This window comes from Streptomyces fulvoviolaceus (assembly GCF_000718165.1).
Classification (GTDB): domain Bacteria; phylum Actinomycetota; class Actinomycetes; order Streptomycetales; family Streptomycetaceae; genus Streptomyces; species Streptomyces fulvoviolaceus.
Genome location: NZ_JOEY01000002.1, coordinates 281,030 through 334,209 on the forward strand (window position 1 = coordinate 281,030; position 53,180 = coordinate 334,209).

The 53,180-nt window shown below is 70.0% G+C and carries 63 protein-coding genes and 1 pseudogene (3 of these 64 only partly in view); 25 read left to right on the plus strand and 39 right to left on the minus strand.

Going from position 1 to position 53,180, the window contains the following annotated elements; genetic code table 11:
* Positions 1-44, plus strand: the end of a protein-coding gene (locus IG08_RS0103155) for an MDR family MFS transporter (protein WP_030595935.1). Its footprint begins 1,225 nt before the window's first position; the window shows 44 of its 1,269 coding nt (coding positions 1,226-1,269); the start codon falls outside the window, past its left edge; its stop codon occupies positions 42-44.
* On the opposite strand, the gene IG08_RS0103160 is transcribed toward IG08_RS0103155, so the two are convergent.
* Both IG08_RS0103160 and IG08_RS0103165 read right to left on the minus strand, forming a co-directional pair.
* On the minus strand, positions 1-215 hold the 5' portion of the coding sequence (locus IG08_RS0103160) for a DUF397 domain-containing protein (RefSeq protein ID WP_030595937.1). 13 nt of this gene lie to the left of the window's left edge; only the first 215 of its 228 coding nucleotides appear in the window; it begins with the start codon at positions 213-215; the stop codon falls past the left edge of the window. The genes IG08_RS0103155 and IG08_RS0103160 overlap by 57 nt on opposite strands.
* The gene (locus IG08_RS0103165; RefSeq protein ID WP_030595940.1) at positions 212-1,087 is read right to left on the minus strand and encodes a helix-turn-helix domain-containing protein; all 876 of its coding nucleotides are present in this window, start codon (positions 1,085-1,087) and stop codon (positions 212-214) included. The genes IG08_RS0103160 and IG08_RS0103165 overlap by 4 nt, the downstream gene beginning before the upstream one ends.
* A gap of 154 nt (positions 1,088-1,241) precedes the next feature.
* On the opposite strand from IG08_RS0103165, the gene IG08_RS0103170 reads away from it, so the two are divergent.
* Together IG08_RS0103170 and IG08_RS0103175 are read left to right on the plus strand one after the other, a co-directional pair.
* Positions 1,242-1,748 carry an ATP-binding protein gene (locus IG08_RS0103170; protein ID WP_078655420.1) on the plus strand — a complete coding sequence of 169 codons (507 nt, stop codon included), beginning with the start codon at positions 1,242-1,244 and terminating at the stop codon, positions 1,746-1,748.
* Between the two features lie 154 nt (positions 1,749-1,902).
* The gene (locus tag IG08_RS0103175; RefSeq protein ID WP_030595945.1) at positions 1,903-2,778 is read left to right on the plus strand and encodes a helix-turn-helix domain-containing protein; all 876 of its coding nucleotides are present in this window, start codon (positions 1,903-1,905) and stop codon (positions 2,776-2,778) included.
* A 55-nt stretch (positions 2,779-2,833) separates the two neighbouring features.
* Here IG08_RS0103175 and IG08_RS53880 read toward each other — a convergent pair whose 3' ends face one another.
* The 3 genes from IG08_RS53880 to IG08_RS0103190 all read right to left on the minus strand — a co-directional run bounded on the left by IG08_RS53880 (position 2,834) and on the right by IG08_RS0103190 (position 4,462).
* Positions 2,834-3,232: a DUF6193 family natural product biosynthesis protein gene (locus tag IG08_RS53880; protein WP_030595953.1), complete on the minus strand. Its 399-nt coding sequence runs from the start codon at positions 3,230-3,232 to the stop codon at positions 2,834-2,836.
* An 84-nt stretch (positions 3,233-3,316) separates the two neighbouring features.
* Positions 3,317-3,910 carry a hypothetical protein gene (locus IG08_RS0103185; protein ID WP_030595954.1) on the minus strand — a complete coding sequence of 198 codons (594 nt, stop codon included), beginning with the start codon at positions 3,908-3,910 and terminating at the stop codon, positions 3,317-3,319.
* A gap of 117 nt (positions 3,911-4,027) precedes the next feature.
* On the minus strand, positions 4,028-4,462 hold the full coding sequence (locus tag IG08_RS0103190) for a DUF2000 domain-containing protein (RefSeq protein ID WP_030595956.1): 435 nt from the start codon (positions 4,460-4,462) through the stop codon (positions 4,028-4,030).
* Positions 4,463-4,511: 49 nt separating this feature from the next.
* Here IG08_RS0103190 and IG08_RS0103195 point away from each other — a divergent pair, with 49 nt between their 5' ends.
* A complete protein-coding gene (locus IG08_RS0103195) occupies positions 4,512-5,339 on the plus strand; it encodes a helix-turn-helix transcriptional regulator (RefSeq protein ID WP_043453037.1) in 828 nt (275 codons plus the stop codon).
* Positions 5,340-5,378: 39 nt separating this feature from the next.
* Here IG08_RS0103195 and IG08_RS0103200 read toward each other — a convergent pair whose 3' ends face one another.
* The 3 genes from IG08_RS0103200 to mshA all read right to left on the minus strand — a co-directional run bounded on the left by IG08_RS0103200 (position 5,379) and on the right by mshA (position 8,577).
* Positions 5,379-6,626, minus strand: coding sequence for a GNAT family N-acetyltransferase (locus IG08_RS0103200; protein ID WP_030595961.1), 1,248 nt, complete (start codon positions 6,624-6,626; stop codon positions 5,379-5,381).
* 120 nt (positions 6,627-6,746) lie between these two features.
* Positions 6,747-7,247: a type III secretion system chaperone family protein gene (locus tag IG08_RS0103205; protein WP_030595963.1), complete on the minus strand. Its 501-nt coding sequence runs from the start codon at positions 7,245-7,247 to the stop codon at positions 6,747-6,749.
* The gene (gene mshA, locus IG08_RS0103210; RefSeq protein WP_030595966.1) at positions 7,240-8,577 is read right to left on the minus strand and encodes a D-inositol-3-phosphate glycosyltransferase; all 1,338 of its coding nucleotides are present in this window, start codon (positions 8,575-8,577) and stop codon (positions 7,240-7,242) included. Before mshA ends, IG08_RS0103205 begins: the two co-directional genes overlap by 8 nt.
* Before the next feature lie 202 nt (positions 8,578-8,779).
* Here mshA and IG08_RS0103215 point away from each other — a divergent pair, with 202 nt between their 5' ends.
* From IG08_RS0103215 to IG08_RS0103230, 4 genes are all read left to right on the plus strand, one after another.
* A complete protein-coding gene (locus tag IG08_RS0103215) occupies positions 8,780-9,190 on the plus strand; it encodes a CPCC family cysteine-rich protein (protein WP_030595968.1) in 411 nt (136 codons plus the stop codon).
* Positions 9,191-9,390: 200 nt separating this feature from the next.
* Entirely contained in the window at positions 9,391-10,185 is a 795-nt protein-coding gene (locus IG08_RS0103220) for a class I SAM-dependent methyltransferase (protein WP_030595970.1), read from the plus strand.
* A 194-nt stretch (positions 10,186-10,379) separates the two neighbouring features.
* On the plus strand, positions 10,380-11,474 hold the full coding sequence (locus tag IG08_RS0103225; protein ID WP_030595972.1) for a C40 family peptidase: 1,095 nt from the start codon (positions 10,380-10,382) through the stop codon (positions 11,472-11,474).
* A gap of 276 nt (positions 11,475-11,750) precedes the next feature.
* A complete protein-coding gene (locus IG08_RS0103230) occupies positions 11,751-13,058 on the plus strand; it encodes a PP2C family protein-serine/threonine phosphatase (protein WP_030595973.1) in 1,308 nt (435 codons plus the stop codon).
* 99 nt (positions 13,059-13,157) lie between these two features.
* Here IG08_RS0103230 and IG08_RS0103235 read toward each other — a convergent pair whose 3' ends face one another.
* The 3 genes from IG08_RS0103235 to IG08_RS0103245 form a co-directional block, all read right to left on the minus strand.
* Positions 13,158-13,493, minus strand: coding sequence for a DUF2516 family protein (locus tag IG08_RS0103235; RefSeq protein ID WP_030595976.1), 336 nt, complete (start codon positions 13,491-13,493; stop codon positions 13,158-13,160).
* 130 nt (positions 13,494-13,623) lie between these two features.
* Positions 13,624-14,283, minus strand: coding sequence for a hypothetical protein (locus tag IG08_RS0103240; RefSeq protein WP_030595977.1), 660 nt, complete (start codon positions 14,281-14,283; stop codon positions 13,624-13,626).
* Between the two features lie 77 nt (positions 14,284-14,360).
* Positions 14,361-14,909, minus strand: coding sequence for a helix-turn-helix domain-containing protein (locus tag IG08_RS0103245; protein WP_030595980.1), 549 nt, complete (start codon positions 14,907-14,909; stop codon positions 14,361-14,363).
* A gap of 93 nt (positions 14,910-15,002) precedes the next feature.
* On the opposite strand from IG08_RS0103245, the gene IG08_RS0103250 reads away from it, so the two are divergent.
* The 3 genes from IG08_RS0103250 (at position 15,003) to IG08_RS0103260 (ending at position 16,971) form a co-directional block, all read left to right on the plus strand.
* Positions 15,003-15,743: a VOC family protein gene (locus IG08_RS0103250; RefSeq protein WP_030595982.1), complete on the plus strand. Its 741-nt coding sequence runs from the start codon at positions 15,003-15,005 to the stop codon at positions 15,741-15,743.
* Positions 15,744-15,839: 96 nt separating this feature from the next.
* The gene (locus tag IG08_RS0103255; protein ID WP_030595984.1) at positions 15,840-16,370 is read left to right on the plus strand and encodes an AAA family ATPase; all 531 of its coding nucleotides are present in this window, start codon (positions 15,840-15,842) and stop codon (positions 16,368-16,370) included.
* 106 nt (positions 16,371-16,476) lie between these two features.
* Entirely contained in the window at positions 16,477-16,971 is a 495-nt protein-coding gene (locus IG08_RS0103260; protein ID WP_052424463.1) for a DUF3592 domain-containing protein, read from the plus strand.
* A 57-nt stretch (positions 16,972-17,028) separates the two neighbouring features.
* Here IG08_RS0103260 and IG08_RS0103265 read toward each other — a convergent pair whose 3' ends face one another.
* Positions 17,029-17,898: an RNA polymerase sigma-70 factor gene (locus IG08_RS0103265; RefSeq protein ID WP_030595989.1), complete on the minus strand. Its 870-nt coding sequence runs from the start codon at positions 17,896-17,898 to the stop codon at positions 17,029-17,031.
* Positions 17,895-18,479, minus strand: coding sequence for a carboxymuconolactone decarboxylase family protein (locus tag IG08_RS0103270; RefSeq protein WP_030595998.1), 585 nt, complete (start codon positions 18,477-18,479; stop codon positions 17,895-17,897). Before IG08_RS0103270 ends, IG08_RS0103265 begins: the two co-directional genes overlap by 4 nt.
* A 231-nt stretch (positions 18,480-18,710) precedes the next feature.
* Between IG08_RS0103270 and IG08_RS0103275 the strand changes: the two genes are divergently transcribed.
* A complete protein-coding gene (locus IG08_RS0103275; protein ID WP_078655434.1) occupies positions 18,711-19,631 on the plus strand; it encodes an alpha/beta hydrolase in 921 nt (306 codons plus the stop codon).
* A 216-nt stretch (positions 19,632-19,847) separates the two neighbouring features.
* Here IG08_RS0103275 and IG08_RS0103280 read toward each other — a convergent pair whose 3' ends face one another.
* The 3 genes from IG08_RS0103280 to IG08_RS0103290 are packed head-to-tail and all read right to left on the minus strand — an operon-like array spanning position 19,848 to position 21,817.
* On the minus strand, positions 19,848-20,576 hold the full coding sequence (locus tag IG08_RS0103280; protein ID WP_030596004.1) for a class I SAM-dependent methyltransferase: 729 nt from the start codon (positions 20,574-20,576) through the stop codon (positions 19,848-19,850).
* A gap of 58 nt (positions 20,577-20,634) precedes the next feature.
* A complete protein-coding gene (locus tag IG08_RS0103285) occupies positions 20,635-21,147 on the minus strand; it encodes an HAD domain-containing protein (RefSeq protein WP_030596006.1) in 513 nt (170 codons plus the stop codon).
* Positions 21,148-21,178: 31 nt separating this feature from the next.
* Positions 21,179-21,817, minus strand: coding sequence for an RraA family protein (locus tag IG08_RS0103290; RefSeq protein WP_030596008.1), 639 nt, complete (start codon positions 21,815-21,817; stop codon positions 21,179-21,181).
* A 158-nt stretch (positions 21,818-21,975) separates the two neighbouring features.
* On the opposite strand from IG08_RS0103290, the gene IG08_RS0103295 reads away from it, so the two are divergent.
* Positions 21,976-22,827 carry a nitroreductase/quinone reductase family protein gene (locus IG08_RS0103295; RefSeq protein ID WP_030596011.1) on the plus strand — a complete coding sequence of 284 codons (852 nt, stop codon included), beginning with the start codon at positions 21,976-21,978 and terminating at the stop codon, positions 22,825-22,827.
* A 25-nt stretch (positions 22,828-22,852) separates the two neighbouring features.
* Here the strand turns inward: IG08_RS0103295 and IG08_RS0103300 are convergent, their stop codons facing one another.
* Positions 22,853-24,931 (minus strand): HelD family protein, encoded by a 2,079-nt coding sequence (locus IG08_RS0103300; RefSeq protein WP_030596013.1) that lies wholly within the window; start codon positions 24,929-24,931, stop codon positions 22,853-22,855.
* Between the two features lie 57 nt (positions 24,932-24,988).
* Entirely contained in the window at positions 24,989-25,597 is a 609-nt protein-coding gene (locus IG08_RS0103305) for a TetR family transcriptional regulator (protein WP_030596017.1), read from the minus strand.
* A 93-nt stretch (positions 25,598-25,690) separates the two neighbouring features.
* Between IG08_RS0103305 and IG08_RS0103310 the strand changes: the two genes are divergently transcribed.
* Positions 25,691-26,653 (plus strand): zinc-binding dehydrogenase, encoded by a 963-nt coding sequence (locus IG08_RS0103310; protein ID WP_030596019.1) that lies wholly within the window; start codon positions 25,691-25,693, stop codon positions 26,651-26,653.
* A 94-nt stretch (positions 26,654-26,747) separates the two neighbouring features.
* On the opposite strand, the gene IG08_RS0103315 is transcribed toward IG08_RS0103310, so the two are convergent.
* Together IG08_RS0103315 and IG08_RS0103320 are read right to left on the minus strand one after the other, a co-directional pair.
* Positions 26,748-28,949: a phosphotransferase family protein gene (locus IG08_RS0103315; RefSeq protein WP_043453044.1), complete on the minus strand. Its 2,202-nt coding sequence runs from the start codon at positions 28,947-28,949 to the stop codon at positions 26,748-26,750.
* Between the two features lie 563 nt (positions 28,950-29,512).
* A complete protein-coding gene (locus IG08_RS0103320) occupies positions 29,513-30,385 on the minus strand; it encodes a GntR family transcriptional regulator (RefSeq protein ID WP_030596023.1) in 873 nt (290 codons plus the stop codon).
* Between the two features lie 177 nt (positions 30,386-30,562).
* Between IG08_RS0103320 and IG08_RS0103325 the strand changes: the two genes are divergently transcribed.
* The gene (locus IG08_RS0103325) at positions 30,563-30,745 is read left to right on the plus strand and encodes a hypothetical protein (protein WP_030596026.1); all 183 of its coding nucleotides are present in this window, start codon (positions 30,563-30,565) and stop codon (positions 30,743-30,745) included.
* Here the strand turns inward: IG08_RS0103325 and IG08_RS0103330 are convergent.
* Both IG08_RS0103330 and IG08_RS0103335 read right to left on the minus strand, forming a co-directional pair.
* Positions 30,736-31,455 carry an HAD family hydrolase gene (locus IG08_RS0103330; protein WP_030596028.1) on the minus strand — a complete coding sequence of 240 codons (720 nt, stop codon included), beginning with the start codon at positions 31,453-31,455 and terminating at the stop codon, positions 30,736-30,738. The genes IG08_RS0103325 and IG08_RS0103330 overlap by 10 nt on opposite strands.
* 29 nt (positions 31,456-31,484) lie before the next feature.
* The gene (locus IG08_RS0103335; RefSeq protein WP_030596031.1) at positions 31,485-32,357 is read right to left on the minus strand and encodes a GntR family transcriptional regulator; all 873 of its coding nucleotides are present in this window, start codon (positions 32,355-32,357) and stop codon (positions 31,485-31,487) included.
* 192 nt (positions 32,358-32,549) lie between these two features.
* On the opposite strand from IG08_RS0103335, the gene IG08_RS0103340 reads away from it, so the two are divergent.
* Complete coding sequence (locus IG08_RS0103340) at positions 32,550-32,738, plus strand: hypothetical protein (protein WP_030596034.1); 189 nt, start codon at positions 32,550-32,552, stop codon at positions 32,736-32,738.
* Between the two features lie 35 nt (positions 32,739-32,773).
* Here IG08_RS0103340 and IG08_RS0103345 read toward each other — a convergent pair whose 3' ends face one another.
* The gene (locus tag IG08_RS0103345) at positions 32,774-33,706 is read right to left on the minus strand and encodes a winged helix-turn-helix domain-containing protein (protein ID WP_078655423.1); all 933 of its coding nucleotides are present in this window, start codon (positions 33,704-33,706) and stop codon (positions 32,774-32,776) included.
* 185 nt (positions 33,707-33,891) lie between these two features.
* Between IG08_RS0103345 and IG08_RS0103350 the strand changes: the two genes are divergently transcribed.
* On the plus strand, positions 33,892-34,074 hold the full coding sequence (locus tag IG08_RS0103350) for a hypothetical protein (protein WP_030596037.1): 183 nt from the start codon (positions 33,892-33,894) through the stop codon (positions 34,072-34,074).
* A 194-nt stretch (positions 34,075-34,268) separates the two neighbouring features.
* On the opposite strand, the pseudogene IG08_RS53885 reads toward IG08_RS0103350, so the two are convergent.
* Positions 34,269-35,563 (minus strand): annotated as a pseudogene (locus IG08_RS53885) (GNAT family N-acetyltransferase).
* 75 nt (positions 35,564-35,638) lie between these two features.
* The gene (locus tag IG08_RS0103360) at positions 35,639-36,328 is read right to left on the minus strand and encodes an RsiG family protein (RefSeq protein WP_234342796.1); all 690 of its coding nucleotides are present in this window, start codon (positions 36,326-36,328) and stop codon (positions 35,639-35,641) included.
* A 156-nt stretch (positions 36,329-36,484) separates the two neighbouring features.
* On the opposite strand from IG08_RS0103360, the gene dtd reads away from it, so the two are divergent.
* Positions 36,485-36,910: a D-aminoacyl-tRNA deacylase gene (gene dtd, locus IG08_RS0103365; protein ID WP_030596041.1), complete on the plus strand. Its 426-nt coding sequence runs from the start codon at positions 36,485-36,487 to the stop codon at positions 36,908-36,910.
* A gap of 10 nt (positions 36,911-36,920) precedes the next feature.
* Here the strand turns inward: dtd and ygfZ are convergent, their stop codons facing one another.
* The 6 genes from ygfZ to IG08_RS0103400 form a co-directional block, all read right to left on the minus strand.
* Positions 36,921-37,886, minus strand: a complete 966-nt coding sequence (gene ygfZ / locus IG08_RS0103370) for a CAF17-like 4Fe-4S cluster assembly/insertion protein YgfZ (protein WP_030596043.1) — start codon at positions 37,884-37,886, stop codon at positions 36,921-36,923.
* Between the two features lie 10 nt (positions 37,887-37,896).
* Positions 37,897-38,349: a Fur family transcriptional regulator gene (locus IG08_RS0103375; RefSeq protein ID WP_030596045.1), complete on the minus strand. Its 453-nt coding sequence runs from the start codon at positions 38,347-38,349 to the stop codon at positions 37,897-37,899.
* 16 nt (positions 38,350-38,365) lie between these two features.
* The gene (locus tag IG08_RS0103380) at positions 38,366-38,941 is read right to left on the minus strand and encodes a heme-binding beta-barrel domain-containing protein (protein ID WP_030596048.1); all 576 of its coding nucleotides are present in this window, start codon (positions 38,939-38,941) and stop codon (positions 38,366-38,368) included.
* A 328-nt stretch (positions 38,942-39,269) separates the two neighbouring features.
* Positions 39,270-40,244 carry a hypothetical protein gene (locus IG08_RS0103390; RefSeq protein WP_030596051.1) on the minus strand — a complete coding sequence of 325 codons (975 nt, stop codon included), beginning with the start codon at positions 40,242-40,244 and terminating at the stop codon, positions 39,270-39,272.
* Positions 40,241-41,113, minus strand: coding sequence for a hypothetical protein (locus tag IG08_RS0103395; protein WP_030596054.1), 873 nt, complete (start codon positions 41,111-41,113; stop codon positions 40,241-40,243). The genes IG08_RS0103390 and IG08_RS0103395 overlap by 4 nt, the downstream gene beginning before the upstream one ends.
* Positions 41,110-41,844 (minus strand): hypothetical protein, encoded by a 735-nt coding sequence (locus IG08_RS0103400; protein WP_052424465.1) that lies wholly within the window; start codon positions 41,842-41,844, stop codon positions 41,110-41,112. Before IG08_RS0103400 ends, IG08_RS0103395 begins: the two co-directional genes overlap by 4 nt.
* A 138-nt stretch (positions 41,845-41,982) precedes the next feature.
* Here IG08_RS0103400 and IG08_RS0103405 point away from each other — a divergent pair, with 138 nt between their 5' ends.
* Positions 41,983-42,345 carry a DsrE family protein gene (locus IG08_RS0103405; RefSeq protein WP_030596059.1) on the plus strand — a complete coding sequence of 121 codons (363 nt, stop codon included), beginning with the start codon at positions 41,983-41,985 and terminating at the stop codon, positions 42,343-42,345.
* On the opposite strand, the gene IG08_RS0103410 is transcribed toward IG08_RS0103405, so the two are convergent.
* The 8 genes from IG08_RS0103410 to IG08_RS0103445 form a co-directional block, all read right to left on the minus strand.
* Positions 42,339-42,719, minus strand: a complete 381-nt coding sequence (locus IG08_RS0103410) for a VOC family protein (RefSeq protein ID WP_030596061.1) — start codon at positions 42,717-42,719, stop codon at positions 42,339-42,341. The two genes, IG08_RS0103405 and IG08_RS0103410, sit on opposite strands and share 7 nt — an antisense overlap.
* A gap of 10 nt (positions 42,720-42,729) precedes the next feature.
* Entirely contained in the window at positions 42,730-42,990 is a 261-nt protein-coding gene (locus IG08_RS0103415; protein WP_030596064.1) for a DUF3099 domain-containing protein, read from the minus strand.
* A 510-nt stretch (positions 42,991-43,500) separates the two neighbouring features.
* Positions 43,501-43,788 carry a DUF1416 domain-containing protein gene (locus IG08_RS0103420; protein ID WP_007382995.1) on the minus strand — a complete coding sequence of 96 codons (288 nt, stop codon included), beginning with the start codon at positions 43,786-43,788 and terminating at the stop codon, positions 43,501-43,503.
* 76 nt (positions 43,789-43,864) lie between these two features.
* Positions 43,865-44,704 carry a sulfurtransferase gene (locus IG08_RS0103425; RefSeq protein ID WP_030596067.1) on the minus strand — a complete coding sequence of 280 codons (840 nt, stop codon included), beginning with the start codon at positions 44,702-44,704 and terminating at the stop codon, positions 43,865-43,867.
* Between the two features lie 410 nt (positions 44,705-45,114).
* Positions 45,115-45,852 carry an LmeA family phospholipid-binding protein gene (locus IG08_RS0103430; RefSeq protein ID WP_030596070.1) on the minus strand — a complete coding sequence of 246 codons (738 nt, stop codon included), beginning with the start codon at positions 45,850-45,852 and terminating at the stop codon, positions 45,115-45,117.
* Between the two features lie 121 nt (positions 45,853-45,973).
* Entirely contained in the window at positions 45,974-47,047 is a 1,074-nt protein-coding gene (locus IG08_RS0103435) for a hypothetical protein (protein WP_030596072.1), read from the minus strand.
* 2 nt (positions 47,048-47,049) lie between these two features.
* On the minus strand, positions 47,050-47,304 hold the full coding sequence (locus IG08_RS0103440) for a MoaD/ThiS family protein (protein WP_030596074.1): 255 nt from the start codon (positions 47,302-47,304) through the stop codon (positions 47,050-47,052).
* A 37-nt stretch (positions 47,305-47,341) separates the two neighbouring features.
* Positions 47,342-48,205 carry an alpha/beta hydrolase gene (locus tag IG08_RS0103445; RefSeq protein WP_030596077.1) on the minus strand — a complete coding sequence of 288 codons (864 nt, stop codon included), beginning with the start codon at positions 48,203-48,205 and terminating at the stop codon, positions 47,342-47,344.
* A gap of 159 nt (positions 48,206-48,364) precedes the next feature.
* Here IG08_RS0103445 and IG08_RS0103450 point away from each other — a divergent pair, with 159 nt between their 5' ends.
* The 6 genes from IG08_RS0103450 to IG08_RS0103475 all read left to right on the plus strand — a co-directional run.
* A complete protein-coding gene (locus tag IG08_RS0103450) occupies positions 48,365-49,165 on the plus strand; it encodes a response regulator transcription factor (protein WP_030596079.1) in 801 nt (266 codons plus the stop codon).
* Between the two features lie 119 nt (positions 49,166-49,284).
* A complete protein-coding gene (locus tag IG08_RS0103455; protein ID WP_030596083.1) occupies positions 49,285-50,307 on the plus strand; it encodes a LacI family DNA-binding transcriptional regulator in 1,023 nt (340 codons plus the stop codon).
* A 234-nt stretch (positions 50,308-50,541) separates the two neighbouring features.
* Positions 50,542-51,738, plus strand: a complete 1,197-nt coding sequence (locus IG08_RS0103460) for a S1C family serine protease (RefSeq protein ID WP_030596085.1) — start codon at positions 50,542-50,544, stop codon at positions 51,736-51,738.
* A 32-nt stretch (positions 51,739-51,770) separates the two neighbouring features.
* Entirely contained in the window at positions 51,771-51,959 is a 189-nt protein-coding gene (locus IG08_RS0103465) for a hypothetical protein (RefSeq protein WP_030596088.1), read from the plus strand.
* Between the two features lie 109 nt (positions 51,960-52,068).
* Positions 52,069-52,806 carry a response regulator transcription factor gene (locus tag IG08_RS0103470; RefSeq protein WP_030596091.1) on the plus strand — a complete coding sequence of 246 codons (738 nt, stop codon included), beginning with the start codon at positions 52,069-52,071 and terminating at the stop codon, positions 52,804-52,806.
* Positions 52,803-53,180: the start of a sensor histidine kinase gene (locus IG08_RS0103475; protein WP_030596093.1), read on the plus strand. The gene runs 1,077 nt beyond the window's last position; the window shows 378 of its 1,455 coding nt (coding positions 1-378); it begins with the start codon at positions 52,803-52,805; the stop codon falls past the right edge of the window. The genes IG08_RS0103470 and IG08_RS0103475 overlap by 4 nt, the downstream gene beginning before the upstream one ends.

Sequence of the window (53,180 nt, forward strand, 5' to 3'; positions counted from 1 at the left end):
GCGTACGGCAGGAAGGGCAGGAAGTCGGCCCAAGCGTGGGGTGAGAGGGCGAGGCGGGGGCCGGTGGTGGCGGTACGGAACTTGGAGTCGCGGATGTGGATGGTGGCGGGGGTGGTGGCCACCTCGACGCAGGAGTCGCCGTCGGGGCCATCGCTGTAGCTGCTCTTGAACCACGCCAGTTCGGAGGCGCCACCGGCAGTGGACTTGCGGATCATGTTTCTCCCAGCAGTTGCTCGATGAGGGCCCGCGACTCCCCTGGTGGAAGAGCCTGAGCCCGGATGGTGCCATACCGCAGTTCAAGGATGCGCAGCTCCCTCAGGTCCGAGACCGGACGGCCGTTGAACGCGCCGTCGGAACGCCCGACTGCGGTGCCGTCCTCGAACTTGAGCAGCTCGATCCTCCCGCTCATACCGGGATGCGGCGTGCTGTCCAACGGCATCACCTGAAGCGTGACGTTGCTCAACCGTCCCACCTCCAGCAGGCGTTCGAACTGCTGTCGCCGCACCATTGTCCCTCCAACCTTGCGGTGCAGCGTCGCCTCTTCCAGGACGAAGGCCAGGGCAGGAGCGGGCGACCGCTCGAAGATGGACTGCCGGGCCATGCGAGCAGCCACCCGCCGTTCCAAGTCCTCCGGGGCATAGGCCGGTTGCCACGACTCCAACAAGGCCCGTGCATGCTCCGCTGTCTGCAACAGGCCCGGGATGCTGCTGCACACATACACCCCGATCTCCACCGCCTTGGCCTCCATCGCAGCCAGATCCCGCACCTTCTTCGGATACCGGACCCTCTTCACGTCCTCCCACGTAGCCACGATGAGCCCGCCCGCATCCAGCACCTCGTCGGCCTTGTCCAGATACTCCTGCCGGGGAATCCGCTTCCCCGCCTCGATCTTGTAGACCAAGTCGTCGCCGTACCCGACCGCCGCCCCGAAGTCGGGCACCCGCATCCCCACGGCCTCCCGCCGCAGCCTCAACTGCCGTCCCACGGTGGCGATCACCGCCAGACCCCAGTCGTCGTCCGGGTCCACCTCCCAACCCGGCTCGTCCGCCTCGGTCTTGAGCCGTACCGCCTCGCCGTCCACCGACATCCCGCACCCCTCCGTCGTACGACCGTGCTGCGACGCCCTTACCCGTACGCACCCTCTGGACAGCCTGGACACCTCTGGACAAGCCCTGGACAGTCGCTCTACGCAACAGCGTCGTCACTGTTCACGGTAGGCACACGCGGCCACGCTGAGTGACGTGATCCTCAACTTCAGCGCCCAGCTCTCCCCCACACCCCGCGGAGCCCGTCTCGCCCGTCTGCTCGCGACGGAGCAACTCCGCGGCTGGGGACTCCCATTGGATCCGGCGGAGCACATCGTGGCGGAACTGGCCACCAACGCCGTCACGCACGGCAAGGTCCCGGGGCGCGACTTCCGACTCACGCTCTACGTCGTCGGCGGCACCCTCCGTATCGAGGTCACGGACACTCGCGACGACCGCGTGCCGCATCCACAACACCCTGCCTCCGATGCCGAGTCGGGGCGCGGACTCCTCCTCGTGGACGCGCTCGCCGACCGCTGGGGTGTCACGCCGGGACTGCGTCCTCGTAAGACCGTGTGGGCCGAAGTCGTACTCCCACCGGACTTCAGAAACCCGTGCTCCGGTGCCAGGGGCGATCTTCCCCAAGAAACACGAGAGGGAAAGAACCCCACCAAACCCCACCCCTCCCTCCCGCTCGCAGCGCTGCCTCACCCTCGCGAGTGAACATCACCAACTCAGCTGGATTTCGGCCCGGTTGCTTGCTCTACGCTCAGCGCGACACAACCGCAGACATGCAGCAGACATACAACGGCCCTCGCCGGGACTGGCATCCCAATGCGAGGGCCTCACCACCAAGGAAGAAACCCTAGACTTCCCGATGGATATCCAAAACCCTAGCGCGCCCTCGCGCGCCCAGTCCCGTATCGCGGGCAAAAACCACCCCCACGCGGGTGGCCTCGAACACGACCACACCCGCCACGCCACCCGCTTCACGGTGATCGGCAACCACCTCGCCCAGCACCCATCGCTGTCGGGACTCGCGATCGGGCTGGGCTGCCACATCCAGTCGCTACCCAAGGGCGCCCGCGTCGACATCAAGACCCTCGCCGCCCGCTTCCCCGAGGGCACGACCCGTATCGCCGCCGCCCTGCGCGAACTGGAAACCCACGGCTACCTGCGCCGCGAACGCAAACGCACCCCCGGCGGCCGCATCGTCACCCGCACCATCTCCTGCAACCAGCCCGGCCACCAGCGGCGGGCGGCCGAAGAGCACGGGCCCACACGCCCCAAGAGACAGCAGGAGCCCCGCAAGAAGGCCCTCCCCGCCGTCCCGCAACCGTCGTACCCCCACCCCACGCTCCTCCAGCAGGCCACCGACCTCCTCGCCGGCCTCCGCCGCCACGACTCCCGCCTGCTGCTCTCCACCTGCGACACGGCCCACCTCGCCCCCGGCGTCGCCGCCTGGCTGGAACGCGAGGTCACCTCCACCGCCGTACGCCAAGCCCTGACGACGGATCTCCCGGACCCCCTGTGCCGCCCGGCAGCCCTCCTGGCCCACCGCCTGACCGCCCAGCTGCCGCCACTGCTCCCGTACCGCGCGCCCGCAGCACCACCACCGGTCCAGCACCCGCTCCAGACCTGCGACGGCTGCGAACGCGCCTTCCGCGCTCCCGCACCCGGCCGCTGCCGCGACTGCCGAACCGACTCGGCGGGCAACCTGCCGCTTAGCTTGGGGGACTGCCGTGCAGGCTGAGCCGGGACACGGTAGTTGGAACCGGTGAGGGTCAGTTCGTGGAGTGGCCGGTGTCCTAGGGCTCAGAGGTGACGGACAGGGCTGCGGCTTCATGGATGGCGAGTTCTTCAGGGGTTCCGACGATGGCAGGTCCGCAGCCGGGAGGGAGGCGTTCGACCACCATCGTGACGGCCTGTTCCGGCGTTGCAGCTGGGCCCACGGACTCGCTGCGCAGGGGTCCGGAGACCCAGTATTCGCCTCTCGCCGCGGGCTGGATGTAGGGAATGTCCCACGTCCACCGCTGCCCTGTGCAGCGGCTGAAGTGCAGCTCTCCCATTCCCGTCCAGGGGAACAACTGGCGCAGGCGGGGTTCGGCGTAGGCCGCTTCGAGCAGTTCCGGGCGGACCCGCCCGTCCGCGCGAACCTTCTGCCAACCTGCTTCGACGAGGCCCTGGCTCGGGGGCGTTGTGTCCATAGCGACACATCATCCCCGTCGTTGGGCAGAACTGGTTCGGCCCGATCCGTCTGCCTTCCTCTCGCGTGGTGTCCCGCTGTCCGCTCAGTCGTCGAAGTGGAGCGCAGGCCGGGTCCAGAGAGTGAGGTCACTGCTGGTGGCGACCGCCAGGGTCAGGCCGGAGGGAGAGAACCCGGCTGCGCGGAGTTCTGAGTACTCGGAGTGGAAGATGTGCCACCACGTCCCTCCCGCCAGACCTTTGTGGGACCCTCCGTCGGCGGAGAGGATGACGCGGTCGTGGGGCCATTCGGGGCTGACGACATCCAGGGTCCAGCCGTCCGGTGTGGTGCTGTGCAGGCCGCCGCCGAAGAGCCCGGCGATGCGCACCGGGGCTCCTGCGATCGGGCCGAGCCCGGGGCAGGCGAGGTCCGGGTGGGCGTCGGGGGTGCTCGTTTCGGGGTCAGGATCCCGGTCGCGGGAGATCTTCTCGCCAGTGACCGCGTCGACGAGTCCATGGCCGTCGCTGGACACGACCATGACGAGGTCGTGACCGCTGTCGGGATGAACGGCGAATCCGATGCCAAGCAGACCCCCGATGGGGGTCCTGCGGTCCAGCACCGGCTGCCACGGCTCGGGAGCGGGCATGACGGTGGCGGCGATGTAGCGCTCGCGCAGCTTCTGCTGGTACTCCGTGATCAACTCGTCTCCTCGGTACGATCCGCGTCGAGGATCTCTCGCGCAGTGGCCCAAGTCGACTCGAATTCCTGGCAGGTGATCTCGGCAACGCCGTCCGCTTTGCTCGGTCACACCTGACCGTCACGGATGCATCCGTGCCCCCTTCATCACCTTGTCCACCGCGTTCTTCGGCCCGTACACCGCGATCCCCACCAGGTCCAACTCCGCCGTCCCCACCGCCCGTACCGCCGCCCGGTTGTCGCGGTCGTTGCCCGTCGTGAACAGGTCGCTCGTGAAGAGCGCGCACGGCAGTGAGCGGGACAGCACGCGCGCGTGGGCCGTCGTCAGCGTCTCCTTCGTGCCCTCGAAGACCATTACCGGCTGGCGGAACATCGGCAGGTAGGGCACGCCGTCGGCGTCCTCGTACGGCTCGCCGATCACCTCGGGGACGGCCGTACCGAGGCCGCTCACGAGGAACGCGGTGACGTTGAGTCGCTGCCAGGGCTCCAGGTCCTCCCTCAGCAGGACAGCGATCTTGGTGTCGAAACGGATGGGTTCAGTACTCGTGCTGCTCATACCCCGAGACTGCCGACCGTCGTACGACACCGTCTTGTACGTTCTTTGCATGGCGGCCAAAACAGCGTCCCGGCAGGAAGTCACCGCCTGGCGCCCCGCCGTCCCAGGCGTCGTCGAGGTCTTCCACGCCCACTTCACCGAGTACGCCTACCCGATGCACGTCCACGAGGCATGGACGCTGCTCATCGTGGACGACGGCGCCGTACGGTACGACCTCGACCGGCATGAGCACGGCACGCCGGGCGACACCGTGTCGCTGTTGCCGCCGCACGTCCCGCACAACGGGTCGCCCGCCACCCCGGACGGCTTCCGCAAGAGGGTTCTGTACCTCGACGACACCCACCTCACCGACGACCTCATCGGGCCCGCCGTCGACGGCCCCGATCTGCGGGATCCCGTACTGCGGCTGCGGGTCGGGCAGTTGCACACGGCGCTCACCCGGCCCGGCGAAGAGCTGGAGGCGGAGAGCCGGCTGACGTTGATCGGCGACCGGGTGCGGGCGTTGCTGCGGCCTCGGCTCGACGCACAGCCCTCGCGCCCCGATCCCGCCCTCGCCCGCCGGCTGCGCGAACTCCTCGACGAACGCGTCGTCGAGGGGCTCTCGCTGGAGGCGGCAGCGGGGCTGGTGCAGGCCCATCCGGCCCATCTTGTACGGGCGTTCAGCGGGGCTTACGGGATCGCGCCGCACCAGTATCTGAACTCCCGGCGCGTCGACCGGGCCCGGCGGCTGCTGCTGGAGGGGCGGCCGCCGGGCGACGTGGCCGCGGCGACCGGATTCTTCGACCAGTCCCATCTCACGCGGCACTTCCGGAAGTTGGTGGGGGTCACTCCGGGACGCTATGCGCGGAAGCCGTCCGTGAAGCCGTCCGTCCGGTGAGCGGCGACGGGCGGTTGGCCGGGTTCGGCAAACCCGCCGTCAGAACCAGTGCAGGCAGTGCGGGGAGCGTTCGGCGCGGAAGAGTGCGTCGGCGAGGGTGGCTGCGTCCGGGTTGTGGGCCCGGATGTGTCCGGCGCGCACGAGCGTGCTCGGGGCGGTGCCGCCGAGGTAGATCGAGCCCAGATCACTGACGTCCAGGGAAAGGTCGGGCTCCCGGTCCGTGGGGACGCAGTCGGCCTTGTTGTCCCGGACGGTGAGCAGGTAGCGGCCGTGCTCACCGAGGAACGGGTCGTCGACGTCGAGGACGAGCTCGCCGTCCGTGAACCAGCCGCGCGCGGTCAGCGCACGTGGCACGTCCAGCAGCCGCACCCATAGCCAGTCCATGTCGCCGCTCACCTCACCGGCGCGGAAGTCCGCGAGCTGCCAGCGCAGCGGGTGGTCGTGCGGGACGTGCTTGAACACGACCTTGGCGACCAGGTCGTGGCCCAGCACGAATCGGGCCAGGGCCGTGTACACGGCGTCGTCGGTGGCGATGGTCTCGTCGACCGTCAGGGTTTCGGACTCGCCCATCGAGTAGCTGGCGTACCCGTCCGGGACGCCGTCGGCGTCACGATGGACGGCGACGTAGCGCGGCGCCGGAGAGATCGGGGGCTGCCCCGCGCCCACCGCCCACCAGCGGTGCGGCCGGGACAGCGCGCCGGGCTGTGCGCGGCGGTACCGGTCGTAGACCTCTTCCAGGATCTCGCCGCACTCGGCACGCCGCAGCACCTCGATCGTGCCCGTGCCCGTGCCCGTGTCCGAGCCGGTTGCCGGGGCGTCGGCCGTTCCGCGCGCCCGGGGAAGGGTGAGAGCGCCCCGGTGGCGCGGCACCGTCAGCTGGGCCGTGTAGGTCGCCGGTCCGTAGCCGAACCTGCGGTAGATCAGGGCCTCGGTGCACAGCAGTACGGAGAGGAACTCCCCTCGGGCCCGCACCTCGGTGAGCTGATGCCGCATCATCGCGCTGAGCACGCCTTGGCGTCTGTGCGAGGGCAGGACGCCGACGGCGGTCACCCCGGCGGCCGGGACGAGGGTCTCACCGGGCAGGGTGAGCTCGAAGGAATACGCGGCGGCGGTGCCGACGGGCCGCCCGTCCGCCGTCAGGGCGAGCAGGCCGCGGTCCATTTCGAGCGCCGCCCACCAGACCCCGCCGCCGCCCTCGTTCGGGGTTTCCGGGAAGCGCCCGAACGCGGCATGAAGTGTGTCGACGAAGACGTCGAAGTCCTGGTCGGTCGTGGGACGGATCTCCATTGCTGCCGCTGCCTCCCTGGATACCGGCACCACGACCCGTGGCGCCCCGCACAGTGCAGCGTTGACAGGTGGTCAGGTCAAACGAATTACGGCCGCTCACAGCACAACTCGGCCCCGGGGTCAGTCCTCCGACCGCCGCGTCAGATGCGCGAACGCGTCCAGGTTCCGCGTCGGCTCGCCCCGGGACACCCGCCACTCGTACTCCTTGCGGATCGCGGAGGCGAAACCGAGTTCCAGGAGGGTGTTGAAGCTGCCGTCCGCCGCCTCCAGGACCTGGCCGAGCAGGCGGTCGATCTCGTCGGCGGTGACGGCGGCGAGGGGGAGCTTGCCGGCGACGTAGACGTCACCGAGCCGGTCCACGGCGTAACTCACGCCGTAGAGCTTGAGGTTGCGCTCCAGGAGCCAGCGGTGGACGCCGGGTTCGTTCTCGTCGGGGTGGCGGATGACGAAGGCGTTGAGGGAGAGGGAGTGACGGCCGACGAGGAGGGAGACGGTGGTCTTCAGCTTGCGGGTGCCGGGGAGCTGCACCACGTAATTGCCGGCCGCCGGGCTCTCCCACTCCAGCTCGGCGTCCTTCAGGACACCCTCGATGACCTGCGCTGCCTTCTGTGCGTCACCCATGGTGGGAGCGTACGCGACGCCGGTACGCCTGGGCCGCGGCCGTGTAGACGTCCGCCGTCGCGGCGGCCGCGGTGTCCCAGCCGAAGGACTGGGCGTGCCGGGCGGCGGCCTCGCCCATGCGGGGCGTGAGCGTGGGTTCGTCGGCGAAGTCGCGCAGCACGCGCGCGTAGGCGGCGGGATCGTGCCCTCGTACGAGGAATCCGGTACGGCCGTCCCGCACCGCCACCGGAAGGCCGCCCACCGCCGCCGCGAGCACCGGGGTGCCGGCCGCCTGGGCCTCTATGGCGACCAGGCCGAAGGACTCGCTGTAGGAGGGCATGACCAGCACGGACGCGGCCCGGAACCAGTCGGCGAGCTGCTCCTGGCCGACGGGCGGGTGGAACCGTACGGCATCCGCGATGCCGAGCCGTGAGGCCAGCTTCTGCAGGCCCTCGGGCTTGGCGAGGCCGCTGCCGCTGAGGCCGCCGACGACCGGGACGAGGAGGCGGGAGCGCAGCTCGGGGCGCTCGTCGAGCAGCACCGCCACCGCGCGGAGGAGAATGTCCGGGGCCTTCAGGGGCTGGATGCGGCCCGCGAAGAGCGGGATCAGGGCGTCTTGCGGGAGGCCCAGGCGGGCTCGGGCCGCGGCCCGGCCGTCCGCCGGGCGGAAGCGGTCGAGGTTCACTCCGGGGTGCACCACGGCGACCTTGGCGGGGTCGGCGGCGTAGTGCCGTACGAGTTCCTCGCGCTCATCGGCGGTGTTCGCGATGAGGCGGTCGGCGGCGGCGACGATCTGGGTCTCGCCGATGACGCGGGCGGCGGGCTCGGGGGTGTCACCGTCGGCGAGGTTGGCGTTCTTGACCTTGGCCATGGTGTGCATGGCGTGTACGAGGGGGGCGCCCCAGCGCTGGGCGGCGAGCCAGCCGACGTGGCCGGAGAGCCAGTAGTGCGAGTGGACGAGGTCGTAGTAGCCGGGCCGGTGACCGGCCCAGGCCTGCATCACGCCGTGTGTGAAGGCGCAGAGCTGGGCGGGGAGGTCCTCCTTGTTGAGGCCCTCGTAGGGGCCGGCGTCGATGTGCCGGACGAGGACGCCGGGCGCGAGTTCGACGGTCGGGGGGAGGCCGCCGGTCGTCGCGCGCGTGAAGATCTCGACCTCGATGTTGATCGCGGCGAGGCGCTGCGCGAGCTCCACGATGTAGACGTTCATGCCGCCGGCGTCGCCGGTGCCCGGCTGGTGGAGCGGTGAGGTGTGCACGGAGAGCATGGCGACGCGGCGGGGGCGGCGATGCAGCCTGAGCCGCGGGGGCGTTGCCTGGGAGCGACGCCCGAGCCTGCTGACGTACTGGCTCACGTCGCGTTCCTCCTTGCAGCGGGCATGCCGGACGGAGGATGTAGAGCGCCCTCCAAGGGGGTGCAACGCCGGAGGGAGGGGTTCCCATTCCGGGGGCGGCGATTTTTGCCGAGGCATTACCGGGGGTCGCTCAACTGTTCGGGGTTCGGGTGCGTCGGGAATTCGGTGGGCGGCGGGGCTGGGCGTTCCTAGGATCACGGGCATGACAGGCACCGAGGAGATCGTGGAGTGGCTGCCCTGCCCGTGCTGCGGCCACCGGACGCTGGGCGAGCTGTGGGCATACGAGATCTGCCCTGTCTGCTACTGGGAGGAGGACTCCACCCAGCTCCGCTACCCCTGGTGCGGCTTCGGCCCCAACCACGGCCTGAACCTGTTCGAGGCGCAGGCCAACTTCCGGCGGATCGGCGCGGTCACCGAGGACATGAAGCGCTACGTCCGTCCGCCCAGGGCCGACGAGCCGCTGGACCCCGGCTTCCGCCCCGCCGACCCGGCGCTGGACCCCTTCGAGGAACGGTTCACCGACACGCCGTATCCGGACGACCTCACGGGCCTGTACTACTGGCGGCCCGCTTACTGGCGCCGGACGGCACGATCCAGCCCGTCCGGCGTGTGATGTTTTCGCCCCCGCCGCCCCTTCCCGTCCCATCCTTCTGGGGCTCCGCCCCAGACCCCGCTCCTCAAACGCCGGAGGGGCTGAGTTTTTCAGCCCGTCCGGCGTTTGAGGACGAGGCCCCTTCAGGGCCGAAGCGGGGGTCTGGGGGCGCAGCCCCCAGGGACGGGACGGGTAGGGGCGGCGGGGATACCCTCGTACCCATGACAGCCCGCGCAGCGCCCCGCCCCCTGGGGACGGTCACGCGCGGGACCACCAACCCCAACCGGCTGCGCCGCATGGACCGCTGGATCGCGGCCACGCACGGTGCCGAGCTACGGCGCGCGACCGATCCGGTCGCCGTCGACCTTGGCTACGGCGCCGCCCCGTGGACAGCCGTAGAGCTGCTCAGCCGGCTCCGCGAGGAGGCACCACACGCGCGCGTGGTCGGCGTCGAGATCGAACCGGCCCGGGTCGCGGCCGCGAAACCGTACGAGCGGGACGGGCTCGTCTTCCGGCACGGCGGGTTCGAGATCCCGGTCGCCGAGCGTCCGCTGCTGATTCGCGCAGCCAATGTGCTGCGGCAGTACGACGAGGCCGAGGTCGCCGCCGTATGGGCACGGCTGTGCGCGCGGCTCGCACCGACCGGGCTCCTCGTCGAGGGGACCTGCGACGAGATCGGGCGCCGGCACGTCTGGGTCGCGCTCGGGCCCGAGGGCCCGCGGACGGTCACCTTCGCGGCCCGGCTGGGCTCGTTGGAGCGGCCCTCGGACCTCGCCGAGCGCCTGCCGAAGGCGCTGATCCACCGCAACGTCCCCGGCGAACCGGTGCATGCCTTCCTGCGCGACTTCGACCGCGCCTGGGCGGCCGCCGCGCCCTACGCCTCGTACGGCGCCCGGCAGCGGTGGATCCGGGCGGTGCGGGACCTGACGGCCCACTGGCCGGTGGCCGACGGGCCGGGGCGGTGGCGGCAGGGTGAAGTGACGGTGGCGTGGGAGGCGTTGGCACCGCGCGGGTGACTCTTCCCCTGAATCTCCCCGGGGCTGACCTGCGGGGAACGATCTCCGTGAGTCGTTCGTCACAAAGGCGGGGAGATCTTCATGCGGGGGCGGAAAGGGGGGAAGCACTAGGTCTGTCGCTTTGCGCCGCTCCGTGGCACGATCCCCCGAGCACCGTAAGTTACTGACGGTAAATCAGATATGGGGGCAGGGGTATGGGAACGGGCAAGCGCGGTCTGCTCGCGACGGCCGTGACCGTGGTCGGCGCAGTCACGGTACTGACCGCACCCGGCGCGGCGTTCGCGTCCGCGAGAACCCCCACACCGACCCCCTCCGCTTCCGCCTCTTCTTCCGCCTCCTCGACTCCCGTGACGAACAAGGACCTTGAGGCCGTACGCGAGAAGCTCGCCACGCTCTACCACGACGCGGCCGTCGCCACCGACGCCTACAACGCCGCCGAGGAGAAGGCCGAGAAGCAGTCCGCCGAGATCGTCGAGCTGGCCGGGAAGATCGTCAAGGGTCAGGAGAAACTGGACGAGTTGAAGGACCGCGCGGGCGCCGCGGCCGCCGCCCAGTACCGCGGTGGCGGGCTGCCGGACGAGGCCCATCTGCTGCTCGGCAACGACCCGCAGGACTTCCTCGACGACACCGGCCGGCTGCTCCAGGGCCAGCGCGCCACCAAGGGCCTGCTCGCGGAAATGGCCCGCACCCAGCAGGACTTGAAGCAGTACGCCGCGGACGCCTCCACCCAGTGGAAGAAGCTGGAGGCGGGCCGCGAGGCGAAGGCGGCCGCCAAGAAGAAGATCAAGAAGCAGATCGCGGCGGCCGAGCAACTCGAGTCCCAGCTGGAGAAGGAGGAGAAGGAGCGCCTCGCCGAACTGGAGGAACAGGCCGCCCACCAGGCCCAGACCGCCTGGCTGGACTCCGGGATCCTCGACGAGATCGACGCCACCGCGTCCGAACAGGGCAAGCAGGCCGTCGAGTACGCGACCGCGCAGATCGGCAAGCCGTACGTATGGGGCGCCGAGGGCCCGAACTCGTACGACTGCTCCGGCCTGACCTCACAGGCCTGGGCGAGCGCCGGCCGGCCCATCCCGCGCACCTCGCAGCAGCAGTGGCAGCAGCTGACCCGCGTCGACGTGCAGGACATGCGGCCCGGCGACCTGATCATCTACTTCGACGACGCGAGCCATGTCGGGATGTACCTGGGCGACGGCGCGATCGTGCACGCCCCGCGGCCCGGGCGGACGGTGACGATCGCCGGGGCGGGGTCGATGCCGATCCTCGCGGTGGTCAGGCCGGATGCGTGATCCCGGACAATTGCCGCGGAGCGCGTGACCCCGCTCATGTGACCCACCGCACGCGGACCCGGCATCAAACCCCCGCCGGAAGTGACGTTCGTCATCCCGTCCCACCCCCCGACCTGTCCAACTGCGTTACGGATCGCGGCATATGACAGCGGCCAGCCTCCAAGCGGCGTGTCTCACACCATTCCTCTAGGGGACGCTTACCCGCTATGGTCCCCGTCGGTGGATCGAGGTCCCTCGCCCCGCCGTGCCCTCGGGGGGAGGGAAGGAACCAAGACGATGCCCGTACCCATACCGCGGCAGAGAGCGATCCCGGCCGTGGAGAGTGGTCAGGCGCCGGCCGTCCACCAGGACGGCCCTTCCAAGGAAGAGACCCCGCGCAAGGAAGCCACGGTCGACACCAACGCCGCCACCACCAATCTGACCCTGCTGGTGATCGAGGACGATCCGGGCGGCTCCACGGTCGTGCCCGAGATGCTCGACGCGGCCGGCAAGCCGATCCGTGTCCGCACCGCCCGCAACCTCACCGAGGCCGAGCGGCTGCTCACCGACGACGTCCACTGCATCCTGCTGGACCTCACGCTGCCTGCCTCCGGCAGGCCCGCGGACGACGACGAGCTCGCCGTACTCAGGCATGTCCTGGAGCTCGCGCCCCGGCACGCCGTCCTCGCGCTGACCGCGTCCGGCGACTCCGAACGCGGCGCGGAGGCCGTGCGCGTGGGCGCCCAGGACTACCTCTTCCGGGACGAACTGGACAGTCGGCTGCTGAGCCGGGCGATCCGGTACGCGGTGGAGAGGAAACGTTCCGACACGGCCGAGCGACGGCTCGCCGAGGGCCGCGTACGGGCCCAGGAGAACCGCCGCCTGGAGCGCGGCCTGCTGCCCACCCCGCTCCTCGAGGGCTCCTCCCTCCGCTTCGCAGCCCGCTACCGCCCCGGCCGCTCGCGCGCGCTGCTCGGCGGTGACTTCTACGACGTCGTCCGCACCCCCGACGGCACGGTCCACGCGATGATCGGCGACGTCTGCGGGCACGGCCCCGACGAGGCGGCACTCGGCGTGGAGCTGCGCATCGCCTGGCGGGCGCTGACGCTGGCGGGGCTGTGCGGCGACGAGCTCCTCGGCACCCTGCAGCAGGTCCTGGAGCACGAGCGCGCGGACGACGAGATCTTCGCGACCCTCTGCACGGTGGACATCGCCCCCGACGGCCGCCGCGCGGGCCTGTGCCTCGCCGGTCACCCGTCCCCGCTGATCGCCCGCCCCGGCAGGCAGGCCAAGCTCCTGCCCTACGACAACAACGGCCCCGCCCTCGGTCTGCTGCCCGGCGCGCGCTGGCCGCGGATGCAGGTGGAGCTGGGTTCCGAGTGGAGCCTGATGCTCTACACCGACGGCCTGATCGAGGGCCACGCCGGCGAGGGCCGACGGGAGCGGCTCGGGCAGGACGGCATGGTGGAGATGGTCCGCCGGCAGCTCTCCGAGGGCCTGCGCGGCGAGCAGCTGCTGCGGGCCGCGGTGCACGAGGTGCGGGAACTGAACGGCGGCGAGCTGACGGACGACGTGGCGGTGCTGTTGCTGGACCGGACGCCGTAGCGCTCCGCTGGGCTGGGCTGAGCCGGAAGCGCGGTGACGAATCTGCGGGCCGGTGGGGGCTGGTCGCGCCGTTCCCCGCGCCCCTTAAGGGGCGCTCGCTTACCGTCCGCCGTTGTACGGGCCGTAGGGACCGTCGCTGCTGGAGCCGCCCTTGCGGCTGCGGCCGCCTCCCGGGAGGCCGCGCAGGGCGGGCCGTACGTCGACCATGTACACGATCGTCGCGATGAGGCCGATGATCGGCAGGAACGACATGACGCCGAAGAGCACGTTCACCACGACGGCGATCCCGAGGATGATCAGCCAGAACGGCTTGGTCTTCTTGTCGGCCGCGCGATAGGCGTCGTCGCGACGGATGGCGGCGTCGATCAGCGCGAAGGCGCTGAAAGCGAGAAGGCCCATGCTCAGCAGCCACATGAAGCCTGCGAACCCCTGCATCAGCACAACGTCCACCACCCGACTCGGCTTGTCCTCTACGCGGTCACCGTACCCGTTTCCGCAAGCCCACTACCCGCACAACGGGCCGGGCACTCGGTAAGTGCCCGGCCCGTTCTGTGCCTGCCTGGTGTTACTTGGCGGGCGGGGTCGTCTTCTTGGCGGTGGTCTTGCGCGCCGTGGTCTTCTTGGCGGTCGTCTTCTTCGCCGGGGCCGGGGCGGGCTCGGCCTTGGCCTCGGCGGGCTTCGGGGCCGGCGCCTCCTCCTTGACCTCGACGGGCTCGGCCTTCGGCTCGACGGCCACGGCCAGTTCCTCGATCTCCTCGGCGGCCTCGCCGCGCCAGGTCTTCACGGTCTGCTCGCCGTGCTCGGCGACCTTCTCGTAGGTCTCGCGGGCCTTGACGGCGTACTCGGCGGCGACGCCGACGCTGCGCAGGGCGAAGTCCTGGGCGCTCTCGCCGATCTTCTTCAGGTCCGCGTCGAGGGTGGTGCCGAGCTTCTTGATGTCACCGTCGAGGGTGCTGATGAACTCGCCGACCTTGGCCTGGATGCTCTCCTGGGCCTCCTTGGCCTTGGTCTGGGCCTCCTTGGCGCGGGCGGCGGCCTTCTCCTGCACGGCCTTGGGGTCGGTGCCGCGGACGGCCTCGATACGGGCCGGGGCCTCGGCGCGCAGCTGCTCCACGATGCCGGGCACCTTCTTGGCCTGCTGGAGGGCCAGATCGGCGGTGCCGGCGGCGAAGTAGAGCGGGGTCGGGTCGCTGAAGGTCTTGCGCAGGTCGTCGGTGATGGCCATGGTGACGGTCCTCCCGGATCGCTTTGGGCTGAGGGTTTTGGGGTCCGCGGTCGGCCGGCCGGTCGTCGAGTGGTCTCTCAACCGGCTGACTGCTGCGGGTCGGCGTCGCTGCCGTCGGTCGTACGGGGACGGCGCTTGGCGGTCTTGCCGCCGGCCGTTCGTTTCGTGCGGGGGCCGGGTGCGGGGGTGTCCTGAACATCGTCGTCAGGAACGTCGTTGTCAGGAACGTCCGCCGCACCGTCGCTCTGAGCGGGAGCCGCGTCCGCCGGGGCGACCTCGAATCCGTTCTCCTTGCGGAAGGATTCGTAGATCTGGAGCAGCACCTGCTTCTGCCGCTCGTTCAGCGTGGGATCGGCGAGGATGACCGCACGTGTCTCCACCTCGTCCCGGTCCCGCTCGGCATCGAGAATCCCGGCCCGCACGTACAGCGTCTCGGCGGAGATCCGCAGGGCCTTGGCGACCTGCTGCAGCACCTCCGCGCTCGGCTTGCGCAGCCCGCGCTCGATCTGGCTCAGATACGGGTTGGACACCCCGGCGGCATCGGCGAGCTGCCTGAGCGACAGCTGCGCAGTACGCCGCTGTTCACGCAGATACTCACCGAGATTGCCGACGTTGAGCGATGCCATGCCCCTACTTTGCACCACCCGCGCTAACTATTGCAAGCACCTGCTTGCAAAAGTGCGCCAGGCCACTTGATCCCGGTGCATAGGATCGCCGGCATGGCCCTGCGACCTGTTCTGGTGAACATGAAGGCTCTTGATGACTCGGCGGTCGGCCGGTTCTGGGCGGAGGCGCTCGGCTGGCGGGTTTCCAGCCAGGAACCCGGCGCGACCGCCGCTAAGCCCGCCGGCTTCGACTGGCTGGACCCGGCCGGTGTCTGCGTCGACGTCATCTGCGTCCCGGAACCCAAGACGACGACGAAGAACCGTGTGCACCTCGATCTCGCCACCACCTCTGCGGCCCATCAGACGGAGTTGGTCGCGCGCCTCCAGGCTCTCGGTGCGACGCCCGTCGACGTGGGCCAGGGCGACGTGCCGTGGACGGTCCTCGCCGACCCGGAGGGCAACGAGTTCTGCGTACTGGAGCCTCGGGAGATCTACCGGGACACCGGGCCGATCGCCGCGGTGGTGGTCGACTGCGCGGATCCGCGGGCCATGGCCCGGTTCTGGGGTGAGGCGATCGACTGGACCCTGAGCGAGGCGACCGACGACCATGCGGTGTTGCGCTCCGCCAAGGGTGTCGGCCCGTATCTCGAGTTCCTCCGCACGCCCGACGTGAAGACCGTGCCGGACCGCGTCCATCTCGACCTGGTGCCTGACGTCGGTGACGACAAAGCAGCGGAGGTGGCCCGGCTGCGGGCCCTCGGCGCCACCGACCTCGACGTCGGGCAGGGCGACGTCCCGTGGACGTGCCTGACCGACCCGGAGGGCCACGAGTTCTGCGTCCTCGCCCGGTCCTGACGCGGAACCTTGACGGCACCCTGAGAGACGCCGATGCCGTACCGGATTTCCGCTGTGCCCGTCCCCGCGGCCCCCACGGCGCTAGCGTCGAGTCCCATGATCGTATGGCTCAACGGCACCCACGGCGCGGGCAAGACCACGACCAGTGCACTCGTGCAGCAGCTGATCCCGGATTCACGGGTGTCCGACGCCGAGAAGGTCGGCGAGACCCTCATGGACATCACGCCGGCGCTGCCCGCACCCGGGACGGACAACTTCCAGCACTGGCCGCCGTGGCGGCCGCTCGTCGTCGAGACCGCCCGCCGCGTGCTCGACTACACCGGCGGCACCCTGGTGATGCCCATGACCGTCCTGGTCGAGCAGTACTGGCGCGAGATCAGCACGGGCCTCGCCCAACACGCCATCCCCGTACGGCACTTCGTCCTCCACGCCGACCAGGACACCCTCCGCGGGCGCATCGCGGGCGACACTGTTGTCGGCTCCAACTCCTGGTTCCGTCTCAAATACCTCGAGCCCTACGCCGAGGCGGCCCGCACGTGGCTGCACGGCGAGGCCGAGGTCGTCGACACCACGCACCTCACGCCTGCCCAGGCCGCCCTGCGGATCGCAGAGGCCGTCAAGAGCTGAAGTCCCCGCCCGGGGCGGGAACACGGCGACCGGGACGTCCGGATAGCCTGCCCTCTCGCTCCGGACAAGTGACCGGACCAGTGACCGGACCAGTGAGAGGGACATCGTGGGGGTTCAGGTGCGTGGGCGGCGTGCCCGGTGGATCACGTTCGGGGTGATCGCGTTCGGGGCACTGTTCCTGGTCGTCGGGTTGATCCTGGCGGGGGTGTCGGTGTCGTTCCTGGTGGATGCGGAGCGTGCCCGGGGCACGGTGGTGGCGCTGGAGTGGCGGAACGACCACAGCTCCTCATCCCGCAAGAAGCGATCGAACGACAAGCCCTCGGCCTACCCGGTGGTCGAGTTCACGTCGGCGGACGGCGTGCAGAGGACGTTCCGGAGTTCGACGGGTTCCAATCCACCGTCGTACGAGGAGGGCGAGCGGGTCGAGGTGCTGTACCGCGCCGACTCCCCCGAGGACGCGCGGCTCAACGGGTTCGCCTCGCTGTGGCTGCTGCCGCTGATCTTCGGTGGGATCGGGCTGGTGATCGTGGGGATCGGGACGGCCGTCGCACTGGTGAGGCGGGGGCGTTCCCAGCCGGTGGGTTCCGGACTGGTGCCGTGAGTGTTCCGGGCTGTTCCCACAGCCCGGAACACTCACGGCACCGGAGCAGGAGCGGGCCTACCTGGTGAGTTCGGCCGGTTCGTCCAGCCGCGTCAGCTTCCGCGGGTTCACCACCGCGTGGATCCGGGTGATCCGCCCGTTCTCCACCACGAGGCTCACTGCGGCCACTCGGCCGTCGGTTTCGATGCGGGCCGCGGGCGCGCCGTTGAGCCACACGGGCGTCGTCTCGGACTCGCTCACCGCGCTGCTCGCGCGCGCGAGCAGCTTCGCCACCGCCTCGGCCCCGTGGATCGGAGCCAGAGCGGCGGCCACCACCCCGCCACCGTCGGTGATCAGGACCACGTCCGGCGCCATGACCTCCAGCAGCTCCTGCAACTGCCCGGTGTGCAACGCGGCCAGGAACCGCTCCACCACAATCTGCTGCTCCGACCGGCTCACCCGCACCCGCGGCTGCCGGGCCGCCACGTGCTCGCGGGCCCGCCGCCCGATCTGCCGCACCGCCGCCGCGGACTTCCCGACGGCCTCGGCGATCTCGCCGTACGGCATCTCGAAGACCTCACGGAGCACGAACACCGCCCGCTCCGCCGGCCCGAGCGTCTCGAGAACGGTCAGCATCGCGATCGAGACGCTCTCCGCGAGTTCGACGTCCTCGGCGACATCGGGGCTGGTCAGCAGCGGTTCCGGCAGCCACTCGCCGACGTACTCCTCGCGGCTGCGCGACAGCGTCCGCAGGCGGTTGAGCGCCTGCCGGGTGACGACCCGGACGAGGTACGCCCGCGGGTCGCGCACCTGCGCGGGGTCTACGTCGGCCCACCGCAGCCAGGACTCCTGCAGCACGTCCTCCGCGTCGGCCGCCGAACCGAGCATCTCGTAGGCGACCGTGAACAGCAGGCCGCGATGGGCGACGAACGAGTCCTCGGTGGTCATATCGCCGTCGACACCACGCCGGACTTCTCGGGGCGCGCGGCGACCAGCGGGATCTCGCACGCGTCGGAGAAGCCCTGCGAGGTGATCCCGTGCGCCGAGTTGTTCCTGGTCGCCATGTTGGCGAAGCCGATGGACGCGGTGAGTTCGACCATCGCGGCCGGGCCGAGCCGGTCGAGCAGGCCCGCGTACAGCTCGTCGTCGACAGTCGGCGGCGTGTTCGTCATGGCCTCGGCGTACTCCAGCACGTCCCGCTCCAGCGGCGTGAACACCTCCGACTCCCGCCAGCGCGGCACCTGGCTCGCCTTGGTCAGGTCCAGGTCCTTGTGCAGCGCCTGGAAGTAGTTGATGTCGAGGCACCAACTGCAGCCGACCTGCGCCGCGACCGCCATGTGCGCGAACGTCTTGAGCCCCTCGTCGGCCATGTCCCACTCGCTCAGCCTGCGCCCGATCTCCGTGGAGTCCCGGGCGACCTTGGGGTTGTGCGCCGTCACCTCGAAGGGCTCGGGCACGGCACCGAACTGCTTGATCATGTCGTCGCCGAGTTCGACGGGAAGCTCGGCCTTCGGAATGCGTAGCGCCACGGTGTTCTCCTCATGGGGATGTCCGTCTGCCTGTTCGGCATGAAGACACCGCCGGGTCCGCGCATGTGACATCCGCCGCGGGCACTGGTCAGCCGCACCTCAGCCATCTGACGTATCGACCGGCGCCCCAGCGATCCCTACGCTCCAATAGCCGCCGTCGGAACTGGAGGACCGCCCGTGCATCCTGCCCGTGCTCGTCTGCTGATCTGGACAGTTCTGGTGGCGCTGGTCATGGCGGTGATGCCAGGGGCCGCGACCGCCGCCACCACCGGCGGCGGAGGCGGTGGCGCCAGAGTCGTCGCGGAGGAGAAGGTCGGCCCCCGTCTGCTCGACCTGACGGTCTCCTCCCCCGCATTGGGCCGTACGGCCAAGGTGCGGCTGCTGACTCCGGACGGCTGGAACAAGCACCGGAAGGACCGCCGTTGGCCGGTGCTGTACCTGCTGCACGGGTGCTGCGACTCCTACGACAGCTGGACGCGCGAGACCGACGTCGCGAAGCTCGCGCAGTTGCGGGACGTGCTGGTCGTCATGCCGGAAGGCGGTCCGGTCGGCTGGTACAGCGACTGGTGGAACCACGGCAAGGGCGGCCCGCCGGCCTGGGAGACCTTCCACCTGGGCGAGCTGCGGCCGCTGCTGGAGGACGACTACGGCGCCGGGACCCGGCGGGTCGTCGCCGGGCTGTCGATGGGCGGCCTCGGTTCGCTGCTCTACGCCGCACACCGTCCCGGCATGTTCCGCGCGGCGGCGAGCTACAGCGGCGTGGTGCATCCCCTGCACGGCGACTTCCCGGCCGGCCTGCTGGACCTGCTGAAGGAGTACGGCGAGGATCCCCTGGCCATGTGGGGCGACCCGGTGGCGCAGCGTGCCGTGTGGGAGGCGCACGACCCGTACTACCTCGCGGGCCGGCTGCGCTCGCTCCCGGTCTTCCTGTCGAGCGGCGACGGCACCGCGGGCCCCTTCGACCCGCCCGGCACCTACGACGACCTGGAGGCGGTGCTGAACGAGATGAACCACGCTGTCGCCGACCGCCTGAAGGCCGCCGGAGCCCACGTCACCACCGACTTCTACGGCCCCGGCACCCACGACTGGCCTTACTGGCAACGCGAGTTGCACCGCTCCCTACCGATGCTGCTGCGCGCCCTGAACCGCTAGGGCCTGTCCGGCGGATCAGGCCGGCCGCAGCGAACGGTGCCTGTCAGGCGACCCGAGCGGGGTCTGGTGCGTGCAGCTGCAAGGCGGAGGGAGGAGGGCGGCGACGCGATGGGGCCCCGAGGTAGTTCGAGCGCGAGGGAGTCGGCAACCGACGACAACGCGGCAGATGCGCGTGCCAGACCCCGCGACGCCGGCATGATCCGCCGAACAGCACACCTAGGGCCGTCGCGCGACGAAGACGAACTCCCTCCCCGGCCGGTCGGGAGCGTCCCGGACGTCGTCCACGACAAACCCCTGCGCCGCCAACTCCGCCTCGGTCTCCGCCCGTTCGCGGAAACGCAACGTGGAGTCCGAGGTCAGGACCTCGCCGTCCGCGGTGAAAACGTAGGTCCAGCGGAAGGTCACCAACGGCCCGCTCACCTCGGTCAGTTGGACCCAGGTCTCGACCGCGCCGACGCCGGGGATCTCCGTCACGCCGTACGACGCCTCCCGGTTCCACTCCTCCCAGGCGCGCCCGGCCGGATCGCGGGTCTCGAAGACCAGGCGCCCGCCGGGCCGCAGCGCCGCGTGGGCCGCCCGCAGGGTCTCCCGCCAGGCCTCCGGGTCGACGATCTGCTGGGCGACGTTCGCCGTCATCGTCACGAGGTCGACCTGGAGCGGCGGGAGGACGGTCGCATCGCCGTGGACCCAGCGCACCCGCTCGCCGCCGGGCTTGCCCCGGGCCACGTCGAGGGACGCCCGGGCGGGATCGACGCCGACGACCTCGATCCCCCGGTCGGCCAGCCGGAGCGCGAACACCCCCGTCCCGCAGCCGATGTCCAGCACCCGGCGCGCTCCGAACTCCGCCACGAGACGGACGTACGCGTCGAGGTCGCCGCGATCGGGGTCGAGGGGGTCGTAGATCGCGGCGAGCCGCGGGTGCGCGAAGCAGTCGTCGGTGGTCATCGGCGGACGTGTCCTTCCTGGAGGGACCTGGACGGAGCCATGTGCCTCTGCCTCAGTCTCAGCCGTACGTCCGCCCTTGGATCCACCCTTCCAGCACCGCGAAGTCGGCGTCCGTGAGCCCGTACCGGTGGTCGACGCGGTGCAGCAGCGCCCGCCCGGGGTGCTGAGCCGCCACCCAGGTCCGGTCGACGTCGGTGATCTCGTCGTCGACCCAGACGAAGGGCCGCCCGGCGGCCCGGGCGACGAGGGGCCGGGTCTTCCAGTGCAGCCCGGCCGACCCGCCGGCGGCGTCGTCCTCGTCCTCGTCCTCGTCCGGCCAGTCCACGCGGGGCAGTGGGGGCAGCCCGAGCCAGGGCGCCAGGCACGTGTTCGCGTCGTCCATCCAGGTCGTGGCCCACACCAGCTCGCACCCCAGCGCGGTCAGCCGTGCGCCCAGGGCCGGATCGACGCGGGTCAGCAGCGGATGGCCGACGGCGGCCTCGGGCAGCGCGAAGCGGGTCTCGTACACCGGGTACGGCCGGGCCGCCCCGAACGGCAGGAGCGTCCCGTCGACGTCGAGGAAGAGAAGCATCAGGGATCAGGATGGCCCAGGATGCCCGCGCTCAGCCCTCGAACCCGCCCTCCGCGAGGATCGCGTCGACCCGTGCCCGGTGTGCCGACTCCCACGCGTCCAGGGTCTCGGTGGCCTCCTTGGCCAGCGTGGCGCGGGCCGCGGTGAGGATCTCCTCGCGGCGGGCGGCGGGGACGGCGACGACGCCTTCCTCGTCGGCCACCACGACATCGCCGGCGTCGACCCGCACCCCGCCGCAGCGCACCCGACCGCCGAGCGGCCCTACGGCCTTCTTGGCGCCCGGGATCGGGATGACGCCCCGGGCGAACACCGGGAAGCCGACCTCCCGCACCTCGGCGAGATCGCGGATGACCCCGTCGAGGACGAACGCGGCGATCCCCCGGCGCTGGGCGACCGCGCAGACGTTGCCGCCGGCCAGCGCGTAGTCGAGGTCGCCCGACTCCACGACGATCACCGAGCCGGGCTCCGCCCGGTGGATCGCCGCGTGCAGCATGAGGTTGTCGCCGGGAGGGCACCGTACGGTGAACGCCGGCCCGGCGACCCGCGGCACCGGCCCCCACAGCGGCCTGATCCCGATGTCCATGACCCGTTCGCGGCCCAGCAGATCGGCCAGGGTGGTCGTGGGGATGTCCAGAAAGGGGCTGTCCAGAAACTCGGTGGTCTCGATCATGCCGACGAAGCTACCGTGCGTGCCATGACTGCCGGGTCGGCCTTGTGCCGTGAGCGAGTTGGGTGCCCGGCCTCTGAGTGAGGCCAGGGCGGGCCAGAAGCCCGCCCCTTTCTCTCCGCCTTCGCCTCCATGAAGACCAGCGAGAGAGAGAAGAGAGAGTGCCCAACCCCATCCACCAGTTCAACCAACAGATCATCGACGAGTTCCGGGCGAACCACGGCAAGGTCGGCGGCCCCTTCGAAGGCGGCCGCCTGATCCTCCTGACCACCACCGGCGCCCGCACCGGCACCCCGCACACCACCCCCGTCGGCTACCTCAACGACGGCGGCGACCGCATCCTCGTCATCGCCTCGGCAGGCGGCTCGCCCCGGCACCCGGACTGGTACCGGAATCTCGCCGCACATCCCCAAGTCACCGTGGAGAGCGGGGCGTTCACCTATGAGGCCGAAGCCGTCGTCCTGCGCGGCGAGGAACGGGACCGGGCCTTCGCACGGGCGGTCGAGACGGACCCCGGCTGGGCGGCGTACCAGGAGAAGACGGACCGGATCATCCCGGTGGTCGCCCTGCACGAGATCGCCCGGCCGGGCCCGCCGAACGTCAACGCCTCCTCGCCGGGCGAGGGCCTCAAGGTCATCCACGACGCGTTCCGTCGCGAACTCGCCCTGATCCGCAAGGAGATGGCCACCTTCGAGAAGGGCTCCACCACCCTCGGTGCCCAACTCCGCGTCAACTGCCTGACCTTCTGCCAGGGCCTGCACAACCACCACACCGGCGAGGACATGGGCATCTTCCCGTTCCTGGCCGACCGACACCCGGAGTCGGCCCCGGCCATCGACCGGCTGCGCACCGAGCACGAGCGAATCGCGGCGTTGGTCGAGGAGTTGCGCAGCGCGCTCTCCGGCACGGACCCCGCCTCGGTACGCACGGAGGTCGACCGCCTGACAGCGGAACTCGAAGCCCATCTGACGTACGAGGAAGAGCAGTTGATCCCCCTCCTCGGCGGCGCCTGACCGACCCCGACGGGCGGCCGTGGCACTAGAACGGCAACGGCCGCCCGTGCACCACCTCCAGCCGTGACACCGCCCGGGTCAGTACGACGTACAGCCGGTGCAGCCCGCGTTCCTCGGCCTCCGCGATCGCGGCCGGTTCCACGGCGACGACATGGTCGTACTCGAGCCCTTTGACGACACTCGCCGGTACGACGGCCACGCGCGCCCCCAGCTCCTGCGGACCGGCCGCCGAGATCCCGGCCGCGTCGAGGGCCTCCCGCACACGGGGCACGTCCGCATCGGCCGCGACGACCCCGACGGAACCTTCGTGCTCCAACGCGTCCCGTACGGCGCCCACGACCGCGGCCGACAGATCATCCACCGCCTCCCGGATCCTCAACTCCCCGTCCCCGCGCAGGGAATGACCCGCCGGGACGTCCACGTCCAGCCGTTCCAGCAGCCGGTTGGCGAGCGCGACGACGGCCCGCGGCACGCGGAACCCGATGGTCAGCGGTACGACGGTCGCGTCCGGCTTCCCCAGGTGGCTCAGGGAGGTCTCCCACGACCGGGCGGCCCAGGGCGTGGTCCCCTGCGCCAGGTCGCCGAGGACGGTGAGCGACCCGAACCGGGCCCGGCGGGCGATCGCCCGGCACTCCATCGGGGACAGGTCCTGCGCCTCGTCGACGACGAGATGGCCGTAGCCCTCGGGATGTTCGACGAGCCCGGCGACCTCGTCGAGAAGCACGAGATCGGCGGCCGACCAGCGCGCCGACTTCCACGACCGCGGCGGCCGGGCCCACAGCACCGCCCGCTGCTCGTCGTCGTCCAGCAGCCCGTCGGCGGCGACCGCCAACACCTCCTGGTCGGTGAGGAGTTCGGCCACGACCTCCTCGGGTCGCACTCGCGGCCACACGGCGTCGAGATACGCCCCGATCACCCGCGACCGCGAAACCTTCTGCACCCACGCGTTGCTCTGCGGCCCGGCTCTCCGCTCGGCCTGCATCTGCAGGTTCCGCACCACCCGACTGCGCACCCGCTCCCGCCCGACGCCGTACGGCGGTTCCTCGGCCCGTACGTCCGCCACGATCCGCGCGAGCTCGCCGACGCGCACCCTCCAGCGGTACGAACCGTCCGCAATCTCAAGGGAGTTGGGAGGGTCGGCCGACACGCGCGCGTACAGCGCCCGCCGCAGCACCTCCGCCATCCGGGCATCGTGCTTGAGCACGGCGCCGCGCTCCCCGTCCGTCCCCGTGACCGGATGCCGGGCGATCTCCTCCGCGAGGGTCGACTGCCGCACACCACTCTCACCGAGCGCCGGCAGCACCTCCGCGATGTAGGAGAGGAAGGTGCGGTTGGGCCCGAGGATCAGCAGTCCGCCGCGCCGGATGCGCTGCGGGTGGGTGTAGAGGAGATAGGCGGCCCGGTGCAGCCCGACGGCGGTCTTGCCGGTGCCCGGGGCCCCCTGCACACAGACGGAAACGGCGAGGTCGCCCCGTACGAGATCATCCTGCTCGGGCTGGATGGTCGCGGCGATGTCCCGCATGGGCCCGACGCGGGGCCGTTCGATCTCACGGGTGACGATGTCGCTGACCTGCGCAATCCCGCCGTCCTGGCTGTCCTGGCCGCCCTGCGGAATCCTTCCGTCCTGGAGGTACTCGTCCTCCAGCCCGGTGAGGTCGGCAGAGTCCCCCTTGCTCCCCGGCGCCCACCCGAACCGCCGCCGCACGGCGACGCCCTGCGGGTCACTGGCGATCGCCTGATAGAAGGCCCTGGAGACGGGCGCGCGCCAGTCGACGACGAGGGGCGGGGCAGCGGGATGCTCACTGATCCGCAGCCGCCCGAGGTGGTACCGCTGCCCGGCATGTTCACCTTCCGCGAAGCCCAACTTGCCGAAGAACAACGGCCCTTCGGGCAGTTCCCGGAACTCCTTGGCCTTGGTTCGAAGCTGATAGCCCAGCACTTCGGCATCGGCACCGGAGGCGGAGACGTCCTCACCGACGACGACCTGCTCCTGGGCGCCGTCGACCATGGCGGCGAGGGCGGCGCGGCAGCGGTCGTGGTGGGCGCGGTCACGGTGGAGCGCTTCCTGGAGCGATTCCTGCCGGGCAGAGTCGGGCGAGGTCATTCCACCGAGAGTACCGGAATAACGTAACCGAGTTAAATTCTTTACTCAGTCGCACGGCTAGGCAAGATGCGGCAACCCACGCACCAGCAGCCCGAACGCCCTCTCCGCCGCCGCCACCGCATCAGCCCGCACATCCGCCACCCGCTCCCCGTCCGCGATCCGCCGCCAGTTCTCCATCGCGAGAATCCGCCGTACGGCGATGAGCTGCCCGGCGGCCAGCCGTGCGTCCAGGTCACCGCCGAGCGCCTCGGCGAGCGCGGATTCCTGCCGTTCGAGGTGCGCGTACGTCCGGGCGACCAGGGCGGGAGTGCCGTAGAGCAGCGAGTGGAAGGCGAGCACGGCGGGGTGGTCGTTCAGCCCGGTGACGGGGTCGTTCTGCTCCAGCCCGTCGAGGAAGTGCCGCCTCAGGGCTGCGAGGGGCGAGACCTTCGCCTGGGCCACGACCCGCGCCGCCTCGTCCTCGTGATCGGCGATCCGGTACAGCACGAGGTCCTCCTTGGCCGGGAAGTACCGGAAGAGGGTCGGCTTCGAGATCTCCGCGGCGGCGGCGACCTCGGCGACGGAGACGGCGTCGAAGCCCTTCTCCAGGAAGAGCCGGATGGCGATCCCTGACACCGTCTCGTACATCCGCTGCTTCTTGCGCTCACGCAGGCCGATCTCGTCCATGGCGGTGAGCCTACGGCCGCCGCTTGACCTCAACCGCTGTTGAGGTCGAAGACTGCATGCACGCGCATCATTTTCGACAGGTGGGGGCATGCCATGCGAGCAGCACAGGTCCAGGAATTCGGCGGCCCGGAGGTCCTGACCCCGGTGAACCTCCCCGACCCGGCCCCGGGTCCGGGCGAGGTGCTGATCGACGTCGCCTACGCCGACACGATCTTCGTAGAGACCCAGATACGGTCCGGCTGGGGCCGCGACTACTTCCCCGTGACCCCGCCCTACGTCCCCGGAGGCGGCGTCTCCGGCGCGGTCACCGCCCTCGGTCCGGACGTCCCCGGGGAGTGGCTCGGCCGCCGGGTCGTGTCCTTCGTGGCGGGCAGCTACGCGTCCCGGGCGGTCGCATCGACCGACGCCCTGACGGCCGTACCGGACGACCTGGACCTGTTGCCGGCGGCAGCTCTGGTGCATGACGGGGTGACGGCGGCGGGCGTCCTGGAACTGACGGCGGTGGCGCCGGGCGACCGCGTCCTCATCCTCGGGGCGTCGGGGGGTATGGGCACGCTGCTGGTCCAATTGGCCCGGTCGCGGGGGGCGCGGGTGGTGGCCGCGGCCCGTGGCCCCGAAAAGCAGGCGTTGGTACGGGAGTTGGGAGCCCACGCGACCATCGACCCCACCCCCGCCGACTGGCCGGAACAGGCCCGCGCGGCCCTGGGCGGCGCCGCCGACGTGGTCCTGGACGGCGTCGGCGGCCAACTCGGCACTGCCGCCTTCCCGTTGGCCGCCGACGGCGGCCGCTTCTCGGCCCACGGAGCCCCGTCCGGCGGCTTCGCCACCCTGGACACCGGGGAGGCCGACCGACGGGGCATCAAGCTGTTCGGCATCAGCGACGTGCAGTTCGGCCCCGCCGACCTCAGCCGCCTGACGACGTACGCCCTCGGAGAGGCGGCGGAGGGGCGGCTGCGGCCGGTGGTGGGAGGGGTGTTTCCGCTGGGGCGGGCGGATGAGGCGCATGCGGTGATTGAGGGGCGGGGGGTGGTGGGGAAGGTGGTGCTGGAGGTGTGAACGGGCCATCGGGCCACCCGGCGGCACCAGCCGCGGGCCGACCCGCTCACCCGACAGGACTGTCCCTCCCTCCCCCGAGGGCGCCGTGGTCTCCCTACGCCAACGCGCGGGCAAGGTACGGGTTGGCCTTCGGGCGGACGGACAGGCCGAGGGAGCCGGTGGCTGCCGCCAGGGTCATCGCGTACGAGTCCACGGCACGGCGGACGTTGGGGGCGTCCAGGCTGGCTCCGGTGGCCAGACGGTCGAGGTCGACGTAGGCGGACCGCACGATCTCGATCCACCGGTAGACCCGCCAGTCCTTCTCCCAGTCGCGCGTGTGCTTCGGCTCCAGCCACTTCGCCCACCGGCGGAACAGACGCTCGCGGATCTCCGGCCGGGTCGGGGTCAGGTGCATGTGCCGGACCAGGTCGTAGAGCGGATCACCGACCAGGGCCATCTCCCAGTCGATGACGGTCAGCGCGAGGGCGTCCTTGCGGCGGATCAGGTTCCAGGGGTTCAGGTCGCCGTGCAGCAGGGCCGGAGCTCGGTGGCTCACCTTGTGCCGGGACAGGATCTCCTTCAGCCGCTCGGCGTCGGGCAGGCCGAGGAACCGGGCCAGCTGCTGCGACTCCTTCGGCAGTTCGCCTACCAGCGCGACGAGTTGGTCGCTCAGCCAGCCGTAGAAGGGCGTGTCCTCTTCCGCGGACGGGTCGACCTCCTTGTACTTGACGTCCGTCAGGGCGGCGAGCTGGGCGACGAGCCCGTCCGCCTCGTGCGGCAGCAGGCCGTGCACGGGGTGGTCGGGCTTCTGGTCCGTGTTGTCCGGGCCTTCGTAGGTGTGAACCGCGAAACGGTCCTTCGAATGGCTCACGCCCAGGGCGAGGACCCGCGGTGCGGCCACTTCCACCTTGGACCGCTCGATCGCCGCGAGCACGTTGTGCTCGCTGAGGAAACTGCGCTCGCGGCGACAGACCTCCGTCACCTTGCGCCGCACCACTACGGGGAAGCGGACACCCGGCACCCGGACCACCGAATTGAGGTGGGCCGTGCCCTTGAACACCCGGCTGGCCGGTGCCGCGCCCTCCAGGAAGAGAGCGTCGGCCACGGCCGAGTGGGGGAAGTCGGGTCGCTCCGCGACGCGCCCGTCCGGCTGCCAGTCGATCGCCCCTACCGCCGTGCGCTGCGGTGTACCGCAGCCGGCGCGACGGGACGCCCTCCACCGGAACAGGATTCGCTCGATCTCCGCCTCGCTCGCCACGTTCCGCAGCCGGAGCGGCTCCGCCGCCGCCTCCAGGGCCCTGCGAACGGCCGCGGTGGCCTCGTCCAGGCTCTTCTGGTCGAAGGACTTCTCCAGGGACTTCGCGGCGCGCATCACGTCCGGATAGACGGACTGGGCCCGCTCGAAGGCGACGTAGTGGCGCAGGTCCTTGTCGACGCCGTTGACGGCAGCGGGGCGAACGCCCCACATGGCGTCCGCCCACGACTCGATGACCTCGCCCCTCTGATGGGACGGGTACTGCATCCGGACCAGGTGTGTCGCGAGGTCGTGCAGAGGATCGCCGTAGGTCGCCAGTTCCCAGTCGACGCAGATGAGGGGCGGATCACCGCCGTACGACATGATCACGTTGTCGCGGTGCAGGTCGGCGTGGAGCAGACTGTAGGGCCGTCGCGTCATGGCGGGCACCTGTTCCGCCAGCCGGACCAGAGCGTCCTCAGGGATGCCGAGTGCCGCGAACAGGCCTCCGAAATAAGGCCAGTTGGGCTTTCGGATCTGCAGGTCCGCCGTACGCGCCAGCGTTTTCAGGAAGCCCTGACTGTCCGTGTGGTTGGTCGGCCAGAACGGTGGCAGGGGCGGTAGGGCCCCTCTGCGCACCTGGGCCGTTTCGGCGAGGAGGCCGGCCAGCGCCTTCATCAGGAGGGTGTCGACGGGCTTGCCGTTCCCGCAGACGCTGGACAGCGGGACGCCTTCCACATAGCTGTGGATGGCGAAGCCGTCCCCTTCGACCAGGCACTCCGGCACATTGGGCAGGACGCCTTTGATGGCCCGGAGGATCTCCGCCTCGTTCTGCCAGGTCCTGATCACCACGGGCAGCGCCTCGGCCCGCCGGACCCGCACGGTCACGGAAGTATCGGGATCTCGCCCGACCAGACGCGCGAGGGGTTCCGTCAGCGGCAGCACGTAGTTCTGGTTGTGAAATCCACCGCTCGCCTGCCCTAACTCCGCGGCACGTCTGACGAACGCCTCATGGACGGCGTTGGGCCTGTCATTGGTGGCGCGCCCCCCGGGCTTGATACGGGGGACAAGCGGTGTGGCCACTGGCCGCTCCGGGTAGTGGAAGGGAACAGGCGGGGCAACGCCCATTCACAATGGTTCTACAGGGCACAACTAGAAACACAATCGAGTGGCCAGATGGGTGATTTGCCATACCTGTGCCGAATCGATCGAGGTTGGCCTGTTCGCCATCCCTTACGTACGAACGGAAGCGGTTGCTCACCGGAATTCGGGCAGCCTAGCGCATCCGAACCGCACCGAATCCCGGGTGCGAAGGTCATCACACACTCGTGACCGGACCGAAACGGGCTCGACTCGCGGTGGTGGCGACATGAAAGCCTCCTATTCAATGATCGAGAGGCCCTGACGTGCGGTCCTGTTGAACAGGTCGCCTGCTGGGGTCTTTCGTCATGTCCGGGGATCCAGATCCCGATAATCGTCTGCCGAGCTTGTCCAGAGCCCACCTCGCACCCCCGCCGAGGGGACGGAATGTGGCGCACGGTAGCGCCCTCGTAACTCCGCCACCTTTCACGCCCGGGAAGGAGCGGACGCTTGAGTGGTTGACGCATGCCAAAGCATGCTTTTCGATGACACGGCCGAGTGGAGAACTACTGGGCTAGCAACTTCCAGACCGAATCGAACCAGGCCTGCATGCTCTCCACGAACACGGACCCCGGAGAGTTCGGATCGGCGTCCTTCACCTGGTGGGTCAGGGTGGCGCCGAGGCCGATGACGTCGAGGGCAGTGACGACCTCGCCGTCGTCCAGGGCCATGGGGCGTTCCTCCACCACGTACATCCCGTGCAGGGCTTCGACGCCGTTGAGCAGGTAGAGCTTGAACGCCGGGGTCAGTGGTGCGTGCTGGACCTGCACGTCGACGGACGGCACCCGCCCCTCGGTCTTCAGGTCGTTGAGCAGATGCACCAACGACTCCGTGTGCCGCCGGGTGATGGCGCGCAGACGCTCCCTCGGACGCGGGTCCTCCTGGTCCCCTTTGATCCGTGGATACGGCAGGAGCTGCGTCTCATCAGGCAGCAGCATGCGCAGGGCGATGCGCTGGGGGGCTATGGAGCCACGCCGGATGCGCTCCACCTGGAGGCGGATGTGCGCGTCCAGCGATTCGGAGGTCAACGTGTAGACGTCCAGGGTGACTTCGGGCCGCTCGAACGCCTCGCTGATGAGGGGGTCCAGCGTTGTGCCGCGACGCGACCTCGTGGCCTTGGTCGCCGTGGACTGAATGCGCTGGCTCCTGATCACCCGTGAACCGCTGCCCTGCCGGGACTCGATCCAGCCCTCGTCGGTCAGGTCCCGCAACGCCCGCTGGACGGTGTCCCGGGAGACTCCGAACTCCTTGACGAGGTAACGCTGCGAGGGCAGAAAGGACTGCTCCGGGTACGTTCCGTCGGTCATCCGGAGACGCAGTTCGTCGGAGACACGCTGGTACTCCCTGCCGCTGCCCCCGCTGGTCCGCTGTCCGTCCACGACTGGACCGTACCGCCTGCCGCCCACCGGTAAACCACTCCCCGGTCAACTCCCCAGTCAAATTGGACTGTTGGTTAAAGGATCAACCAGACCGGGCAGACCACTCTCAAGCCAATCAGCCCAATTGGAAGGGTGGTTGGGGTGTTGGGGCCGGAAGTGGAAGGGAGGTGGGGGTGGATGCTCATGTTCCAAGTGCTCAGGGGACTCGTTGAACTCGTCCTGGGCCAGCAGGCACAGGCTCAGCTCGGCATCGTCGGCGTGCTGGTCCTGTTGCTGGTCGGCATCGGCATACGGGCGCGGCGGGGCGGGCTGGCCGTCGGGGCGGTCGTGGTGTTCGTGGTGCTGATGACTCAGGCCTGACCCAGGATCACCGACCGGACGGGCGCCAGCGAGTTCACCACCGACGTGGCCCCGGCCTCCCGCAGCAACTTCTCCTTGCGCTTGTTACGCGCGTAGCCGAGGAACGGGACGCCGGCGCTCCGGGCAGCCAGGAAGTCGGACGGGGTGTCGCCGATCATCAGGGCGGCCGACGGAGCCGCGCCCATCGCGTTCAGGGCGCGGTTGAGACAGTGCGGGTCGGGCTTGAGGTGGTGGAGGTCCTGGGTGCGGCCGTAGATGTGGGGGGTGAAGCAGGAGACCAGGCCACGGCTGGTCAGGTACTTGCGGACCACTCTCGGGGAGTTGTTCGTGGCTATGGCCAGGCGCGAGCCGACCGCCGTCCACGTGCGTATCAGCGGGTCGGCGTACGCAGTCGGCATCGCCGAGGCCGCGGCACGCAGTTCCTCCTGGGTGAGACGTTCCTCCAGTTCTGCGACCAGGTCGCTGCCGGGGTGCCTGCGGTCTACGGCGCGCAGGACGACATGGGGGTCGAGGGACTCCCGTTCGTCCTCCGTCACCAGACCGTGCAGGCCGCGGCTCTCGAGCCATTCGACCAGTTCCGTCGCCACTCGGTCCGCCGAGTGCCCGGAGAACAGGCTGCAGATCGGCCCGTCGAAGTCCCAGAGCACGACACGGGCACGTGTGATCAGTTCCCGGAGCTTCTCGATCTCGTTCTCGGTCTCTGCAGTCACCGGTTCAGGGTGCGTCGTATCAGGAGTCACTAGGAGAGTGTCATGTCCGTCGTGATGGTTTCCCAGAGGGCGTCGAACCACATCTGCGATTGCTCCAGGAATGCGGCGTCCCGCTGCCCGGCGTCCTTCTCGAAGGAGAAGAGGAGGGACTCGGTGCCGAGGACGTCGTACATGTCGAGGGTTCCGGTGTCGGAGGGCTCCTCGCGGCGCGTGACCATGTAGTAGGCGATCAGGGCTTCCGTGCCGTTGAGGAGGTACAGCTTCACCGGTGGGGTGAAGGGCAGGGCGCGGAAGGTGACGCGGACGTCGATGCCGTGGGAGGAACGCAGGGCGCGGAGGTTGTGGCGCAGGACGTGGGCCTGGGCGTTGCGCATCTCGAGCCAGCGCTGGTGGACGTCCTCGCCGGGGCCCTCGACCGGGACCGGGAAGGCGAGGGTGATGTCTCGGGAGGGCAGCAGGATGCGGACGTCGATCGACTCGGGGCGAATGGTTCCCTCGTGGATCAGGCGGACCGGTTCGCCCAGTGCCAGCATCAGGGTCTCGGCGGTGAGGCAGGCCGCGTCTATACGGACGTGTTGCACCGCGAACGCCTCTGTCAGCCGCGGTGCCAGGCCGACCATCGTGGGCTGCGGCCCCTCCCTGCTCGGCACCACGTCCGCGATCCGCGGCGGGCTCCCCTTGCTCACATTGCTGAGCAGCCCGTCCTCCTGGAGGGCGCGCAGGGCCTGGCGGACCGCTCCACGCTCCACGCCGAACTCCTCGGCGAGTTCGGCCTGGGTGGGCAGGCGGTCCCCCGCCTTGAGGTCGCCCGCGCGGATGCGTTCCCGCAGGATGTCGGCGATCTCCTGGGGCGAGAGCCTTCTGCTGCCGTTCACTGCCACGTTCTCCTGGGTCACGACCAAACGCTACAACTCTGACCCATCTAAGGGGAGTTGTTTGAAGCTTGTTTATAAGTACACGCCAAGTGGGGATAACTTGAGTGAGATGGTTGCCAAGTTAGCCAAGTTGGCAAAAGTTTTCGCTCCTCGCTTCGCACCCCCCACGCCCCGCCTCGCCCGCCTCGCAAGTCCGGAAGTCCGAAGGGGGAATCCATCGTGCCTGCCCTCGCCATCCTCTCCGCCGTGTTCGTCGTCGGCGTCGAGCAGACTCTCCAGTGGAAGTACGGCGCCTCCGGCATCATCGGCCTGCTCCTGCTCACCGTGGGCATCAAGGCCAAGAACCCTGCCATCAGCTCCGTCGGGGCCGTCGTCCTCGCCCTGCTGGTCGCGGGACCCGCCCTATGAGTCGAAAGCACCCGTGTCAGCGACTGTGGGAGACCTCAGCTCGTGAGCGTCAGCTCCGAACTGATCGTCTCCCACAGTGCGTTGAACCACAGGTGCGACTGCTCCACGAACGTCGTGTCACGCAGGCCGGCGCCCTGCTCGAAGGCGAACAGCATCGACCGGGTGCCCTCGGCGTCGTACATCTCCAGCTGTTCGTGGTCGATCTCCTGCTCGCGGCGGGTCAGCGTGTAGTAGGCGAAGAGCGCCTCCATGCCGTTGAGCAGGTACAGCTTCACCGGCGGGGTGAAGGGCAGGGCGCGGAAGGAGACGTGCACGTCGATACCGTGCGTGGCGCGCAGGGCCAGCAGGTTGTGCTGGAGCACCTGTCCCTGGGCGTTGCGCTGGGCCAGCCAGCGCTCGTGGATCGGGTCGACCTCGCCTTCCTGGTCCCGGCAGCGGCCGTCGACCGGGACCGGGAAGGCGAGGTCGATGTGGCTGCCCGGCAGCAGGACGCGAACGTCGACCTTGGCCGGATTCAGTCGCTGGGCGTGGATCTGGCGCAGCGGTTCGCCGAGGGCGAGGTTGAGGGAGATCGAGGTCAGGCACAGGGCGTCGATCTCGACGTGGTTGGCCGCGAAGGCGGAGGCTATGCGGGGCCCGAGGCCGACCATGGTGGGCTGCGGCAGGGCTCCGGGCCCGGCGAACGGACCGCCCGGGCGCAGGTCGGAGGCGACGGTCGCCGGGCTCCCCTTGGAGATGTTGGTCAGCAGGTGCTCCGCCTGCAGGACGTGCAACGCCTGTCGTACGACGCCGCGCTCGACCCCGAACTCGTCGGCCAGCGTGGCCTGCGTGGGCATGCGCTGTCCTGGCTGCAGCACACCGTCCCGGATCCGGGTGCGCAGTTCCTCGGCCACCTCGTGATGTGACGTCTGTGGCCGCTGTGACCTCTTCCGTCCATTGACGGGGGCGTGTTTCGGGTCCACAACCAAACACTACAACTTCCCGCCATCTTTGGGCAGTTCATCGGAAGGTGGTTATGAGACGCTTCCAAGCGGAGATAAGTACAGTGAAGTTGGTCGCCAACTTCAGCAACCTTGAGCAACATGGTCAATCTTTCACAAGGTTGGCCATCAGGATGACAGCCCGGGAACCGTCTTCCCGAAGGGGGACCGTCATGCCGTTCGCCATCGCTCTCGCCGCTCTCGCTGTCGGCTTCGAAGCGCTCGTCCAGTGGAAGTTGGGCGTGATGGGCATCATCGCGTTCCTCGCGCTGACGCTCGGCGTCAAAGCCAAGAACGTCGCGATCGGAGGCATCGGAGCGGTCATCCTCGTGATGCTGCTCGCCCAGTCCGGCTGAAGCCGGTTCGGACGCAACCCGGTTCGGCTGGCCGGGCTCCCTTCCGGAGGGGAGCCGGGAGCTCGGTCAGTCTGCACAGCCACAACTGAACACCGACAACTGAACAGCTCCACCGGCACAGCCACAACTTCACAGCTCGCTACGGATGCGATGCAAAAGAACACAGCAGACCTGTCGACCGGCGGAAGGAGACCTCAGAACATGTCCGGGCACCAAGGTCGCCTGGACGTACGCAGCAGGGCGTCGGCCAACCGGCCGGCGCCCGCTCGTTCTTCCCGCACCCGGCCCAGCGCCGCGAGCCGCACCGCGGACTCGTCACCGAGCCACAGTGCCGCCAACTCGCCGACATCCAGCGTGAGTTCGGCACTCTGCGTGGTCGGCGTACAGGACCCGCCCTGCGGCGAGGCCTCCAGCCGCCAGCGGCCGCCGGCCAGCCCGGCCCGGTCGGTCACCTCCAGCACCAGCGAACCCTCGCCCTCGTACGTCCGCGCCTCCAGCGCCCGTACGACATCCAGGATCCGCACCCACAGCCAGTCCGCCTGCCAGGTGATCCTGGCCGCCCGCGGATCCGGCAGGAAGAAGGGGAGCAGGTCGTCGGGCGCCCGCCAGCCGCTCTTCACCTTCGTGACCCAGTCGATCGAGCAGAGATAGCGCCACAGGGCCCGCTCGGCGGCCGGGGCCGAACCGATCAGCCACTTCACGGAGACCGTGTTGTGCGGCTGCTTGTCGTGCCAGTTGTCGTCCACGGTGTACGCGGCGAGGGCCTCGACCTCGCCCTCCGGGGAGCGGTACACCGCGTAGAACGGCTCGGTCCACGACGCCTCGTACCGTACGACACCGGTGTTGAGCCGCCACCACAGCTCGTCGCGGCTCACCGCGCCCGGTTGAGCCGCGCGCACGCGCGCGTGCAGGTCCGGGCCGAGCTTGCGTACGTCCTCGCCGTCCACGAGGTCGATACGGCCGCCGCCCGCCTCGTCCTGGCCGGAGCGGCGGGGGTCCAGGCCGGTGCGCGGGACGTCGATCGTCCACTCCGTCGCCCAGGTGGCGGGGCCGAAGCCGTAGCGGCCGTAGATCGGGTACTCGGCGGCGATCAGCGTGGCTACGACGTCTCCGCGGTCCTTCGCCGCCGTCAGGTCCCGGGTCATCATGCGGGTGAGGAGGCCGCGGCGGCGGTGGGTGGCGGTGACCGTGACGCCGGTGATCGCGTCGGCGGGGACCTCCGCGCCGCCGACGGCCGTGAGGCGCTGGTCGAAGGACCTGAAGGTGGCCACGATGGGGGTCCCCCCGCTCGAGCGAATTCGAGAGTGGGGGAGGTCGCCGTCGAAGGCGCCGAGGTAGCGGCGGGTTCGAACTGGGCGCGGCGGTGGCCGAGTTCGGGTTCGGTGACGACCGGCTCGCGCAGGAAGCCGGCGTTCACGGCGCGCAGCCAGTTCGGGAACTCGTCTTCGGTGATCGGGCGGACGTCGATGTCGGCGTGCGGGTGGGTCAGGGGGGCCACGGTAGGTGTACGGGGGTGAGGTGTCGCGGCGGTTTTTTCTCGCCCCCGCCGCCCTTACCCGTCCCATCACCAGGGGCTCCGCCCCTTCGACCCCGCTGGGGGCTGCGCCCCCAGACCCCCCTTCGGCCTGAACGGCCTCGTCCTCAAACGCCGGCACATCAGCAGGTCGTCCACCTGTGCCTCCCCCTCCCGGTACCGGCGGGCGATCTCCGCGCTGCAGTCGTCAGCCGTCCGCTGCAGCCGCTGCCGCCGCCGGGAGACCTGCTGCTCGTACCGCACGAGCCGGCCCATCGCGGTGTTCAGTTCCAGGTCCGTGCGGGCGGCCAGGTCCGACAGTTCGACCTCGGACAGCATCTCCGCCGCCAGCAGCCGGTACTCCTCGCTGTACGGCGTGCCCAGCGTGACGTGGCGGGCGGAGGAGCGGTGCCGGGCCGGGGCGTCGGTCAGGATCTCCGGGAGCCGGTCGACCACGGACGCCGCCCCCGCCGGGGACCGCCGCGCCAGTTCGGCCCGCAGGATGTCGATACGGCCCTGCAGCAGCCGCCGTACATAGCTGAGGTCGGCCTCGTCGCGCTGGGCGTCCCGGCGCAGCGCGCGCAGCTCGGGCAGGCTCAGCGCGGTCAGGTCGTGCTCGGGCGGGTCCGGGGGCAGCAGCGGGCTGTCCGTGCGCTGCGCGGGCGGCCGGAGGCTCTCCGGATCGCCCGCGCACGTCAACGGGACAGACCCCGGAGGCTGCCCGGTACTCGGTGTGCTCATGCGCCTCTACCGTCCCCTCGACCGGCGTGTGGAAGCATCGTGCCACCCTAAGTGGCCGCTATGTGACCGAGTGCCCCCGATCGGCCCCAGATGGGGGGTTAAGGATCAAAAAAAGGCAGGTGTGGAGCACTCCCCGACGCCCGGCATGATGGTCGTATGCGTGCAGTGGTGCAGAGGGTGGACGGCGCGAGCGTCGTCGTGGAAGGCGAGACCGTCGGGGCGATCGAGGGCGAGGGACTGTGCGTCCTCGTCGGCGTGACCCACGAGGACACCAAGGAGAAGGCGGCCCAACTGGCCCGCAAACTCTGGTCGATCCGCATGCTGCAGGACGAGAAGTCGTGCAGCGACATCGACGCCCCGCTGCTCGTCATCAGCCAGTTCACCCTCTACGGCGACGCCCGCAAGGGCCGCCGCCCCACCTGGAACGCGGCCGCCTCCGGCGACGTCGCCGAACCCCTCGTCGACGAGGTCGTCGCCCAACTGCGCTCACTGGGCGCGACGGTGGAGACGGGCCGCTTCGGCGCGCAGATGCGGGTGTCGCTGACGAACGACGGCCCGTTCACCGTCCTGATCGAGATCTGAACCGCAGAAACTACGGTTCTACGACGACCTCCTGGGCCGCCGCCGTCGTGTCGGCCAGCAGTCGCGCGTCCAACGGCACGTTCCGCTTCACCAGTGCCAGCGCGACCGGGCCCAGCTCGTGGTGCCGTACGGACGTCGTGATGAAGCCGATCTTGCGGCCGTCGGGGGCCTCGTCCGCGAGCCGGATCTCCGTGCCGGCCCCCGGCAGGTGCACTTCGCTGCCGTCGAGGTGGAGGAAGACGAGGCGGCGCGGGGGCTTGCCCAGGTTCTCGACGCGGGCGACCGTCTCCTGGCCCCGGTAGCAGCCCTTCTGCAGGTGCACCGCCGTGCCGATCCAGCCCAGCTCGTGCGGGATGGTGCGGTGGTCGGTCTCGAAGCCGAGGCGGGGGCGGTGGTTCTCGACGCGCAGGGCTTCGTAGGCGAGGATGCCGGCCGCGGGGCCGGTCTTCTCGGCGTACGACTCCAGGTCCGCGCGCGGGAGGAAGAGGTCACGGCCGTAAGCCATCTCGCGTACGGCGATGCCCTCCGGCACGTCGGCGATCGAACCGGCGGGCAGGTGCACGACCGCGAACTCGTCGGTGCGGTCGGCGACCTCGACCCGGTAGAAGAACTTCATCGACTCCAGGTACGCGATCAATGCGTCCTGGGTGCCGGGTTCGACGTGCGCCCAGACCGTCGAACCGTCGTCCACCAGATACAGGGCGTGCTCGATGTGACCGTGCGCGGAGAGGATCAGCGCCTCGGTGGCCTGGCCCGTCGGGAGGTCGCTGACGTGCTGCGTGAGCAGGAGGTGCAGCCAGCTCAGCCGGTCGTCGCCGGTGACGGTTACGACGCCTCGGTGCGAGAGGTCGACGAAACCGGTGCCGTCGGCGAGGGCGCGCTGCTCGCGGAACAGGTCGCCGTAGTGGGCGGCGACGCCTTCGTCCACGCCCTCGGCTGGGACGGCGCCGGGCAGGGACAGCAGGGGGCTCTTCATATGCCTAAGCCTACGACTCGGTAATTGAACTCTTGGAAGTTGAATTTTTGAGCTGGCAGTCCTTGCAACGGCCGAAGATCGCGAAGTGCTTCATGTCCGTCTCGAAACCGAACTCCTGCCGGAGCTTCGCGGTGAACTCGGCGGCCACCGCCACGTCCGCCTCGATCACGTTCGTGCAGTCGCGGCAGACCAGATGGATGTGGTGGTGCCGGTCCGCGAGGTGGTACGTCGGCGCTCCGTGCCCCAGATGGGCATGGCTGACCAGCCCGAGCTCCTCCAGGAGCTCCAGGGTCCGGTAGACCGTGGAAATGTTGACCCCCGACGCCGTCTTCCTCACTTCCACGAGGATGTCGTCGGGGGTCGCGTGCTCCAGGGTGTCCACGGCTTCGAGCACAAGTTGCCGCTGCGGGGTCAGCCGGTAGCCGCGCTGCCGCAGATCACTCTTCCAGTCGGTGCTCACCACACCGACGAGTCTAGGCCTACTTGAAGAACGCGATGCCGTCGTCCGGCATGTCGTCGGGCAGGGCCTTGGCCCAGCGCTCGACGTCCTCCGGGGTGACGACCTTCTTCAGGTGGGCCGACATGTAGGGGCGGAGCTCGACCTCGGGGGTCTGCTTCTCGCCGACCCACATGAGGTCGCTGTTGACATAGCCGTACAGGCGCTTGCCGCCGGTGTACGGGCCGGAGGCGGCCGTACGCGCGACCGCGTCCGTGACCAGGTCGATCTGCGGCTTCTTGTCGGCGAGCTCGCCGTACCAGATCTCGACGACCCCGTCGTCGCGGACCATGGTCACCTCGACCTTGCGGTCGGCGTCGATGCGCCAGAAGCCGGACTCGGTCTCCAGGGGGCGGACCTTGTTCCCGTCGTTGTCCAGCACCCAGGTGTGGGACTGGTACTCCAGGAAGTCCCTGCCGTCGTGCGTGAAGGTGACCTCCTGCCCGAAGTTGCACTTCTCGGAGCCGGGGAAGTCGTGCACACCCGCGCCCGCCCAGTTACCGAGCAGGAAGACGAGGGGGACGAGGTCCTTGTGGAGGTCGGACGGGATCTCGATCATGAGGTCGGCAGTTCCTTGATGGGGGTCAGCGCTGGCCCTGGTACAGCTTCTTCACCGTCAGCCCCGCGAAGGCGAGAACGCCGACGCAGACCAGAACCAGCAGGGCTTCGAAGAATGCCTCAAGCACGGGGTGCTCCTTGGTTGAGCGAGGGTGGGCGGCGGTACACAAGAGCCGGGCCCCAGTCTATGCGGGTGGGGCCCGGCCTTGCTCCCGAGGTCGGCTGGGGGGCGGCTGGGGGTCCCGGGGGCCCGCGGCGGAGCCGCTGATGTCACAGCCCCCGGGTCAGCACAGCGTCGGCCGGGGCCCGGGCTTCTCTGCGAGGTCCGCTCAGCCGAGCAGCTGGCCCTGCAGGGCCACCGTCTGCTGGAACGGAACCGTGTTCACGGCGCTCTTGCGGGACTGGACCAGCACGGCCAGGACGTCACCGGCGGCGAGGTAGGCCTGGCGGACGTGTTCGGTGCCGTACGGCCTGGGCTCGGCGTAGACCGAGGCCGTGATGTCCTCGATCCGGGCCGCGTCCGGGAAGTCCTCGTCGGTGACGGACTCCCCGGCGTCGCGCAGCTGGTAGCCCGGGCCGCCGTACGGGGCGATGTCTCCGCCGAACAGCTCGTCCACGACGGCCGCGGTGTCGAACTGCAGCAGGTAGATCCGCGTGTGCGTGCCGTCCGGGGTGGTCCAGCCGCGGGCCGCGATGTGCCGCAGACCGTTGTCGGAGAACTTCTGCCCCAGCTCCTCGCGGTCCTCCTTCTCGGCGTACTCCGCCAGGAAGGTCTTCGTCGCCAGCCAGCCGTCCTCGCCGCGCAGCGCCTTGTCCTGGGTGGCCCCCGCGGGCGCGGGCAGCACCAGGGCACGCAGGTCGGCGTAGTGGGAGCCGGCCTTGTTCCCCTCGGCGAAGGGCCCCGGACTGCCGGAGGGCAGCGGCGGCTTCGTCAGCGTCGGGTAGTCCCAGCGCCCGTCCGACTCCGTCGCGAGTCCCGGTACGTCCGTCCGCTCCATCCGTGTGATGCCGTACGCCGCCGACGTCCCGACCGCCGCGAAGACGACGACGGCCGCGGTCCAGCGCAGGACGGCGCGCAGGACTCGGCGGTCCTTCGGGGACGGGGGCGGCGGGGGTGCGTCGGGCATGGGCGGCGCCACGGCGGGCTGCTGCTCGGCGGGCTCTTGCTCGGCCTGCTTGGCCTGCTCGGCGGATTGCTGATCTGCCTGCTCGGCCCGTTCCGCCTGCTCTGCCTGCTCTGCCTGCTCGGCCTGCTCTGCCTGCTCGGCCTGCTCTGCGGGCTGCTGTTCTGTCTGCTCGGTCATACCGCCTCCCCCGGCTCCGCGATGCGGTCGAGCTGTTCGCGGAACAGCATCGCGACCCCCTTCTGCTCCATCGGCTTGGCGCTGTCGGCGGTGAAGCTGACCAGGACGTCTCCCTGGTCGGCGAAGCAGTACATCGAGTCGAGCTTCAGTTCGTCGTCCTTGGGCAGCAGGAAGCAGCGGGCGTCCTTGTGGCCCTCGATCTTCGGGCCCTCGCGCAGGAAGCCGTCCAGGGCGTCGAGGAACTCGTTCTGGAACCGCGAGATGTCACGGACGGCCGTCTTGTTCTCCAGCTGGGCCAGCTGGATGGTCACGGTGGAGGCCCTGTCCGTGTAGACGGAGGACAGCTGGTCGGTGCTGACGTAGCTGCGCATCGCGATGCCCTTGATGCCCTGCTTGTCGATCTGCTTCTCCAGCTGCTTGCGCTGGGTGCGGGGCAGCCCGCTCAGCGACTCCTTGCGCAGGGCGGTGGCCTGGGCGCCGCTGAGCTGCGCGTCGTAGCCGAACTCCCCGATGTCGGGCCCGCGGCTCCAGCCGTCGGCCCCGTACGGCACGAGCAGCCCCGCGAGCCCCTTCGCGGACGTCGTCCTCGCCTTCTCCGCCTGGGCCTTCGGGAACTTCCACACGGGTGCGCCCGCGTCGCGGTCGGCGCCGTCGACGGTGACCACGGTGTAGCCGACACCGCCTATGACGGCCACGGCCAGGAGCACGGATCCCGCGACGGCGGCGATACGGCCGCGGCGGACGGGCTTCTTGGCGGGTGCGGCGGACTCGGCGGACTCGGCAGGCTCCGCGACCGCCTCGGGCTCCGTGAGCTCGACCGGGCCTACCTCGCCGACCTCGCCGACCGGCTGGTTCTCGTTTTCGCTCACAGCCGCTCCATCTGCCGCTCGGCGAGGTCCATGATCTTCTTCTTGGAGATCAGCTTGGTGTCCCAGACGTAGATCTCCATCAGGATGTCCCCGCGCCAGGCGATGGCCTCGGCGCTGTACTGCGGCAGATAGCCGGGCTCGGTGTCGGGCTCGGTGTGGACGTACGCCATGCCGTTCCCGCTGCCCGCCACCGGCCAGCTCTCGGTGCCGTCCTCGGCGTCCGCCCAGTACTGCTCGTTCTCGGCGGAGACGGGGGCCTGGAGGGTCTCCTCCTGCCGGTACTGGATCAGGCGGATCTCGACGCCGTACGTGCTGCCGACCTTCCAGCTGGTGACGGCCGCGCGGCGGAACTCCTCGGAGATGAGGTTGCCGAACGCGTTCTCCGGATGCTCGAAGAGGTCCGCGTAGTCGGCAAGCTCCATCCAGCCGTCGTCGTCCGCCAGGTCGGATTCCTTCGCGCCCGCCGGCTTCTTCAGCAGCAGCTTGCGCAGGTCGCCGTCCGTCTTCACCCGGCGGTCCTGGGCGGCGGAGAGCGGCTCGGCCTCGCCCTTGGCCTGCTTGAGCACGGGCTGGGACAGCGGCGGGAGCTTCGTCGGCTCGCGGTCGGCCTGGACGAGGTAGCCGGCGCAGGTGCCGGCGACGAGACCCAGGACAGCGGCGCCGGCGATCAGCAGCGTGGTGCGCCCGCGGCGGCGCGGCCGGACAAGTGGCTCAACCGGGGTTTCAACCACTCCTTCCGGCACTTCGAGTACTTCAGGTACTTCCAAGACGTTCCCCCACAAAACGTGAAGCGCACATTCCGTATGTGCGTTCACAGGAGACTCGTGGCCAAGGCATGGAGTTGTAAGGGAGTTGATTACGATTCGGCCATGGCGAAGAAGCTCGTGATCAAGGTGACGGCGGGGGCCGATGCCCCCGAACGATGCTCGCAGGCGTTCACGGTCGCGGCGGTGGCCGTGGCCAGCGGTGTCGACGTCTCCCTGTGGCTGACCGGCGAGTCCGCGTGGTTCGCGCTGCCGGGGAAGGCCGCCGAGTTCGAGCTGCCGCACGCGGCCCCGCTGCCCGACCTGCTCGACTCGATCCTGGCGGGCGGCCGGCTGACCCTGTGCACCCAGTGCGCCGCCCGCCGGGACATCACGGAGAAGGACGTCATCGAGGGCGTGCGGATCGCGGGGGCGCAGGTGTTCGTGCAGGAGGCGTTGGGGGACGAGACACAGGCGCTCGTCTACTGAGACACCCAGAGGCAGAAGGGGTGCCCGGACGGGTCGAACAGCACGCGTACGTCGTCCTGCGGCTGGTACTCAGCGAGCCGCGCGCCCTCCGCCACGGCCCGCGCGACCTCGGCGTGCAGGTCGTCGACCTCGATGTCCAGGTGCAGCATCATCTGCTGGTCGCCGGGTTTGCGGGTGGGCCAGACGGGCGGGACGTACTCGGGCTCGGTCTCGAAGGAGAGCGACGTGCCCTCGGTACCGGGCGGTGGGCCGATGAGCACCCAGTCGGGTTCCTCGCGGCGCACCACGTACCCGAGCAGGCGCAGATAGAACCCGGCCAGCTCATGCGCGTCGTGCGCGTCGAACACCACGGTGGACAGCCTCGTAGGCGACATGCGCCCCTTCCTACTGCCGCCGCTTCCTCCCGTCCAGCTCGTCCCACCACTCGTCGGACTTCGGATCGCCGGACGGATCGTCCCACCACCGGTCGTCGGGCCCACGCCGGTTGGCGACCATCGCGGCGAGCGGCGGAATGACCATGGCGACCACACACATCCCGACGGCCACAGGCATCGACCAGAGCCGCACGACTCCCCAGGCCAGGACGAAGAGCGTGATACAGGTCCCCATCAGGGCGAAGTACAGGTGCCGACGGCGGGCGTACATGCTTCCAGCGTAGGCCCGCCATGCCCGTTCGGGGCGAACCGGCGGAGGCCCCGAACGGCCTGTCGGCACAGGGCCACGCCGGAGGCCGACGGACGCCCGTCGCGGAGCGACCGATGGCACGGCGGCGCAGGGGCCCGCAGCCTGCGAAAGCAGTGCAAGGGGCCCGTCAAGGAGGGGCCAGGTGCCGACGGCGGGCGTACACGCTTCCCAGGTAGACCCGCCACGCCGGTTCCGGACGAACCGACGGAAGACCCCAACAGCCCGTCCGCACAGGACCCGCGCCAGAAGCCCACGGACGCCCGTCGCGGAGCGACTGATGGCACGGCGGCGCAGGGGCCCGCAGCCTGCGTCCCCGTTCCGGGCGAACCGGCGGAAGCAAGCCCTCAACAGCCCGTCGGCGCAACCATCGGCGGGCGGGCACAGTTCCAGGGTCGGCCTGGGAGAACCGTGCCGGGCGCGCCGAAGGGCCGCACCCCGGAAAGGTGCAGCCCCTCGACCTGTGCTCCGTCGTCAGACGGCGATCGCTACCTCCGCGAGGCCGCCCTGCTGGGCGACGACCGTGCGGTCGGCGGTGCCGCCGGGGACGAGGGCGCGGACGGTCCACGTGCCCTCGGCCGCGTAGAAGCGGAACTGTCCGGTGGCGGAGGTCGGGACCTCCGCGGTGAACTCGCCGGTCGAGTCGAGCAGACGGACGTATCCGACCACCGGCTCGCCGTCGCGGGTCACCTGACCCTGGATCGTGGTCTCACCGGGCTTGATCGTCGAGGCGTCCGGGCCGCCGGCCTTCGCTCCACACATGTCTTTCTCCAAGGAAGGGGTCTGACCGGAAGGAAGGCCGGTCGGGTTCTGCGGGGCTGTGCTCTTACTACCGGGCTTACTTGTTGGCGCCGAGCTCGATCGGGACGCCGACGAGGCTGCCGTACTCGGTCCAGGAACCGTCGTAGTTCTTGACGTTCTCGACACCGAGCAGCTCGTGCAGCACGAACCAGGTCAGGGCCGAGCGCTCGCCGATACGGCAGTAGGCGATGGTGTCCTTGGCCAGGTCCACCTGCTCCTCGGCGTAGAGCTCCTTGAGCTCCTCGTCCGACTTGAAGGTGCCGTCGTCGTTGGCGTTCTTCGACCACGGGATGTTGCGGGCCGACGGGACGTGACCCGGGCGCTGCGACTGCTCCTGCGGAAGGTGCGCGGGGGCGAGCAGCTTGCCGGAGAACTCGTCGGGCGAGCGGACGTCGACCAGGTTCTGCGAACCGATGGCGGCGACCACGTCGTCACGGAAGGCGCGGATGGCGGTGTTCTGCGCCTTGGCCTTGTAGTCGGTCGTGGCGCGCTCCGGCACCTCCTCGACCAGCTCGCGGGCGTCCAGCTCCCACTTCTTGCGGCCACCGTCGAGGAGCTTGACGTTGTCGTGGCCGTAGAGCTTGAAGTACCAGTAGGCGTACGACGCGAACCAGTTGTTGTTGCCGCCGTAGAGAACCACCAGCGTGTCGTTGGCGATGCCCTTCGCCGAGAGGAGCTTCTCGAAGCCCTCCTGGTCGATGAAGTCGCGCCGGACCGGGTCCTGCAGGTCCTTGGTCCAGTCGATGCGGATCGCGTTCTTGATGTGGTTCTTCTCGTAGGCGGACGTGTCCTCGTCCACCTCGACGATGGCGATGGACGGGCTGTCGAGGTTGGCCTCGACCCAGTCGGCGTCGACCAGGACGTCGCTGCGGCTCATGCTCTTTCTCCTCCGGGGCAGTTACGGCGGGGCGTGCAAGTGAGAGGGGTGCGCGTGCGGGCCGGAACCGGCGCGCGCGCACGGATGCCCTGGGCAGGGCGCGGGGGATGCGGAGGTCGATGCCGTCCGCTCAGAAGGTGCGACAGAGCATGGCGGCAACGCGGCACAGGTCTACTGCCCGCCGCTTCGTGAGGTCCGCCTGTCGCTTCATAAGGCCCGATCGTAGGGACGGAAAGCGGGGCATGTCACCGGCGTGTCGGATGATGAGACGCGATCGTCCGCAATGTGAGATCAGAGAGCCGCCCAGGGCGTGATCCCACGGTTCCCGGCCCCATGTAGCCGTCATCACATCTACGGTACGGACGGCACCGTCTCGCCTTTCGGACGCCGTCCGTCCATCGAAGGCGGTCCTACCCGGCCAGCTTGACGTTCGAACCCTTCACCGTGATCTCCACACCACTCTTCGCGGCCTCCACCTTGTCCAGCTGGATCCCGCCCGGCAGCCCCTCGATCTTCTGCTCGAAGTCGGTGATCGAGCGGACGTCGCCCTCGGCGAGGGAGACGTCGCCGAAGCTGGGCAGTGTGTCGGCGTGCACCTTCACGGTGTCACCCTCGACGGTGACCGTGGCGAGGACCGAGACCGGGTCGGACAGCTTGGTGCCGAGCACCGTCGCCTCGATCTCGACCTTGATCTTGCCGTTGCCGCCGTCGGAGAGGCCGACGACGTTGGCAGTGACGCCCTGGGCGATCTCGGTGGGCTCGGACTGGGCGGCCTTCAGCAGCTCGGCGTAGGAGACGGACGCGGTGCCGGTGGCGTCGGCCGCGGTGGCGGAGCTGTAGTCGCCGGAGAACGCGACGCCCTTCATGCTCGCCTTGAGGTCGTCGATCCGGATCGTCCCCCCGTCCGTACCGGTGTCCGCCTCGTAGTCGGCGATGCCGACCTCCACGTCGTCCAGCTCCCCGCCGGCGACCTGGGTGAGGAAGGGGAAGCCCTTGATGGACACGTCCGGGGTGGTGGCCAGGTTCTCCGTGGTCTTCAGCTTGTCCGCGACCTCACCCTCCGCGAAGTGGACCGCTACGCGATCGGCGATGACGAAGAGGCCGCCGAGGATCACGACGACGATCAGAAGTATTCGCAGGGCGCGCATGCGGTGGTCCCCCAGAGCGGCGGTCGGTTGACGGACGGGTTGGCCGTCGACGGCGAGACTAACCCTGGGAACAACGGCAGTTCGGAAATTGTCGACCGCCTGTGACAGGAGAGACGACCGGCTACCCCAGCGCCCGCCCCAGCACGTACACCGCCGGAGCGGCCGCCGCCAGCGGCAGTGCCACCCCCGCCGTGAAGTGCACGAACCGCGACGGATAGTCGTAGCTCGCCACCCGGTGTCCGATCAGCGCGCACACTGCCGCGCCCGCGCCCAGCAGCGCGCCGTTCGCGCCCAGACCTGTCATCCCGCCGACCGCGATGCCCGCACCCGCGGCGGCGAGCAGGGACACGACCACGGAGGCCGCGGTGGGCAGGGGAAGCGCGCGGGCCAGTACGGCGGCCGCCACCGCGGCCGCGCCGACCGTGACCGCGTCCGGCTCGGCCGCGAGGTGCCCGGCCGCGACGATGGCCAGCGCCGACGAGGCGACGGTCGCCATCAGGCCGTACATCCGCTCGTCGGGCTCGGCGTGCGAGCGCAGTTGCAGGACGAGGGTGAGGAGCACCCACACGCCCAGCGTGCCGAGGATCGCGGCGGGTCCGTTCTCCCGGCCGGCCGCGAGGAGCGCGACGTCCGCCACCAGCGCCCCGAGGAACGCCAGCGCGATGCCCTGCCGGGCGGGCCACATGCCGTTCAGCCGGAACCAGCCCGCCGCCGTGACGGCCTGCAGGACGACAAGGGGAACGAGGAGGGCGTACGACCCGACGGCCGCCGTACCGGAGAGCAGGAGCCCGAGAAGCGCGGTGAGCGCGGCGGGCTGCACGCCGGGCTCGATGATCGGGGACCGGCCTTCGAGGCGGGCGCGCTGGGCGTCGGTGATACGGGGGTTGCCGGCGACGGTGGCGGGGCCGTAGTCGGAGGCGGGTTCGGCCGCGGGAGCCTGCGGTTCAGGGGCCGGAGGGGTGTAGGGGGCCTGGTGCGCGGGGTCGTACCCCTGCGGCGGCAGATACGCGGTGTCCGGGGCGGCCTGCACCGGTGCCTGCACCTGTGTCTCCCAGGTCTGCCCCTGCCACTGCTGGGTGTACTGCTGGGCGGCCTGCGGATCGTCGTAGCCCTGCTGCCCCGGCCAGGCGGCCGGCTGCTGCTGGTAAGGGTCGTACCCCTGCGGGTACTGCCCCTCATACGGCTGGTCGGTCATCGTCACCCTCCTGCGAACGGCGGGAGCACCTCGACCGTGCCGCCGTCGGCCAGCCGTACCGTCTCATGTCCGCGGGTGCCCACGGGATCACCGTCGACGAGGAACGAGCATCGCTGCAGGACGCGCACGAGTTCGCCGGGGTGTCGCTCGCGCGCGGCGGCGAGCGCCTCGGCGAGGGTGGCCGCGTCGTGCGGCTCCTCGGCGACTCCGGCGGCGGCCTTCGCGGCGGCCCAGTAGCGCACCGTGACCTTTGCCATCTGCTTCCTCAATCAATTGATGGTGAACACGGCCAGGCTAGCCGCCCGCCATGACACCCCAGTCCCCGATACGGCCCAGCAGCTCGCCGTCGGCCGCGTGCTCCGCGTGGCCCATGCCCGGCTCCACCCAGAGCTCTCCGTGCTCGCCGGCCGCGGCCGCCAGCATGCGGGGGTGGTCGAGAGGGAAGTAGCCGTCCCGGTCACCGTGCACGATCAGCAGCGGTGTCGGGGCGATCCGGGGCACCGCCTCCACCGGGGAGAGCGGGACCGGGTCCCACTCCCGGTGGTGGATGCGGGTACGGAGTCCGTAGCGGCTCACCAGGCGGCCCTCGGGGCGCGTTACCAGCCAGTGGACCCTTCGCATAGGGGCCGTGCCCCGGTAGTACCAGCGAGCGGGTGCGCTCACCGAAACCACCGCGTCCGAGTGCGCTTCCGTGCGCCCCTCGCGCCCCGGCCGGTACAGGGCCGCGTGCCTCAGGACCACGGAACCGCCCATCGAGAAGCCCACCGTCGCCACGCGCGCGTGGCCGAGCGAGCGCGCCCACTGCACCGCGGCGGCCAGATCCAGCACCTCGCGGTCGCCGACCGTGGAGCGCCCGCCGGAGGCTCCGTGGCCGCGGAAGGAGAACGTGACCACGGCGCCGTACTGCGTGAACGCCTTCACCACCCGGCGAACATGAGGACGATCCACATCACCGGTGAAACCGTGCGCGATCACGAACACCAGGTCACGCACAGGTGGCGCGGAAGCGTCGTATACGACGGCCTTCGGGTCGTATACGGAATCGATCGTCACGCCATCGGCGGTGTGCAGAAACGTCCGTATAGGTGCGTGTCTGGTCGTCTCGGAATGCGGACTCACCGTGGAACGCGCCACACGACCTGCCGAATCAGTGCTCATGTGGGCTATTCTCCTCAACAGAGGACTCGGGCAGCGCAGCCCCCGGGTCCTTTTGTGCTTTCGAGAGCGCTGTATACGAAAGCACCGTGCTCTACCGCAGTGCCGCAGTACCCGCAGTGCCGCAAACGTCCTCGCAGGGACCGAGGAGGAACCAGACGTATGAGTTCTCTGCTGCTCCTGACCAATGCCCTCCAGCCGTCGACGGAGGTGCTGCCTGCCCTCGGACTGCTGCTGCACAACGTGCGCGTGGCTCCGGCGGAAGGCCCCGCCCTCGTCGACACCCCCGGTGCCGACGTCATCCTCATCGATGGTCGCCGTGACCTTCCCCAGGTGCGCAGCCTGTGCCAGCTGCTGCGTTCCACCGGGCCCGGCTGTCCGCTCATCCTCGTCGTGACCGAGGGCGGCCTCGCGGCCGTCACCGCCGACTGGGGCATCGACGACGTCCTGCTGGACACCGCCGGACCGGCGGAGGTCGAGGCACGACTCCGGCTGGCCATGGGCCGCCAGCAGATCGTCAACGACGACTCCCCGATGGAGATCCGCAACGGCGACCTCTCGGTCGACGAGGCGACCTACTCCGCCAAGCTCAAGGGCCGGGTCCTCGACCTGACCTTCAAGGAGTTCGAGCTCCTCAAGTACCTCGCCCAGCACCCGGGCCGCGTCTTCACGCGCGCGCAGCTGCTGCAGGAGGTCTGGGGCTACGACTACTTCGGTGGCACCAGGACCGTCGACGTGCACGTACGACGTCTGCGCGCCAAGCTCGGACCCGAGCACGAGTCGCTGATCGGGACCGTCCGGAACGTCGGTTACCGATTTGTGACCCCTGAAAAGGGCGGGGCCGGCGTGAGCGACGAGGCGAAGGCCAAGAGCGCCGTTTCCGGCCCTTCCGACCAGGCAAAGCCGGAGGATGCGGACGAGACGGCCGCCCTGGACGCCGCCGAGGTACCGGCCGAGGCATAGCGGACGCCCCGCCTGGGCATGGCTCCCGCACCGGTGCACCACCCGGTCCACCACCGCGGGAGCGCAGGGAAGCTCTTTACGCCCTGCCCAGAGCGGGTCCATCCGCGTAGACTCCGCGCGTGGCCAAGGTAACCAGGGATGATGTAGCGCGACTGGCGGGGACGTCTACCGCCGTCGTCAGCTATGTCATCAACAACGGACCCCGGCCGGTTGCCCCGGCCACGCGCGAGCGTGTCCTCGCCGCGATCAAGGAACTGGGGTACCGGCCCGACCGGGTGGCCCAGGCGATGGCGTCGCGGCGCACGGACCTCATAGGCCTGATCGTGCCGGACGCCCGCCAGCCCTTCTTCGGGGAGATGGCGCACGCGGTCGAACAGGCCGCCTCCGAGCGCGGAAAAATGGTGCTGGTCGGGAACTCCGACTACATCGCCGAGCGCGAGGTCCACTATCTGCGGGCCTTCCTCGGTATGCGGGTCTCCGGACTCATCCTGGTCAGCCACGCCCTGAACGACAACGCGGCGGCGGAGATCGAGGCCTGGGACGCCCGGGTGGTCCTCCTCCACGAGCGGCCCGAGGCGATAGACGACGTCGCCGTCGTCACGGACGACCTCGGCGGCGCCCACCTCGCCGTGCAGCACCTGCTGGAGCACGGCAACGAGTACGTCGCCTGTATGGGCGGCACCGCCGAGACCCCCTCCGTCGGCGACCCCGTCTCCGACCACGTCGAGGGCTGGCGGCGCGCGATGGACGAGGCCGGGATCCCCACCGAGGGACGGCTCTTCGAGGCGCCGTACAACCGCTACGACGCCTATCAGGTGGCCCTCGGCATCCTGTCCGGCCCCCAGCGCCCGCCGGCCATCTTCTGCTCCACCGACGACCAGGCGATCGGCCTGCTGCGCGCGGCGCGCGAACTGCGCATCGACGTGCCGGGCGAGCTGGCGGTCATCGGCTTCGACGACATCAAGGAAGCGGCCCTCGCTGACCCGCCCATGACAACGATCGCATCGGACCGGTCCGCGATGGCCCGGGCCGCGGTGGATCTGGTCCTGGACGACGGCCTGCGGGTCGCGGGTTCGCGGCGCGAGCGGCTGAAGGTGTTCCCGTCGCGGCTGGTGCGGCGGCGGTCCTGCGGATGTGAGTAGTCGCTCCGCTGGTCGGGCCGTCTTTCGACTTGCGGTCCGCTGTGGCTGGTCGCGCCCGCGCGGCGGAGCCGCATATCGACACAGCCCCGCGCCCCTGGGTGGGCTTTCATGAGGCCTTTCTGAGAGGCGCCCCCTAGCTGCCGGAACCTTCTTTATATCGGGCATACGAGGTTCTGGCGGCGTTCTCAGGGAGCACTCAGGGAGCTCTCATGGTGGGGCGACAAGCTCATTTCCATGACCGAGAGCTTCCGCCGCAGCGGCGAGTACGAGAACGCGAACCAGGGTGACCAGCAGCAGTACGGCCACCCCCAGCAGCAGCACTCCTCCTCTCCCGTGAACCCGGAGTGGCCGCCCCCGCCGGCCCACCAGCCCGCGCAGCCGGTCACCGTCGAGCCCGGCACGACCGTGTGGCCCGCGCAGTCCGCACAGGCCCCGGCCCCGGCCCCCGCCGCCTTCGCGGACGGCGGTTCCTACGGCGGTGACGGCAACGGCGGCGGTACGGCTCTCCTCACCGCGGCACCGGCCGAGGCCGCGCCCGAAGCGAAGAAGAAGCGCGCCAAGGGCCCCTTCGCCCTCCTCGCCGCCGTCGCGATCGTCGCCGCGGCCATCGGAGGCGGTACCGCCTACGGCATCCAGGAACTGACCGGCAACGACACGGTCTCCACCAGCAGCACCAGCACCAGCGTGGTCCCGTCCTCCGCCAAGGGCACGGTCTCCGGGGTCGCCAAGGCGGTCAGCCCGAGCATCGTCGAGATCAACGCCACCTCGAACGCCGGTGAGTCCACCGGTTCCGGCGTGATCATCACCAGCGACGGCGAGATCATCACCAACAACCACGTCATCTCCGGCGCCACCTCGATCAAGGTGAGCACCAGCGACGGCAAGTCCTACACCGCGCAGGTCGTCGGCACCGACAGCAAGAAGGACCTCGCCCTGATCAAGCTGGAGAACGCCTCCGGCCTGACCGCGGCCACCCTCGGCGACTCCGACGGTGTGCAGGTCGGCGACGAGGTCGTGGCGATCGGCTCCCCCGAGGGCCTGACCGGCACCGTCACCAGCGGCATCGTCTCCGCCCTGAACCGTGACGTGACCGTCTCGACCGACGAGAGCCAGAGCCAGGGGCAGAGTCAGGGCCAGAGCGGCGGCAGCGGCCAGTGGCCGTTCGAGTTCGGCGGCCAGGAGTTCAACGGCGACACCGGTTCCTCGACGACGACGTACAAGGCGATCCAGACGGACGCCTCGTTGAACCCCGGCAACTCCGGCGGCGCGCTCATCGACATGAACGGCAACATCATCGGCATCAACTCCGCGATGTACTCCGCCAGTTCGGACTCCTCGACGGCCGGCAGCGCGGGCCTCGGCTTCTCCATCCCGATCAACACCGTCAAGTCCGACCTGGCCACGCTGCGGGCCGGCGGCGCCGACAGCTGAATCAGTTCCTCAGAACCAGTAGGGAGTACGTCATGATCAAGCAGGTTTCGCACACGGTGGCCGGTACCGACGCGGCCGGGTTCGCCCTGGCTCTTGAGGTGGCGTACGAGCTGCACCCGCCGGTGACGCGGGCGCCCGAGGTGTCGGCGCCCGCGGCGGTGGCCCGACGTGGCACGACCGCCGGCGCCCGCGCCCGCCGCCGTAGCGTGGCACGCGGCTGATCGTCCCTTAGGGCCGCCTTTACGCACCAGCCGGGAACCATGCGAGGCTGAAAGCGTTCAGTACCTTCAGCCCCCTTTTCTTCCCATCGCACCCGAGGATCCGAAGCCCATGAGCCCCGCCGAAGGCGACCGTGACCCCCAGCGCATCCTGATCGTCGACGACGAGCCGGCGGTGCGTGAAGCACTCCAGCGCAGCCTCGCCTTCGAGGGCTACGACACGGAGGTCGCCGTGGACGGCGCGGACGCACTGGAGAAGGCGACCGCCTACCAGCCCGACCTCGTGGTCCTCGACATCCAGATGCCCCGCATGGACGGCCTCACCGCCGCCCGCCGGATGCGCGGCGCGGGCACGACGACCCCGATCCTCATGCTCACGGCCCGTGACACGGTCGGCGACCGGGTGACGGGGCTGGACGCGGGCGCCGACGACTACCTGGTCAAGCCCTTCGAGCTCGACGAACTCTTCGCCCGCGTCCGGGCGTTGCTGCGGCGCAGCTCGTACGCGGCGGCGGCCGGTGCGGGTGCCGCGGAGCTGGACGAGGCGCTGACCTTCGCCGACCTGCGCATGGACCTCGCTACGCGGGAGGTCACGCGGGCCGGGCGGCCGGTGGAGCTGACCCGTACGGAGTTCACGCTCCTCGAGATGTTCATGGCCCACCCGCGCCAGGTCCTCACGCGTGAGCAGATCCTGAAGGCGGTGTGGGGCTTCGACTTCGAGCCGTCGTCGAACTCGCTCGACGTGTACGTCATGTACCTGCGTCGCAAGACCGAGGCGGGCGGCGAACCGCGGCTCGTGCACACGGTGCGTGGTGTGGGGTATGTGCTGCGGCAGGGCGGCGCGGAGTGAACAGGCTGCTGCACCGGTTCCGGACGCTTCCGATCCGGGCCCGGCTGTCCTTGCTGGTCGCGGCGGCGGTGGCGTTCGCGGTGGCGGCGGTTTCGGTGACGTGTTGGTTCATCGTGCAGGGGAAGTTGTACGAGCAGCTGGACAACGACCTGCAGAGGGGAACGAGCGGCCCCCAGCAGATGCGCCAACTGCAGGAGGCACAGGTCGCCCTCAACAACTGCTCCAAGACCACGCAGGGCACCGGCCTCTTCCGCGGCAACTACACCCAGGTGGTCACCGAGAGCGGAAAGGTCTGCGTCTTCGGCGACTCCACGGGCACGATCAAGGTCGCCCAGGCCGACAAGGACGTGATCGAGAAGGCGGACAGGAGCAAG

Excerpts from the sequence above, each read along its gene's own strand:
- IG08_RS0103390 (WP_030596051.1), bottom strand. The coding sequence starts at position 40,244 with ATGACCGAGCAGACAGAACAGCAGCCCGCAGAGCAGGCCGAGCAGGCA.
- IG08_RS0103420 (WP_007382995.1), bottom strand. The coding sequence starts at position 43,788 with ATGTGTGGAGCGAAGGCCGGCGGCCCGGACGCCTCGACGATCAAGCCC.
- IG08_RS0103440 (WP_030596074.1), bottom strand. The coding sequence starts at position 47,304 with ATGGCAAAGGTCACGGTGCGCTACTGGGCCGCCGCGAAGGCCGCCGCC.
- IG08_RS0103465 (WP_030596088.1), top strand. The coding sequence starts at position 51,771 with ATGATCAAGCAGGTTTCGCACACGGTGGCCGGTACCGACGCGGCCGGG.
- IG08_RS0103225 (WP_030595972.1), top strand. The coding sequence starts at position 10,380 with ATGGGAACGGGCAAGCGCGGTCTGCTCGCGACGGCCGTGACCGTGGTC.
- IG08_RS0103305 (WP_030596017.1), bottom strand. The coding sequence starts at position 25,597 with ATGGACGAGATCGGCCTGCGTGAGCGCAAGAAGCAGCGGATGTACGAG.
- IG08_RS0103415 (WP_030596064.1), bottom strand. The coding sequence starts at position 42,990 with ATGTACGCCCGCCGTCGGCACCTGTACTTCGCCCTGATGGGGACCTGT.
- IG08_RS0103215 (WP_030595968.1), top strand. The coding sequence starts at position 8,780 with ATGACAGGCACCGAGGAGATCGTGGAGTGGCTGCCCTGCCCGTGCTGC.
- IG08_RS0103325 (WP_030596026.1), top strand. The coding sequence starts at position 30,563 with ATGCTCATGTTCCAAGTGCTCAGGGGACTCGTTGAACTCGTCCTGGGC.
- IG08_RS0103460 (WP_030596085.1), top strand. The coding sequence starts at position 50,542 with ATGACCGAGAGCTTCCGCCGCAGCGGCGAGTACGAGAACGCGAACCAG.
- IG08_RS0103195 (WP_043453037.1), top strand. The coding sequence starts at position 4,512 with ATGGCGGCCAAAACAGCGTCCCGGCAGGAAGTCACCGCCTGGCGCCCC.
- IG08_RS0103380 (WP_030596048.1), bottom strand. The coding sequence starts at position 38,941 with ATGATCGAGATCCCGTCCGACCTCCACAAGGACCTCGTCCCCCTCGTC.
- IG08_RS0103445 (WP_030596077.1), bottom strand. The coding sequence starts at position 48,205 with ATGAGCACTGATTCGGCAGGTCGTGTGGCGCGTTCCACGGTGAGTCCG.
- IG08_RS53880 (WP_030595953.1), bottom strand. The coding sequence starts at position 3,232 with ATGGACACAACGCCCCCGAGCCAGGGCCTCGTCGAAGCAGGTTGGCAG.
- IG08_RS0103280 (WP_030596004.1), bottom strand. The coding sequence starts at position 20,576 with ATGACCACCGACGACTGCTTCGCGCACCCGCGGCTCGCCGCGATCTAC.
- IG08_RS0103200 (WP_030595961.1), bottom strand. The coding sequence starts at position 6,626 with ATGGAGATCCGTCCCACGACCGACCAGGACTTCGACGTCTTCGTCGAC.
- IG08_RS0103430 (WP_030596070.1), bottom strand. The coding sequence starts at position 45,852 with ATGCGCGCCCTGCGAATACTTCTGATCGTCGTCGTGATCCTCGGCGGC.
- IG08_RS0103205 (WP_030595963.1), bottom strand. The coding sequence starts at position 7,247 with ATGGGTGACGCACAGAAGGCAGCGCAGGTCATCGAGGGTGTCCTGAAG.
- ygfZ (WP_030596043.1), bottom strand. The coding sequence starts at position 37,886 with ATGAAGAGCCCCCTGCTGTCCCTGCCCGGCGCCGTCCCAGCCGAGGGC.
- IG08_RS0103470 (WP_030596091.1), top strand. The coding sequence starts at position 52,069 with ATGAGCCCCGCCGAAGGCGACCGTGACCCCCAGCGCATCCTGATCGTC.
- IG08_RS0103175 (WP_030595945.1), top strand. The coding sequence starts at position 1,903 with ATGGATATCCAAAACCCTAGCGCGCCCTCGCGCGCCCAGTCCCGTATC.
- dtd (WP_030596041.1), top strand. The coding sequence starts at position 36,485 with ATGCGTGCAGTGGTGCAGAGGGTGGACGGCGCGAGCGTCGTCGTGGAA.
- IG08_RS0103220 (WP_030595970.1), top strand. The coding sequence starts at position 9,391 with ATGACAGCCCGCGCAGCGCCCCGCCCCCTGGGGACGGTCACGCGCGGG.
- IG08_RS0103285 (WP_030596006.1), bottom strand. The coding sequence starts at position 21,147 with ATGCTTCTCTTCCTCGACGTCGACGGGACGCTCCTGCCGTTCGGGGCG.
- IG08_RS0103360 (WP_234342796.1), bottom strand. The coding sequence starts at position 36,328 with ATGAGCACACCGAGTACCGGGCAGCCTCCGGGGTCTGTCCCGTTGACG.
- IG08_RS0103250 (WP_030595982.1), top strand. The coding sequence starts at position 15,003 with ATGGCCCTGCGACCTGTTCTGGTGAACATGAAGGCTCTTGATGACTCG.
- IG08_RS0103275 (WP_078655434.1), top strand. The coding sequence starts at position 18,711 with ATGGCGGTGATGCCAGGGGCCGCGACCGCCGCCACCACCGGCGGCGGA.
- IG08_RS0103245 (WP_030595980.1), bottom strand. The coding sequence starts at position 14,909 with ATGGCATCGCTCAACGTCGGCAATCTCGGTGAGTATCTGCGTGAACAG.
- IG08_RS0103190 (WP_030595956.1), bottom strand. The coding sequence starts at position 4,462 with ATGAGCAGCACGAGTACTGAACCCATCCGTTTCGACACCAAGATCGCT.
- IG08_RS0103265 (WP_030595989.1), bottom strand. The coding sequence starts at position 17,898 with ATGACCACCGAGGACTCGTTCGTCGCCCATCGCGGCCTGCTGTTCACG.
- IG08_RS0103255 (WP_030595984.1), top strand. The coding sequence starts at position 15,840 with ATGATCGTATGGCTCAACGGCACCCACGGCGCGGGCAAGACCACGACC.
- IG08_RS0103290 (WP_030596008.1), bottom strand. The coding sequence starts at position 21,817 with ATGATCGAGACCACCGAGTTTCTGGACAGCCCCTTTCTGGACATCCCC.
- IG08_RS0103310 (WP_030596019.1), top strand. The coding sequence starts at position 25,691 with ATGCGAGCAGCACAGGTCCAGGAATTCGGCGGCCCGGAGGTCCTGACC.
- IG08_RS0103450 (WP_030596079.1), top strand. The coding sequence starts at position 48,365 with ATGAGTTCTCTGCTGCTCCTGACCAATGCCCTCCAGCCGTCGACGGAG.
- IG08_RS0103230 (WP_030595973.1), top strand. The coding sequence starts at position 11,751 with ATGCCCGTACCCATACCGCGGCAGAGAGCGATCCCGGCCGTGGAGAGT.
- IG08_RS0103405 (WP_030596059.1), top strand. The coding sequence starts at position 41,983 with ATGGCGAAGAAGCTCGTGATCAAGGTGACGGCGGGGGCCGATGCCCCC.
- IG08_RS0103435 (WP_030596072.1), bottom strand. The coding sequence starts at position 47,047 with ATGACCGACCAGCCGTATGAGGGGCAGTACCCGCAGGGGTACGACCCT.
- IG08_RS0103300 (WP_030596013.1), bottom strand. The coding sequence starts at position 24,931 with ATGACCTCGCCCGACTCTGCCCGGCAGGAATCGCTCCAGGAAGCGCTC.
- IG08_RS0103350 (WP_030596037.1), top strand. The coding sequence starts at position 33,892 with ATGCCGTTCGCCATCGCTCTCGCCGCTCTCGCTGTCGGCTTCGAAGCG.
- IG08_RS0103425 (WP_030596067.1), bottom strand. The coding sequence starts at position 44,704 with ATGAGCCGCAGCGACGTCCTGGTCGACGCCGACTGGGTCGAGGCCAAC.
- IG08_RS0103235 (WP_030595976.1), bottom strand. The coding sequence starts at position 13,493 with ATGCAGGGGTTCGCAGGCTTCATGTGGCTGCTGAGCATGGGCCTTCTC.
- IG08_RS0103410 (WP_030596061.1), bottom strand. The coding sequence starts at position 42,719 with ATGTCGCCTACGAGGCTGTCCACCGTGGTGTTCGACGCGCACGACGCG.
- IG08_RS0103240 (WP_030595977.1), bottom strand. The coding sequence starts at position 14,283 with ATGGCCATCACCGACGACCTGCGCAAGACCTTCAGCGACCCGACCCCG.
- IG08_RS0103165 (WP_030595940.1), bottom strand. The coding sequence starts at position 1,087 with ATGTCGGTGGACGGCGAGGCGGTACGGCTCAAGACCGAGGCGGACGAG.